Genomic DNA, 55,952 nt, shown 5'->3' with positions numbered 1-55,952 from the left:
ACCACGTCGAACGACATCGCGGAGTATTCCTGCTTGGGCCGCAGCGACTCCGGCGTCTTGGAGTAGTTCATCACCGTGCCGGCGAACACGCCGGCCTCCCGCCGCTTGCGGGCGAAGAACGGGTAGGGGTCACGCAGGCTGACGGTCTCGTCGCCGGCACCGGTGGCGGTGTGAACGTTGGTCGTCACCTGATCTCCCGCATCTTGATCTCAGCACGATCGAACACCTGACTCGTAAGATCGTACTGTAATCATTACAGTAGGAGACATGGCGTGGCCGGTCAGCCATTAACCGCCTGCTCGCGCGCCCACCGGTAGTCAGCTTTGCCGGACGGGCTGCGCTCGATGACCGGACGGAACACGATGGCCTTGGGGAGTTTGTACCGCGCCAGCGTCTGCGCGGCGTGCGCCACCAGCTCCTCGGACTCGACACCGGCCCCTGGAGCGAGCGCCACCACGGCAACGACCTCCTGGCCCCACCGCTCGCTCGGCCGGCCGGCGACCACGACGTCGGCCACCGCCGGATGCGACGCGATGGCCGTTTCGACCTCCTCGACGAAGATCTTCTCGCCGCCGGAGTTGATCGTCACCGAATCCCGGCCCAGCAATTCGATCGAGCCGTCGGTACCGTGGCGCGCGCGGTCACCGGGGACGGCGTACCGGACACCGCCGATGACCGGAAATGTCTTGGCCGTCTTGGCCGCATCGCCCTTGTAGCCCAGCGGAACGTAACCCCGTTGCGCCAGCCAACCCATCCCGTCGTGGCCCGGTTCCAAGATCGCGGTCAGGTCCTCGGCGGCCACGAAGGTGTCCGGCCCCGCGTTGAACGTGCCGGTCGCTACCGCTTTCGAGGTCGACATGTGGTGCATCTGCGCCCCGGTCTCCGACGATCCGACACCGTCGACGACGACGGCGTTCGGCAGCGTTTCGATCAAGCGACGCTTGACGTACGGGGTCAGCAGAGCACCACCGTTGGCGACGACGGCCAGCGACGACACGTCGGCGATCCCCTTCTCGATCGCGGCGATCAACGGGCGCGCCATCGCATCGCCGACAACCGTCACCACCGTGACTTTTTCTCGCTCGATGGTGCGCACCACGTCGTCGGCGTCCAGGTGATCGACGACGGTGGGAAACACGACGGATTGCCCCGTGGTGATCGCGGTCATCACACTCCACTGGGCCGCACCGTGGATAAGCGGGGGCAGAATCATCAGCTTGGTGCCCGGACCTGAGGCGGCGCGTTCGACGATCTCCTCGATCGAGTTCGACGGCTCGCCGGTCATGAGATTCCGGCCGCCGAAGGACGTCATGAAGATGTCGTGCTGGCGCCACAACACGCCCTTCGGCATCCCGGTTGTGCCACCGGTGTACAGGACGTACAGGTCGTCGGGGGAGTGCTGCACCGGCGGCGGGTCGGGGGGCGCAGACGCCAGTGCGGCCTCGTAATCGATTGCGCCGTAGATCAACTCGTTGCCCGAGTCGTCGGCGATCTGGATCAGCACGCGCAGCTGCGGCAGGTCCGGCAAGATCTCGGCCACTCGCGGCGCGAACGCGGCGTGGTAGAGCAACGCGGTCGCCCCGGAGTCCGCCAACAGGTATTGCAGCTCGCTCTTGACGTAGCGGAAGTTGACGTTGAACGGGGCGACCCGCGCCTCGAAGCTGCCCAGCAACGCCTCGACGAATTCGTTCCCGTTGTAGGCGTACAGCCCGAGCAGGTCCTGGCCCACCTGGTGGCCGCTCAGCGCGGAGCGCTCGGTGTGGCAGCCCAAACCCCGCGAGTGCAGGTATGCGGCCAGCCGGTTGGATCGTTCGATCACCTGCCGGTAGGTGTAGCGCCGGTTCCCCTGGACGATCAGCTCCCGATCGGGGATCGCGGCGGCGACGGCCTTCGCGACCGCCGGAACGGTGAATGTTGTTGTGCTGTCGGACATCATGCCTCTCACGGCTGGTGGGGTAGCAAACGAACCATCAGGCCGTTGGCCTCGGTGAGCACGGTTCCATCGGCGGCTGTCATAGTAGCGTCAATGAAAACTTTTCTGCCATCGATTTCGGTGATGCGGCCGTGGGTGCACGCCGAGGTGCTTGCAATGTGCTTCCAAGATGTGCAGCTCACCCCGGTCATCGCGGTAGGCCACCAGATTCGCGCTGAAGTAGTGCAGGGGTCGGACTTCGCCGGCGGGAAACTCCCGAGACCAGCCGACCATGAACCAACCCGTAACTTTCCAGGTGAAGGCACTTTCACGGCCGGCGCCTCTCGAGATCGTTGATACTAAATTCGTTACAGTATAGATTTCAGCAGGTTCGGCCCGCGCCCAGCAAGGAGTGAAATGACGACAGCGGCTGACGAGCTGGAACACATCCGGCGACTGAAGGAAAGCCACGCCCCGGGCTCAACGTCACCCCCTCGCACACCTTCGCGACTGGCGACTGGGCGATGCAAGAACACCGGCGGCATACCCGAATATCGGCGCCGCTGCGATGAAATCGCTGCCGGCGGATACACCGGTTTCAAACTGGCCTAGCAGGGCGGGCGACATGGCGACGGCAATGAGTGGACTAAGCCTGGCTCAAGGCGTGGCCCGCGAATTGGGAATGCTGATGCCGCGCACCGTGGCCGGGTTGCGTGAGTCAACCGGCTGGGCGCCCCTATCGCCACGCGGTGCGCGTCAGTTCGGCGAGGCGATGCTCGACGAACTGGTGCTGAGCGCCTTTTCACTGCTGAGCGGTACTCCCGCGCCGATTCGGCCGCTGGATGCGTGTACCGCGGCGGCCGACGAACTGTCGTCGCTGGGTATTGACCTGGCCCACGCCGATCCGAAACCGTTGCGGGCAACCTCGATACGCAAGCGCAGCCTCGCGGGTCTGTCATATGAATGCATGACCTTCGAGCACGACCCCGCGTTGCCGGCAACGCTGGAGGCCGACGGACTGGGCGGCCCCGCACGAGCAGTGGTGCGCCTGTGTCGGCACCACGACGGGCCCCGGCCTTGGCTGGTATGGGTGCACGGGGCCGGCCAAGGCGGCGACGAAGACCTGCTGTTGTCCCGGATTGGACACATCCATCACAAGCTGGGCTTCAACGTCGCGCTACCGGTGCAGCCCGGCCACGGCTGCCGCCGACGCCAGTGGCCGGCGTATCCCGACATGGATCCGTTGGGCAATGTGGCGGGCATGATGCGCGTGGTGTCCGAGGTTCGTGCGGTCGTGCGCTGGGTGCAGCCGCAGGCCACCGCCGTTGTAGTGGCCGGGATTTCGATGGGCACTCCGGTGGCTGCGCTGGTTTCCCACCTGGAGAAGCAGATCGACGCGGTGGCCCTGTGCACGCCGATCCTGGGGCTCAACGGGATGATCGCGCGGCACCTGCAACGGTGGGGATCGTCGCGCGACGGATTCCGCGAGTTGCTGGAATCGCCCGTGGTCACCCAGCTGACCTCGGTGATCGACCCGTTGGCGGTGACTCCGTCTCCGCCGCCGGATCGCCGGCTCATCGTCGGGGCGTGGCACGACCGGATGGCGATGCGCGAGCCCGCCAACGCGTTGCACGAACGCTGGGGCGGTCAGCTGTATTGGTACGACGGAAGCCACGTCGGCCACATCTTCTCCCGGCGCGTGCAGGGCATCATCGACCAGTTTTTGACCACCGCGGCCGGGCGCCGACCCGACGGGCGGTGACAGATGGCGCCCACATGGACCGCGCGAACGGTGGTCGAGCTCTACAACCTCGTCGTGTGGAACGAACGCAATATCGACCTGGCCGAGGAACTGTTGGCCGATAGTGTAATCCGGCATGAGGTCGGCGGCGCGCACACGCTGACCCACACCGAAGCGGTGCAGCGGGTGGTGGACATGTGGCAGCTGGCCGATTCGTTGCACTTCGACCTCAACGTGGTCATCGAGGGCGACGACGGCGAGCACGTGGCCATCGTCTACGACTCGACGATAACCACCAAGGACGGCACCGAGACCAACATCGCGAGCATCGAGGTGTTCCGCGTCGTCGATGGCAAGATCACCGAGGTCTGGAACTGCGGCTACCGGCAAGGGGTTTGGAATTGAGTGAGCGTGCGCTTGATGAATTGGGCTTCTACCTGCTGGCCGGGGCCGGCGGGGAGGGTCCCGCAACCTTGATGGACGAGGCCCGTCGCGGCGAGGAACTGGGCTTCGGCACCGCTTTCATCTCCGAGCGGTGGAACATCAAAGAGGCGTCGTCTCTGGCCGGGGCGGCATGCGCGGTCACCAACCAGATGCAAATCGCCACCGCGGCAACCAATCACAACACCCGTCATCCGCTGATCACCGGATCCTGGGCGACCACGATGCATCGCCTGTCCGGCGGCCGGTTCACCCTGGGCGTCGGCCGCGGCATCGCCGCGATTTATGGGGCTTTCGGCATCCCGGCGGTGACGACGGCGCAGATGGAGGACTGGGCGCAGGTCATGCGCCGGCTGTGGCACGGTGAGCTGATCGTCAATCACGACGGTCCGATGGGCAAGTATCCCATCCTGTTTCTTGATCCGGACTTCAATGAGGACATCCGGCTGGCGCTGGTGGCTTTTGGGCCCAACACGCTCGAGCTCGGCGGACGCGTGTTCGACGACGTCATACTGCACACCTATTTCACCCCGGAGACCTTGCAGCGCAGCGTAAAAGCCGTGAAGTCGGCAGCGGAGAAGGCGGGCCGCGACCCGGGCAGCGTGCGGGTGTGGTCGTGCTTCGCCACCGTCGGTGACCATCTCCCCGAAGAACTTCGGCTCAAGAAGACCGTGGCGCGGCTGGCAACCTACCTGCAGGGGTACGGCGATCTGCTGGTCGAAACCAACAATTGGGATCCCGCTGTGCTGCAACGGTTCCGCGAAGACCCGGTGGTCACCTCGATCGCGGGCGGGATCGATCACAAGGGCACGGCCGAACAGATCGAGCACATCGCGACGCTCATTCCCGACGAATGGCTCGAGCCCTCGGCCACCGGGTCCGCGCAGCAGTGCGTGGATCGCATCCGCAAGGAATTCGACTACGGAGCCGACGCGGTCATCATGCACGGTGGCACACCCGACGAGCTCGAGCCGGTCGTCGCGGCTTACCGCGCCGCGGATTAGCTTACGTTGTCGGGCGGACCAATCACGGCATGATGACGGTCCGGGTGACCGGTTCGGCGGCGGCTTGCCTGCTGGACAGGCCGCGCTTCAAGGAAGCGAGCAGGGCATCACGTGTTTCACGGGGATCGATCAGTTCGTCGAACCCCATGTGCTCGGCCGACCGGAACGACGCCTGAAGCTCGGCGTCGCGCAGCTTGACCGAGAGATCCTCGCCGGCGTGTGACGCGCGGCTGAGTGCCGCGGCGCTCATGGCGCCCATCGTCGCGCCGGGGTAGGCGAAGGTCGCGACCTGATGGTCGAAGCCCAACAGCGACATGACCATGGACCCGAACCCATATGCCTTACGCAGCGTCAGGTGCAACTTCAACGTGGTGGCGGCCGTCTGCGCGGCGAACATCCGCGCGCCGGCCCGCAACACGCCGCTGCGCTCGGAGCGGCTGCCGGGCAGCATCCCGGGATTGTCGGCGAGAAAGACGATAGGCAGGTGGAACGAGTCGGCCACCATGATGAAGTGCGCGGCTTTGTCGGCGGCGTCGGCGTCGATGGAACCGGCCAGCACCCGAGGTTGGTTGGCCACCACCGCGACCGGGTGGCCGCCAAGGTGGGCGAGCGCGCAGATGATCGCCTTGCCGAACAGCGGCTGAACCTCGAACCAGTCGGGGCCGTCGAAGATCACGTCGAGTACTGCCCGCATGTCGTAGACGCGGCGGTTATCCCGCGACACGATGTCGAGCAACTCAGGCGTCTGCCGTGGCCGGCCGGCCTCCGCCGCGGGCAGCGACGGCGGGTAGGACCATGCGCTCGACGGAAAATACGACAGATAACGCCGGATGTCGTCCAGCACGGCCTCATCGTCCTCGGCGACATTGTGGATCACCCCGCTGGGCAGCGCGACAGTCGGACCCCCGAGGTCTTCTTTCGAAATCTCTTCTCCGGTGGACTCTTTGACGACGGGAGGTCCGGCGGTGAAGATCGCTCCCTGCCTGCTCATGATCCGGAAGTCGCAGACCGGGGCCACGAGGGCGCCATGCCCGGCCGAGGGGCCGAGCACGGCCGCGACGGTCGGGACGCGGCCCGAGCACTGCGCCTGGGCGAGCAGGTCGGTAGGGGTCCGTCCGTAATGGCCGCCGGTGGGGCGAAAGCCGGCGCCTTCGAGCAGCATCACCAGCGGAATCTTGTCCCGCAGCGCCAGTTCGGCGATTCGATACCGCTTCGAATTGCCACCGGGCCCGATGCTGCCCGCCATGGTGGTGAAGTCCTCGGCGCCCAGCATCACCGGTGAACCGTTTATCGACCCTGAGCCGACAACCAGGCCGTCGGCCGCGATCTCACCACCCACCAGCGTGCCGAGTTCACGGAAGGTGCCGGGATCGAGCAGGTGCTCGATTCGCGCGCGCGCGTCCAGCTTGCCCTTACTACGATGCTTGTCGAGCCGCTCCGGCCCACCCATGGTCCAGGCCTGCTGACGGCGCCGCTCGAGGTCCTCGAGCGTTTCTCCCCAATCCTGGGCTCCCGGCATGCCTATGTCCTACCTCATGCGGTCTCGTCGCGCGACCAGTCCTATGGTGGCGGCCCGCTGCGCCCGGCTACGCCGCGCTTGCGACCGCCACCAGTCCTATGGTGGCGGCCCGCTGCGCCCGGCTACGCCGCGCTTGCGACCGCCACAGATCTGCGGGGTCACATACTGGATTGCTTACAGCCAGAAATAGCCGCTGACCAGTATGAACACTGCACCGTGCAAAGTTCGTACAACATCGAACAGGAGTTTCGTAGACATGAGTATGACAAACAGCCCTGACGTCCCACTGCCTCCCGGTGCCGACTTCGTCGATGACTGGCAGCCCGAGCACTACCGGATGGTGCTAGGCCCCAAACGCGGCGTTGCCGGTGAGGTCGAGGTTTGGACTTCAGTCGCGCAGCGCCCGGACGGAACCATCGACACTGGCGAGATAGAGGTGCCGCTGGTTCACGTCGACACGAAAGGAGGCTTTGGCCTGACCGTTGAGCAAGCGCGGGAGCTGGCCGGCGTGATCCTTGACGCCGTTAACGAGTTTCACAGGAAAGTGTCCAAGATTGGACAGATTCCACTCGATGGTTGGACGCGATGAGCACCGACGAACCGAACATCTGGCAGAAGATGCCCGTCTGGGCGCGTCTCATCGTTGTGCTGGGTGCGCTGGCTGTGGTCGCGCTGCTGCCGTCAGCCGGTCAGGGGGTGGTGATTAACGTCGTGACGGTCGGCTTCGTCATCGCCGTGGTGTGGGCAATGGTGCGGGCTGTGGCAAAACTGAGGCAGTAGTTACCCCCGGAAACGCAGAAACGGCCCTCAGAATCCATCTGGGGGCCGTTTTTTTGTCAGGGGTGTAGTGGCAGGATGATTCCGCCGCCGCCGTAGGTGGTGGTCCGGGTGGCCGTGAACGTCAACGTGCCGCCGTTGCCGAGCGCATCCCCATAGAGCATCGGGTCGGTGTTCGTGCCCGAGCTGGCGAACAGCGACGGTGAGCGTTGGGTCTGGTTGTAGCTGGTGACGCCCCCGCCGCCGTACGCGGTGAAACATTGCGCGTAGCGGTAACTGGCGTTCGTCGACGCCGCCGACATCGACAAGCTCGTGGAATTAGTCGCGTAGGTGATGGGTGTCCCGAGGGAGCCGACGTTGCTGTAGTAGGCCATACCCGCCCAGCCCGGCCACACCACATTCGAGGTCGTGAACTTGATGGTCTGCGACCCGGTAGGCGGATTCAACAGGGTGAAGCAGTCAATCCAGCCGTAGTCGGAGACGGTCGAGTAGTTGTAGCCCTGCGTGAGCGTCATCGACGTGGTGCCGATCTTCGCGCTCACCCCAGCATTGGTGCTGCTGCTGTTGCGGTCGTTGACCCACATGATCGCGAGTTTCGTTCCCGCCGGGACCGTTTCGGTCCAGGTGATCGTGCTTGTGCTCTGGTCGGGGCTGGTGCTGCTCGCACCCAGGAAAGCCGGCAGCGAAACCGGTGTCATAGTCGCCGCGATAGTCGGCGTGACCGCCTTCGAGACGCTGGCATACCGCTTGCGGACGATGCTGGCGCTGATCGCCGGGACCACACTGACCGAGGCGCTGGCGAGGTCGTGCGGGGTTTCCCCAGTCACGGTCGCCGCCCACCCAAACGCACTGTCGAAGTTCGTGCCGATATGTCCCTTTCGGACCCACCAGCCCGGCTGGGGCGCAATGAGAGAGCCTGGGCGAGTCACGTTAAACCCCAGGCGGTGTCGGAACGCCGCTAGAGAGGCCGGCGTAGCGGGTGCCCTCGTTTTCACGCGCACTGGCGTTCCTCGAGAACTGCGCGGGCGTCACCCACTCAGACGGGTTAGCGGCCGTCACGTGAATGGACTGGTCGTAGTGAATGTTCGGCCCGACACCGGCATCCCGAAGACCGAGACTGATTGACCCGCCCGCAGGCCCCGCAGCAGCGGAGACCATCGGCCCGGGGTGGGGAATCAAACCACCCAAACCGCTGAGCATTCCGCCGCCGCCCGAACTCATCCCCGGCGTACCCATCGGCCCAGACGCGAGACTCTTCATGCCCCAATTCAGCAGTCCACCACCGAGTTTGACCGCACCGAAGTCCAGCGGGGATTTACCGCCGAACACGCTGCCGTCGAGGCCGAGTGACTGCATGATCCCGCTGAGAAGGCCCTGGCCGAGCTGCTGACCCTGAGACTCAAACGGACTACCGCCGCTTTGGCCGCCAGGCCCCGTCGACGTCACATAAAGCGGGTCATGCTCAGCGCCAGTGGGGATTTGAGCGCCCGCCAACGATGACGCCTTGAAGTTGCCCATCGACAGGTGGGCGTGCTGAGTGAACTCGGGATCTTCAGCCCCCGCAGCACCCTTACCGAGCAGGAACGAGCCGTGCGAGCCACCAGATTCCGCATGGATACCACCCGGCAGTGTCGCCGCGGTATGGCCGGCGTTCCCGCCGCCGTGGTCATACCAACCAATGTTGAAGTCGTTGGGTCCACCCAAACCTGGCTCAAAGCCGTGGGAGAACAACCACTGGCCTTCATTGACGGTACTGAAGCTGGCTACCGGGTCGAGCCCGAGCGCGACGTTGGCGAGCTTGGCAACCATTCCCGAACAGTCGTTGCGTAACGCTTGGCTATACGGGGTTCCCTCAAGGGATTTCGCGAAGGCAAAGAGGTTCGCCACCCGGCCACCGGCTGCGCGCAGGTCCGTACGGCTGCCGACGCTGGGGGTGGGGAGCTTGGGCATTGAAAAGGAGCTGCCGCTGCTATGGCTCCCGCCGCCGCGTGACGGTGCGGGAGTAGGTGTGCTGTCTGCGCCGCCGCCCGAGTACCAATCCTTATAGAAGTTCCTCGGACCAGACGATGAAGCACCAGGCGCGCCTCCCGGGCCTGTAGGGGCAACACCATTCGGGGCACGCACCGCACCCGGAGGAATAGGACCGATGAAATGCTCCGGGTAGGGCTCAATCCCGTTGCTGCCACCGAAACCACCCCACGACGTACCCGACCCCGAGTCCGGTGCGCCACCCTTACCCCGTTCCGGGTCATAGCCGAACAGATTGCCAAAGAACTTCCGCGACTGCTTAGCGCCGAGATGTTCCCCGAGCCAGTTACCCATGTCCTCAGGCTTGGGCAGATCCTCAAGCCACTTACCAAACCCGCTGCTGTCATGGATCTTCTGGTCGATCCTGTCAATGATCGGCTCCGCAAGCTGCAGGCCCGCAACGACCGCTCCGATCTCCCCAGCCCACAGCGTCGCTTTGGAGGCCGCCGCACCGATCTTCCCCGGCAAGCCCTCAAACGTCGACGAGATACTCCCAACACTGCCCAGAGCGTCCTTGAGCTTGTTATCCATGTCCGTGAAGTGGGGATCGGCACCCTCCAACGGCTGCTTCCAGTCGCCGATGTCGATTCCCACCGTCTTGGCGAGGTCGTCCAGTCCGGCGAACGCGTGCTTGATGCTGTCCACCGAGGTCGGAATATCCCTGAACGCGCCCCTCAGCGAGTCCCTAGCGGTCTTACCGACGCTGTCGAACGTGTCCTTCGCCTTCGCGCCGGAACGATCCAGCTCGTCGTCAACGCTCTTGCCGATGCCCTTAACGGCGCCCCCGAATTTGTCCTTCGCGTCCTTACCGGCCCGCTCCATCGCGGCAGAGATGCCATCCGTGTGGGGCACCACGGCCACCCACAAATCAGCGGCGTGGAAATCGGCCATTACGCACCACCCTTGGTCATCTCACGAACAACGGCCAGGTGGGAACGGCGCGTAGGCGCGTTCACCTTCTGCAGCTGATCGAGCAGGTTCGCGAGAACCTTGCTCGCGGCCGGCCACTGATTCGTCGCGCGAGGGTTATCCATCAACGCAGCAAGCTGAAACGCCATAGCGGCGAGCCCCGGCCTAGCCTCTGCAGCAAACCCCGCCTCAATGCGGACAGCTTGCTCCACCATCCCAGGGCCTTGACCAGCACCCTCGTCCGCAGCCGCCCCGTTCGCGCGCTTTGCTGACCGATAACGGGAGTTTGCTGTACGGCATTGTTCGCAGCGACAACCGTTGTTATACCGGCTCAAAGTCCCATGCTCAGCCATAATCTTATCCATTTCCGCAGGTAGAACACGTGGACGTGTGCAATAGCGTCCGCGCATGTTCGTTGGCAAATAAATTCGCGTGCGCGAAAATCTCCGAGGCGCCCCCTAGGGTGGCCGGATGGTCGGAGGGCGATTTGCCCACCCCCTCGCCATCTGCGCAGGTCAGAGACTCGCGGTAGCCAGCAAACTTTCTAGCAAATGCTGGTGCGTACTGACTGCGCACCGGCTGCCCGCCGTGTGCAATAGCGGTCACCATGCTGCCCGCGCCCATCTGCCGCGTCGAGGTGTCGATGGTCTGCGCGGCTTTGGGGTCAGGGGCGACCTCACACCTAACACTTGGTTGCAACGGGCATGACCGATGGCCCAATTGGCGCTCTCCATCACCAAGTGCGGGTGGGTAGCAACTGGACGCTTGTGATGTAACTCGGGCGAGCGTGGAGTTCTACCTACCGCGTTGTAGTCGATGGGTGCGCCATCGAACACGCAATGCCCTAGCGGGTACAGCCAGCACGGTGCGTTGACCGCGCGGGCTTGCGCCACGAAGTCAGCACGCCTTGTGCGGTAGCGCGAGGTATCCCGCTTATCACGCTGTCGCGCCATCAGTGATCTCCCTGTTGGCTGGGTTCCCGGTGTGCTCGATGCTGGTCTGGCTCAGGTGGAGTCACCGTCGTGGCCAGCCATTGCACCTAATGCCCGGCATGGAGACCGTTTGGAGGTGATTCCACATCGAGCACACCGAGAAGTTCACTTAGCTTTCCGGGAACAGGCCGGTCAGCTTCGACACCATGTGGGGATAGATGCAGGCCACGCCCAACCTGGTCTCGGCCCGGACGACCAACTGGTTCGCCTTGAACTCGTCACCAGCGAACGGGTTGACCTGAACCTCAAGGCCCCATCGCCGGAAGATGTTGACGCCCTGCGTGTCCAGGATCAACGCGGTGCCCTGCGGGATGCTGGTCGTGGCTGCCACGCGGAGCTGGAACAGGTGGTCGATGCCGCCGAGCTGGCTGGGGTTCATCTGATCCAGCACGTAGAGGCCCTGTGACGACTTGATCCGTCGAATGCTCAGCCAGTCAGACGGATTCAGGATGACCAGGTTCGCATTGGCGTACGAGCTTCCGACACGAATGTCATTGGCCGCGTTGAGGATGTCGTCAATGGCCGTGTCGGTACCCGATGTCGAGGCAGCCCTGGTCAAGATGCCGGATTGGTTTAGCAGGCCGGTCTGATCGGGTGCTGTGCCAGACCCGGAGATGATCTGGAAATTCTCACCCATGACCACCTGGCGGGAGATCTCGGACGGCAGGAAGCTGGCGACCGTACCGAAGTCTTCCCACAACTGCCGGGAGATCGTTTCGATGGCCGCCACGACGGTGAAGTCGATTGTCTTGGCGGACAGCGCCATTCCCAAGTCCGGCTTGGGATCATTCTCGGCAACTGCCATCCCAGAGCCATCGGCGGCGAGCGAATTGGCCGCATGCTGAACAAAACTGACCGACTGGCCATCGGCCTGGATCTGGGTGAAATACTCACTGATTCGCGTTGGTTCCAGCCGGAGCGGGAATGCGTTCGGCAACAGATCCGGTGGCAACAGGGACCCGACCGCGCCCTCGGAGACGGTCTTGTCAACGAGCGACACGTTTTGGTCGCCACCCTTGCCGATGGTGAACCCGAAAGACATGTTCGACCGGCCAGCGGCATACAGATCCTGCAATTGCTTGTCCGACATGTGGAACATGCTCGGCGCGATGTGCTTACGCGCGGCCAGGCCGTATTCGGCGGCTTTCTGCTCAAGAGGATGGTCGATCACGCCTTTGCTCGACGGCTGCACCCAGGAGGGGCCGAAGTCATTGCTGGGATTCCGGCCGCCGAAGCCGTGCTCCTCGGGCGATGCGTAACTAGCCATTGATTGTGCTTTCTTGTGGAGGTCAAGCTGCTCGAAGAGGTATTTCTCTTCGTCGGCCAGCTTGGCGACGTGTGAGATTTGTTTATCGGATAGCTCCGTAAACGGGATGCTGAGGAATCGCTTCGATTCTTTGTTGATTTCATCCAGCCGACGCTGGATTTCGAATTTGGATTTCACTGATGAGTCCTTATACGGATAGACGCCCGTAGGAAGCCGGGATTGACCCGGCTTCCCTGGACGTGCTTAGGAGAACTACTTGGAATGGCACCCGTCGGTGCTGGTCAGCAGGCTTAGCAAGAGCCGTGCTGCGTCGCGTTTCCCTGGCGGCAAGTTCGAGCGACTTCGGGTCGGCGGCCGGTCTTTCGAGAAGCCGTTGCCCCGTCGTGGCGCGAACCGGAGTCACCGGTCTAACGCTTGGGGTCCATGATACCACTTTTCATAGAGGGTTCCATCATCACTCGCGCCATTTTCCCGCTGATTGCTGGATTGCAATGAACTCGTTTAGGGCGGTGCGCCATTTTTTGGTGAGGGTGATTCCGTGGTCGCCGCGTGGACATAGCAGAAGGGCGCCTGTGACGACCGCTAGGTGAGCTAGAGCGCCGTCGTGGGGTGTTTCCCCTTTGTCGGCTAGTTTGTACGCGACAGAGGACATGGCGCCCAGTGCGCGGAGGCCGCTTTCGTCGCATTCCTCGAATTTAATTCCGAAGTCATCCGTGATGATCTCAGTCGTCAATCCGTAGCAGTAGGAGCCGACGAAGGTGTCGGTGTCCATTTCCCAGCCGCTCATGCTGCAGCCCCAGATTGGCTAACGGTAGTCATCAGCTATTCCTTCCAGGGTGTCGGCGTCGTAATCCTCGAAGCCGTATAGAGAGTCGATTTCGCGGTATCCGGTTCTACCGACGCTCCAATAACCTTGGCTTTCGGATTCAATTCGGCGGATTTCCGCGAGGTTTTCGCCCATGGAATGCAGGCAGTCCACTTCGCGCGCTTCGCAGTTTTCGTTTAAGAGTTGGACTGGATAGCCGTCGGCATCTAGGAACGTTCCAGTGCCAGCGCAGAGCCCACAGTCTTCAGGTAGGCGCGCGCAGCGCCCGCTTGCGGGCGGGTGCGCAGCGCGCCCTTTAAGTTCTTTTAAAGTCTTAACAGACTTAAAAGACTTATGGGAATGGTTGTTTGCGCTGGTAGGCGCGTCGGAGTTGAGCAGGGGTCTGCTCACTGGTGAGCAGGGGTCTGCTCTCTGGTGAGCAGGGGTCTGTTCATTGGTGAGCAGGGGTCTGCTCATTTCGGCCGATTGGTCCGACTCCGGGAACAACTCGTCGGGCGCAGAGGCGATCTCCTCGAGCAGCTCCGCCAGCGGTTTTCCGGCTCGGTGTTCCTCCCAGGCAACCTCCGCAGATCGATAAGCAAAGTTGGCATTTCCGCAGCGGTCATAAACGGCGTCGAACACCTTTTCCTGGTATTCATGGCGCGCGGCAGAGATCCACTGTTTCTCCGCGTCTAACCATTCTTGGACGAATCGTTTCTCCGCTTCGAGCCACTGCCGTACGAATTCGTATTCCGCGTCTAACCATTCTCGGACGAATCCTTTCTCCGCTTTGAGCCATTTCCGACAGGCTTCTTCGTGAAAGTGCTTTTCGGTTTCCCACAAGTCCAGTCGTTCGCCTGGCGGGATGATCGTGTACACGTTGGCGCCGCCGGATGTATCTGTGATGTCCCAATAGTTTTCGCGGTACAGCTCATCGGTGGCGCGGCGCACTGTCATGTACTTCATGCCGCACAGGGCGCCGATAGCCTTGTGGGTGGCTTTGAAGTGCCCCTTGCGGCCGGCCAGCTTGAGTACGGTCAGTGTGGCAACGAGCTTGGCCGGTGGCGACAGCGCCGGATTGGCGCAGAGGTCGTAGAGCCACGCGAACTTGATCTGGTTGCCGTTGGGTTCCGGCGCCGCCTCGGGCTGCGGGCGGCGCGTCACGACTGCCCCTGAGACCACCCCTCCGAGCGAAGGTCGGGGGTGTTGTCATCGTCAATCAGGCCCAGGTCTGCGTGCCATTCCTGGGGGTGGCTGCCTGTATACTGATGACTGGTTAATGGTGTGGCGTGGGCGCCGCTAGAACTGTTGATAGGCCCCTTCGGGGGCCTTTCTTCTTTTGGCGGGCCGGTCATGCGCTGATCCATTAGACCGTCACCCCCAGAATCGATGCGGCCTCAATCCTGATGATGCGCGGGCCAATTCGATGTGCCTTGAACGTGCCGTCTTCTATTCGCCTGTCAACTGTTCGCTCTGACAGGCCGGTTACTTCGGCGACCTGTTTCTTCGACATGAGGGCCGGAAGGCCGGTGGGTGTGGCGTGCCGTTTGTTGCTGCGGCCGGGTGTTTCCGTCATAAGCAGAAGAATACCGCCACTGGCTAACTTGTCTAGCCATTAGTAACCTGCTACACAGCGTATTTCGCTGATTCAGCAAACTCTCAAGTGGTGAAATTAGCTCGACAGCCGACCTGCGGTTTTGATGAATGAAAGGACCTGTAGCGACCTGGGGGAACCTGGGGGGACCTGAGCGGGTAGGGGCTAAGGGGAGTGCCCGCAATAAATCTGGCCACGTCTACAGTGGCGCAAATCACACTTTTGCTTTGGCCAGCGCGGACAGCCGCTCGGCTAACTCGGCGTCACGGCCTTCGGCGACGTGCTGGTATTTCAGCGCCATCTGCACACTCGTATGGCCGAGCCGCGCCATCAATTCCTTGGTGGTGGCGCCGCTTTGAGCGGCCAGCACTGCGCCTGTATGCCTGAGCTGGTGGGGCGTCAGATTGGGCTTACCAATAGCCTTGCGGGCTTTGACGAAGTAGAAGCGGTAGGCGGGGCTGCTCATGTGTTTACCGTCGTCGCCGGGGAACAGCAGTGAGTCGTCGTCCTTGCCGACGTGGTTCTTCAAGTGGGATTTGATGATTGGCCGGATATGCGGTGGGACGGTGATATCTCTCATGCCGGCCGAGGTCTTCGGTGGGCCAACGACGAAGCCGTCCTTCGTGGTGTGGGTGACCGCCCGGCGCACCCGCAGCACACTGCAATCGGCGCTTATGTCGCCTCTTCGGAGTTCGCTGGTCTCGCCCCACCTCAACTGACACCAGGCCGCCATGTGGACGCTGGCACGCAATCTGGCGGGCATCTTGGCGGCCAGCTTGTCCACCTGGGCCGGTGTCAGCACGTCGATGTCGCGTTTACGGCGGGTCTGGGAGGCACCGCGGATTCGGCACGGGTTCGCATCAAGAACCTCGTCTAGGACGGCGGTGGCGCAGATGGCGTGCAACAGCGCGTAGGCGTGGGCGTTTTGCGTTGGGCGGTCGGCACCGAGGCCGGTGTGCCACTCCCGCACCTTGGCCGGTGTCACAGTGACGATTTGAGCGTCACCCAGCTCGGGGAGTATCAGCCTTTCGAGGAGGGCCTCGTAGTGGGCGCGGGTGCGTGGGCGTAGTTGTCGGTGCTCAATCCAGCGGGTGGCGTAGGCGCGCAACGTCACTCCGTCGCTGCGCTCGACCGAGCCCCAGGTGCCGAGGTCGATTTTCCGGCGCTCGATGGCCAGCCAGGCTTCCGCGGCCACGTCGGAGGGGAAGGTGTGGGGCGCCTTGTGTAGCTTGTGGTCTGGACCCACGTACTGGGCTTGCCAGCGCCCGGAGGGCAGATGACGGAGCCGACCGAAGCGACGGCGTTTACGCCGAGCCTTACCTGCCATCAGGGCAACTTTCCGTGCAACCAACGTGACAATAAGAGTGTACCGCTATGTCATACAATGACGTATCCTGTCTGTGTCTACCAGCAGGTAGGCGTCGAAAACCAGCAGCTACGAGGCTCTAGTGAAACTGGATTGCTTACTGTAAAGTTACCCGCATGCCCGAAGCCGCCCACCTCAAGGTCGACGGGGGCATCCCCAATCGACTCGCGGATGTGGCGGACGCGTCCATCGCTTTGGAAGAGCGGGGTTATGCCGGAGGCTGGACCGCCGAAACCAACCACGACCCTTTCCTGCCCTTGCTGCTGGCCGCGGAACACACCTCGCGCCTGGAACTCGGCACCAACATTGCGGTGGCATTCGCGCGTAACCCCATGATCGTCGCCAACGTCGGGTGGGATCTGCAGGCCTACTCAAAGGGCCGGTTCATCCTCGGGCTGGGAACCCAGATACAGCCGCACATCGAAAAGCGGTTCAGCATGCCATGGAGTCATCCGGCGCGCCGGATGGCCGAATTCGTGTCCGCGTTGCGCGCCATCTGGTCGGCATGGGCGGACGGCACCAAACTTCGGTTCGAGGGAGATTTCTACACCCACAAGATCATGACTCCGATGTTCACCCCTGAGCCGCAGCCATATCCGCCGCCGAAGATCTTTCTGGCCGCGGTGGGCGAAACGATGACCGAGATGTGCGGCGAGTTGGCCGACGGTCACCTGGGGCACCCGATGGTATCCAAGCGCTACCTCGACGAGGTGACCGTGCCGGCGCTGCTGCGCGGTATGCAGCGCAATGGGCGCGACCGCGGCGACTTCGAGGTGTCGTGCGAGGTACTCATCGCCACCGGTCGCGACGACGCCGAACTGGCCACCGCGACCGCCGCGGTGCGCAAGCAGATCGCCTTTTACGGCTCCACACCGGCTTACCGCAAGGTCCTCGACCTGCACGGGTGGGGCGAGCTGCACACCGAACTGCACCGCCTGTCGCTCGCGGGAGAGTGGGACGCGATGGGATCGCTCATCGACGACGAGATGCTTGCGGCCTTCGCCGTTGTCGGACCGCTGGACACCATTGCCGCCGGGCTGAGAAACCGTTGCGAGGGCGCTATCGACCGCGTCTTGCCCATCTTTCTAAGCGCCTCCGCGCCCTGTATCACCGCCGCACTAAAGGAGTTTCACCAATGAGCGCACCGACGATGGATGAAGCCGCGAAGCTCTTGGCGGACCCGTTGGCGTACACCGACGAGCAGCGGCTGCATGCGGCGCTGACGCACCTGCGCGCCAACGCTCCGGTGTCCTGGGTCGACGTTCCGGACTACCGGCCGTTTTGGGCGATTACCAAACACGCCGATGTCATGGACATCGAACGCGACAACATGCTCTTCACCAACTGGCCGCGGCCGCTACTGACGACCGCGGCAGGCGATGAGATGCAGGCCGCCGCCGGTGTACGCACGCTGATCCATCTGGACGATCCGCAACACCGGGTCGTGCGCGCGATCGGCTCCGACTGGTTTCGCCCAAAGGCCATGCGGGCATTGAAGGTTCGTGTTGACGAGCTAGCCAAGATCTACGTTGACAAGATGATGGCCGCGGGCCCGGAATGTGATTTCGTTCAGGAGGTCGCCGTCAATTACCCGCTGTACGTGATCATGTCGCTGCTGGGACTGCCGGAGGCGGATTTTCCGCGCATGCTCACCCTGACGCAGGAGTTGTTCGGCAGCGACGACTCCGAATTCAAACGGGGGAGCACGAACGAGGATCAGCTGCCGGCGTTATTGGACATGTTCGGTTACTTCAACGGCGTGACGGAATCTCGCCGCGAGCACCCGACCGAAGACCTCGCATCGGCGATCGCGAACGCCCGCGTGGACGGCGAACCCCTATCGGACATCGACACCGTGTCTTACTACCTGATCGTGGCCACCGCCGGTCACGACACAACCAGCGCGACCATCTCCGGCGGGCTGCACGCGCTCATCGAGAATCCCGACCAGCGCAACCGATTGCGCGACAATCTCGACCTGATGCCGCTGGCCACCGAGGAGATGATCCGTTGGGTCACGCCGGTCAAGGAGTTCATGCGGACCACCGCCAAGGACACCAGCGTGCGTGGCGTGCCCATCGCGGCGGGCGATTCGGTGCTGCTGTCCTACGTTTCGGCCAACCGCGACGAGGACGTCTTCGGCGATCCGTTCCGCTTCGACGTCGGCCGGGACCCCAACAAACACCTGGCCTTCGGCTACGGTGTGCACTTTTGCATGGGGGCGGCGCTGGCCCGCATGGAAGTGAGCAGCTTCTTCTGCGAGCTGCTGCCGAGGCTCAAATCCATTGAACTGACCGGTGACCCGCAACTGGTTGCCACCACCTTCGTGGGCGGGCTCAAACATCTGCCGGTTCGTTACTCGCTGGCTTGAGCGCGGCCCCTCGATCGGAGGCCTTGCGCGCCGGTCGTGTGAGCGGTCCGCGTATCGGCGGTGCCGGCGCGGCTGCCGCTACACTCCCCGTGGAGGTCGAGTCAATGGCGCGAAGGACGATTGTCATCACCGGTGCCAGCGACGGCATCGGTGCGGCGGCGGCCCGCCGGATCAGCCGCGGCGGCGACAACGTGGTACTGGTGGGACGCTCGGAGAGCAAGACCGCGGCTGTGGCCGCGGAACTCGACGCCGACCACTTCGTCACCGACTTCGCCGACCTGTCTCAGGTGCGGTCGCTGGCGGACAAAATCCGGTCGGAGTATCCGCGCATCGACGTGCTGGGCAACAACGCCGGGGGAGTGTTCTCCAAGCCCCAGCGGACGGTCGACGGCCATGAGATGACTCTTCAAGTCAACTACCTGGCGCCGTTCTTGCTCACCACGCAGTTGCTGGACGTACTGGTCGGTTCGCGAGCCACGATCGTCAATACGTCCAGTTCGTCTCAGCGGCTATTGCGCAAAGTCAAGCTCGCAGATTTCGACGCAACCGACCGGCGCCGGCCCAGCACCGCCTACGCGTTGGCGAAGCTGGCAAATATTTTATTCACCAAGGAATTACATCGGCGCTTTTCCGCCGACGGTCTTGCGGTGGCGGTAGTCCACCCGGGTTTCGTCAATACCAATATCGGTCAATCGTCTGGCTCGCGGTTCCTGACCACCATGCAACGGACGCCGGTCAGTAGGATGATCAAATCCGCCGATCGGGGCGCCGATCAGCTGGTCTGGCTGGCGACGAGCGTCCCCGGTGTCGACTGGACGCCCGGCGAGTACTACGTGAAAGGCAAAGCCGCCAAAGCCAATCGGGTAGCCGACGATCCCGTCCTAGCCCGCGAGTTGTGGGATCACACGATGGCCAAGATCGCCTAGAAGCCGCCCACCTCGGAGGTTCGGAAATCGAGAGGAAGCCGATGCAAGGTATCCATCGCGCGGCGATCTGCACCGCCAATGTCGAACTCGCGATGAACTTCTGGCGCGACGGACCGGGATTCACAAACGGGCCGGCCCAATGAGCGCCTCGAGCGCCGTGGTGACCGGGGGTGCATCCGGGATCGGGCGAGAGGTCACTCGACGGCTGAGCGACGCCGGTCACGACGTCGTGGTGTGGGATCTGTCCGGTGGTGACATCGTCTGCGACATCAGCGATCCCGAGGCGGTGTCGGCGGCGATGGAGCGTACCGTGCGCGAGCACGGCACGCCCACCCGGTTAGTGACCTGCGCCGCGATCGGTGCATCGGGTTTGTTGCTCGAGCAGCCGATCGGAGAGTGGGAACGGGTGTTATCGACAAACCTGACCGGCACCTGGCTTACCATTCGCGCTGCGGCGCGGGCCATGATCGACGCCGGGGTCGGCGGATCGATCGTGGCGGTCTCCAGCATCAGCGGCACGGTCCCCGACCGGGACATGGGAGCCTACTGTGTCTCGAAAGCAGGGGTGAACATGCTGGTGAAGGTCGCGGCCGAAGAATGGGGCAGCCAGGGGATCCGGGTGAACGCCGTGGGTCCCGGTGTCACTCGCACACCGATGCTGCCGAATCCGGAGGCCCTGCCTGGGTGGGTGGAAGGACTTTTTGAGAGGACGGCACTGGGCGGGCTGGGCGCTGCCTCCGATGTCGCAGCCGTTATCGTGGGCGTCCTCGAATTACCCTGGGTAACAGGTCAAATCGTGCATGCCGACGGCGGCTTGGCGCTGCACAGCCCGATCGACGCGTATGGTCAACTGCAGCGGGTGCGCAACCGCCCACAATGACCTCAGGAGATCCCGAAATCGATGATGCCCCGCACTATTCTGCCGTTCAGCAAATCGTCGTAGGCGTCATTGACCTCGTCGAGGCGGTAACGCTTGGTTATCATTTCGTCGAGCTGAAGCTGGCCGGTCTCATAGAGCCGGGCCAGTCGAGAGATGTCTGCCTTCGGGTTGCACGAGCCGAATATGGTGCCGGCCAAGGTCTTGTTCATCAAAATGAAGTCCTGCAGGTCGATCTTGACCGACCGGGTCAGCTGCGAGGTCATGCCGGTGAGCACGCAGGTGCCACCCTTGCGGGTGAGTTGCACCGCGTCACGGACGTCCTCTGCGGTGATCAACGACGGTGAGACCACCACCGCGTCGGCCATCACCCCGTATGTCAGTCCCCGCACCAGATCCGACGCCTCGGCGATCGTGGCCGCGCTGTGCGTTGCACCGAAGCGCAGCGCCGACTTCTGTTTGAACTCCACCGGGTCGACCGCCACAATCTGGGCGGCGCCATTGATCCGGGCACCCTGGATCGCGCCCGTGCCGATCCCGCCGACGCCGATCACCGCGACGGTATCGCCGGCGCGCATGTTCGACCGGTTGGCGACCGAACCGTAGCCCGTGGGGATGGCACAGGACAGCAGCGCGCTCGACGTCAGTGGCAGGTGCTGCTCGATCTTGACCAGCGAGTTCGTTGACACCACAGTGTGTTCCGCGAAGGCGCCGATTTTGGCGATGTGACCCAGTCTGCGGCCGTCGGCGGTGTGGTGGCGAAAGGTGCCGTCAGTGGGCATCCCGGGGATCATGGTGCCGATCCCGATGTCGCAAAGGTATTCGATTCCACTTGCACACCAACGACATTGGCCGCACACGGCCACGAACGACATCACCACGTGGTCTCCGGGAGCGAAGTCGGTGACGCCGGGGCCGACCTCCCGCACGATGCCGGAGCCCTCATGGCCACCGATCGTCGGGAACATGGTCGGCAGCCCCATCGATCGCATCACCTCATTGGGCGCTGACATGTCGCCTTTGAGGATGTGGTCGTCGGAGTGGCACAAGCCGGCGGCTGCCATCTGCACCAGGACCTCGCCGGCCTTGGGGGGATCGAGCTCGAATTCCTCGACCGACCACGGCCCGCCGACGTCGTGCAGGATTGCTGCGCGGCTTCTCATGCGGCGGGGACGAACGTGACCGGAAGCTTGTTCGGCGATCGGAAGGTGAGCCCGACGATCCTGGACTCCTCTCCGGTTCCGTCGTCGGGTGCGAACGCGAGATGTTCGACGCGGTCCAACAGGCTGTTCAGCATGACCCGCGTTTCCAGCCGGGCCAGGTGCATGCCGAGGCACATGTGGATACCGCCGGCGAAGGCGATGTGGGATTGGCGCGGCCGGCCGATGTCGAACCTTTCGGGATCGGTCCAGCGGCTCTCGTCGCGATTGGCCGAGCCCATACACATGTCGATCTGGGCCTCAGCCGGGATTGTCTTACCGCCGATCTCGACCTCCTCGGTCGTGGTGCGCGTGACCATGGTCAGTGGCGTTTCGAACCGGAGGCCTTCCTCGATCGCCATTGGGATCAAGGACCGGTCCTCGGTGACCATCGCCAACTGCTCGGGGTGGGTCAGCAGCAGGTACAGAAGGTTGCCCGACGAGCGGTAGGTGGTCTCCAGTCCGGCCGGCAGCAGCAATCGCAGGAAGGCGATGATGGCCTCGTCGGTGAGCTTATCCCCGTCGATCTCGGCGGCCACGAGGTCGCCGATGATGTCATCGGTGGGCTTGCGCCGGCGCTGCTCGACCTGTTTGAGGAAGTAGTCGTAGAGTTCCGCGGCGGCGTTCAATCCCGCCACGATGTCCGTCGGGATCGAGATCAGATCAAGGGACTGCCGCCGGAAGAAATCCAGATCTTCGGCGGGCAGACCGAGCAGCGTCGAGATGATCCGCGTGGGGAATTCGAAAGTCACCGCCTTCACCAGATCGGCGTACCCATCGTCCTTGATTTCGTCGACCAGCTGATCGCACACCGGCCCGATGACCGACGGTTCCCAGCGCTCCAGCGCGGTCGCCCGGAACGCCTTGGCCACCAGGTTGCGGTGGTCGTGGTGTTCCCTGCCGCCCATCGCCAGGATGGTGTGTCCCATCACCAGCCCGATCGTCTTGTCGTAGGCGGCCGACGTGAAGATCCGGTCGTCGCGAAAGGCCTGGGCTACACCGTCGTAATTGAACAGCACCCACTCGTCGCTGGGCCGCAGCTCTTCCGGCAATTGGCTGTTATCGCTGAGCGAACCGTGCCACACCGGGTCGGTGTGCCGCATGTGTTCAAAGAACGGGTAGGGACTGGTCTCACCGGTGAAATCGAGTGAGGGTACAACAGGCTGACCACTCGGGTCGGCGCTGAGCGTCATCTGCGCTCCTCCTGAACAACCGATAAGGCCGTTCCGCGGACCGCATTGCGAGCGCCCGCGAGATCCACGGCGGGTTAGATCGAGCTGAAAATAGCTATCATAGTATAGATAGCAACGAAGCCCAATGTCTTGGATGGCCGAGCCGAACGCGGCCATCTCGGCTCTGCCGAAAACCTCCTGCGTAGGGCCGGTTTCCTCCGCAACTTCCGGGTCGCCCGGCGCGCTTCGCGACGCCGGGCACCCGGTGTGTGTCAGCACCTAAAAGCGCAGGTCTACCTTGAAAGTGGTTTCCGGTAAGCCGCACCTTCTGGGACCGCCGATGAGCCAGCACGACGAGCCCGAAAAACGAGTTGATATGACCCAGACCAATTTGGCCCGGCCGCACGGCCTTAGCCGCATCGATCCGGTGTTGCGCGATGCCGCCGTAAAGTTGGGCGCCTTCGAATTCCGCGCCGAGACGCTGCCGGCCGAGCGGGAACACGCCAATCTGCTGGCCGCGCAGCGCGCCGCGGCCGCCGATACCACTGGGGTCTGGATCGAATCGCGATCCATCACCGGTCCGGACGGTCAGCGGCTGGGCCTGCGTCTGTATCGCGGGCGCACCGAATCCTCCGCGCCGCTGGTGCTGTATGCCCACGGCGGCGGATTCGTTACCGGGAACCTGGAAACCGACCATGCGCACTGCGTGGAGCTGGCGCGTGACGGCGATTGCCTGGTGGTTTCGGTCGATTACCGGCTGGCCCCCGAAAATCCGTGCCCGGCCGCGCTCGACGATGTCGAGGCGGCCTTCCGTTACGCCGTCGAGAACAGCGCGGAGCTGGACGCCGACGCCGGCCGCATCGCGGTGATGGGCCGCGATGCCGGCGCGGCACTGGTCGCGGGTCTGACCCAGCGCATGTTCGACCAGGAAGGGCCGGCGATCCTGATGCAGATCCTGCACCAGCCGATGCTCGATTCGGATGCCACGCCGTCACGCCGCGAATTCCAGCGAACCCCCGGTCTGAACGGCCCGGCCGTGAGCCGGGCATGGAGCCACTACCTGGGCCACGCCAGCGCCAACGGCCAGCACGTCCCCGCGCACCGGGCCAACCTCGAAGGCCTGCCGCCCACATTCATCAGCTGCTCCGAGATCGATCCGTGCCGCGACGAGGCCATCGACTATGCCAACCGGCTCTTGCACGCCTACGTGCACACCGAATTGCACGTGATCACCGCGACCTTCAACGGCTTCGACTCGATGGTCCCCGATTGGGTTGTTTCACAGGAGAATCGGGCGTTGCACGCGCAGGCGGTGCGCCGCATGTTCGCGATGTAGCGCAACCGCGTTGCGGCGACCCTGGCGGTGTGTCGTATCTCGTGGTCGCGTGACTCGTCCCGGTTTTTACCGACTGAACTCCGGTATCTCTTACCGTATTGCACGTTGCTAACATCAGAATCGCCAGCCAACCGAGGACCGATCGGGCGGATGATCAAATACGCAAACCGTTTCCGTTGCAGCCGCAGCGATCGAATGTCAAGAAGGATCCCCTCGGCACTATGACCACCCTCGACTCTCCGGAAAAAATTCTCTTCACGTCGACCACCCAAGCGTTCCTGGAAAAGGAAGCGCCGCTGCGCCGAGTTCGGGAGCTGCACGCCGCAGGTAAGTCATTCGACCCCGCGTGGTGGCAACGCGCGGCGGAGCTCGGCTGGACGGGTCTGCTCGTGCCGGAGGAGTTGGGCGGCGGAAGCGTTTCGGAGAACGGCTTCGCCGATCTGGCGATGGTCGCCGAACAACTCGGCAAGACAGTCGCGCCCGGACCGCTGTACCCGGTCAGCACCGTGCTGGCCGGACTTGTCGAGTGCGCAAACTCCGACGAGCACGCCGAAGCCATCGAGGCGCTGATATCGGGCGAAAAGGTGGCGTCATGGGCGGTCTATGAGCCGGGCAAGGGTTGGGCACCGCTGCAGCCATCGGTCACGGCCACCCAAACCGACGTCGGCTACCGCATCGACGGTGTCAAAGACCGCGTCGAAGCGGGCGCCCAGAGCGCGGCGCTGCTGGTAGTGGCGCGCAGCGGCACCGATCCCGCCGAGATTTGCCAGTTTCTTGTTCCGACGGACACGCCGGGGGTCCGCATAGAGCCGCAGCAGTCGGTCGATCTGGTCAAGCAGTACGCCCGGGTGTACTTCGACGGTGTCGTGGTGCCAAGGTCGGCGGCCGTCGGAGCTGCCGACGAGACGGCTGCACTCGTCGATCGACAAAGCCAGATCGCCCAGGTGCTGCAATGCGCCGAAGTGATCGGTGCCCTGCAGACCGTATTCGACCTCACCGTGCAGTGGGCGCTGGACCGACACACCTTCGGCCGTCCGTTGGCGTCGTACCAGGCCCTCAAACACAAATTCGCCGACATGAAGCTCTGGCTGGAAGCCTGCCGCGCCACCACGTCGGTGGCGGTCGCCGCCGTGGCCGCCCGCGCGCCGGAAGCGAAGTTGTCAGCCAGCATCGCCAAGTCCTACGTGGGCGAGATGGCGGGTCAGATCGTGCACGGGTGCGTGCAGATGCACGGTGGCATCGGCGTCACCTGGGAACACGACCTGCACCTCTATCTCCGACGGATCACCTTATACCGCAACATGTTTGGCACTCCAGAGGAACATAATCTGCGGGTATACGAGTTCGAGAAGGCGGGTCGCTCCGCGAAATGACCAAGAACCGATGACGTCGACCGAGTCCGTTGCGCAGTTCGCCGCCCGGGCCAGGGCATGGCTGGCCGACAACATGCCGGCCATCGACAGCGAGGCACCGCCCGCCGCCCCGCGCGATGAGGAGCGATCGTGGCTGCGGGCCAGGAAACTGCAAAAGCGGTTATACGACGGCGGATTCGCCGGCATCTGCTTTCCCCGCGAATACGGCGGCCTCGGGCTGGACTACGAATACCAGCAGGCATTCGACGCCGAATCCCTCACATACGAGATGCCGTTGATTCTCAACATCCCTACGTTCACGATCTGCTGCGCCACACTGCTCGACACCGGCAGCGAAGAGCAGAAGAAGAAGCACATCGCCGCCGCGCTACGCGGCGAGGAGGTGCTGGTCCAGCTGCTGAGTGAACCCAGCGGTGGATCGGACCTGGCGGGCGTCCTCACCCGGGCGGAGCGGCGTGGTGACCGTTGGATCATCAACGGCGCCAAGACCTGGAGCACGAGCGCGTTCGCCGCCGATTACGGCCTATGTCTGGCCCGCACCAACTGGGACGCGCCCAAGCACGAGGGTCTGACGATGTTCCTAGTGCCCATCGCCCATCCCGGAATCACATTGCGGCGGATCACGATGCTGACCGGTTCGACCGAGTTCTGCGAGGAGTTCCTCGACGATGTCGACGTCGGGGATGACGCCGTCGTCGGCGAGGTCGACGGCGGCTGGGCGGTGGCATCCCGGCAGCTGTATCACGAACGTCGGGCGGTGGGGCAGGGGTCCGAGTTCGCCAGCGGCAGCGGCAGCGAGGGCGGCAATGCGATTCCGGTCGACTACGTGGCGCTAGCGGAGAAGACCGGGCAGGCCGACAACGAACGCGTGCTCGAGATGGCCGGTCGCGCCCTGGTGCACCGTGCGGTAGCCGAGCAGCTGATCGGACACGTGTATCGCAGCGTCAGAGACGGTGTGCTGCCGCCGGCCGCCGGGACGCTCATCCGGCTGTTCCACTCCGAGGCCACGACCACCGGCATCGACACGGCCCTGGCTATCGCCGGAAGTGCCGGCGTTGTGGGGGAACAGGGCACCGGACTCGAAACGGGCCTGCGGTATCTATCCCGCCAGACCGTGGCCATCGGCGGCGGCACCACCGAGATGGCCCGCAACGTCATCGGCGAGCGGGTGCTGGGCTTCCCGCGAGAATACGCCGCCGATCGCGGGGTGCCGTTCAACCAGGTGCGGCACGGCGAACGGACCGACCGTGCCTAACCCTCGGCAACGAGGTTCTCGACGAGGCCGCTGACCACCGGGAGCTGCACCAGCGACAGGACGTGGTGTGCGGGGGTTCCCGGTGACGCCACCAGCACGTACTCGCTGCCCTGTCGGTGCGCTCGCTCGCGCGCCGCGGCCAGCGCGCTGAGGCCCGCCGACCCGAGGTGGGTGACCGCGCTGAGATCGACCGTCAAAGGCGCGATACCGGAACGGCTTTCGACTGCGATCTGACGGTCCAGGATGATCGCGGTGTTGGAGTCGACGTCGCCCGTGACGACGATGCGCCCCGGTTCGCTGACCTCGCAGACGAATTCTGCATTGATTGACCGCCGATGGGTCGTCTGGACGGCGGGCGCGTATGTGACGAAAGTCGCCGGCCGCGCGAGTCGGTGCGTCACGCTGGCGGTCGTCCCATCGGCTCCATGGCTGACGTGCGCCTCCGACACCAGCGCCTCGGCCATCGCGAGGCCGCGTCCCCGGCCGGCCTCGCCCTCGCGGTGATCCTTCCACCGTCCATGGTCGGTCACCGAGGCGTGCAGGTTGCCATCGCCGGACAGCTTCGCCTCGACGACAACGCCGTCGGGAACCTCTGTGCCATAACCGTGCTCGACCGCATTCTCGACGAACTCCGATACGGCGTGCACCACATCGGAGATGTCGTCGCTATCGGCCCCGATCTCCGACAGCCATTGCCTCAGGCGGGATCGAACCGTACGTGCGGCCCGGATGGTCGCATCCAGTGTCAGGTGCAGCGGCGCGGGTGGGGTCCGGCGTTGCGCCGCAAGGAGTGTCACGTCGTCGCTGTAGCCCGTGGGGCGCAGCAGAAATTCCAGCGTCTCCGAGCAGATCCGGTCGATCGGCCGTACCGCCGACTCGATGACGAAGCCGCGCTGGCCGCCGACGATATTTGCGGTCAGTTCGGCGAATTCGGCGGTGCTGGCGCCCAGTGGCCGGCCGGGCCTCTCGATCAGGCCGTCGGTGTACAGCAGGATCGAGTCGCCCACGTCAAGGAATTCGGCGCGTATCGGAAAGCCGGTGCCGCTGCCCAGCGGGCCCGCCCCGGAAGGCTCGAGATAGCGGGCGGTGGCGTCCGCGGCCACCAGCAGGGGCGGCGGGTGTCCTGCGGTGCAATAGCGGAATTCTCCGGTGTCGAAGTCGAGTGAAGCGACGCAGATCGTGGCCATGTTCGAACCGGGGACGTGCTTGCGGAATCGATCGACCGCTTCGAGCGCTTCGGCGATGGGATATCCCGACAGGACCTGCATCCGCAGCGCGGTCCGCAGCTGAGACATCGCCGCCGCCGCTTTGACGCCGTGGCCGACCACGTCCCCGACGGCGAGCACCAGCCGGTCCCCGAGGGGTATCGCGTCAAACCAGTCGCCGCCGGCCGCGGTGTCGTCGGCGGCGACGAGGTACTGCGCGCTCACGTCCGCGCCGGGAACGATCGGCACCGACGGCGCCAATAGCGCCTGCTGCATGATGGTGGCGGAATCGCGGACGTTGCGATACCGCTCGGACAGCTCCTCGAGACGTGCCTCGGCGGCGATCCGCATCTGCACCCGGCTGGTGACGTCGACGAAGGCCAGCTGTACGCCCTCGACCGAGCCGTCCTCTGCTCGTCGCGGTGTGACGATGAAGTCGAAGAAGCGCTCCTGCGCGCGGCCCGCGCCTTCGAAGTCTGCCTGCACCCGCCATTCGGAACCCGATTGCGGCTCACCCGTTTGGTACACCCGGTCGAACATCTGAAAAATTTGTTGGCTCTCCAGCTCGGGATAAACCTCGCGTGCAAGTAGCCCAATTGGGTCGATCGGCGGGCCGAGCGCGCGGTAAGCCGCATTGACCGCGACAAATCGGTGGTCGGGCCCCTCGAGTCCGACCAACAGCGCGGGAACATTCTCGAAGACGCGGCGTACGTCGCCTGCCGCACCGACGGTTCTGTCCCAGTCGTTTTCGGCCACCATCTGGCCGTTCCTCCTAGCGGCTTCCGGGCAGCCCCGCAAAGCTGGGCCGAGTAGAAAACCGGGTCAAATGGCTGACCTATTCGGACACGCAGTTATTCAGATTAGCAATGGTTGTTGCATGCGTATTGCACCGGTTTGATAGCTGCCTGCGGGGTGCCGGCGAATTAGGTGGCAAATGAATTGACGGCTGCGAAAATCGACGACCTGTCAAAGCGCGCGCAGGCCGTTTGTGGCCGGATAGGGCGGGTATCTCGCAGTCGTGGCCAATCTCGTGGCGCGACGTACGACGGCGCTTTGGCGGCGTCTCCTATCGTCACGGGTGCTTACCCTGAACGGCTGGGTGGCGTTCAACCTGCCCCGGACGGTGACCGCGCTGGGCGGGGCGTTACTGACCGGTCTGGTCGCGGTGCACGTTTACGTGCTGATCAAAGAGCCGGACGTGCCCGGATATTTCGTCGCCTACGTGTTGGCGCTGGCATTGGCGTGCCTGACCGCGGCGAGTGCCACGGTGGTCGGCATCAGAGCCGCTGTGCCCCAGGCCGGTTGGTATCTCGGCAGCTTGGTCTGCTTGGCGTTTCTCAGCGTGTATCTGATCACCCGCTGGGTCAGCCTGCCGGGGCTCGCCACGGTGACCGGCCGATGGGACTTCGCACCCGGAACATTGGGGATGGCTTGTGCGGCAGGGTTTATCGCCGTGCACACGACCGTGCTGTCGGGCATCAACGTGGCCTACCCGCGACGCCGGCAGTGGTACGACTGACAGGGCTGGGACATGACGACGTTGGACTATCCGGTATGGCTGCGCATCGATCATTGGCTGAACGTTCTGTTCGTGACCCTGATCCTGCGAAGTGGTCTCGAGATTCTGGCCACCCACCCGAAGTTGTACTGGCACGACGACAGCAGGCCGGGCTCGGAATGGGCACGATTCACCCGAAAGGTGATGCCACGCGACAAGATCTACGACACCCTCGACGAGGAAGAGGACTACAGCCCGTTCATCTCGCTGCCCGGCCGCGCGCAGCTCGGAGTGGGGCGCCACTGGCACTTCTTCGTGGTCATCGGCTGGATTCTGCTGGGGCTGTCTTACTACATCTTGCTGTTCGCAACCGGGCAATGGCATCGCTACTGGCCCGCCTCATGGTCGATCTTTCCCGAAGCATGGGACGACATCGTTACCTACCTGACGTTCAATTTGCCGCCGGTGTTGCCCGGTGAGCCGTTGGACGCCATTCAGAAGCTGACCTACGCCGGCGTCATCTTTGTCCTTGCACCGTTTCAGATCCTGACCGGCGCCGCGCAGTCTCCGGCCATCGAGGCACGGTTCCCGTGGTACGTCCAAATGTGGGGCGGTCGCCAATGGGCCCGAAGCCTGCACTTCTTCGGCCTACTCGTCTTCCTGGTCTTCATCGTGATTCACCTGTCGATGATTTTCTTCTGGGGTTGGGGCAGGCTCACCGCGTCGATGATTTTCGGCGCGGTCCGCAATACGTATTGGGCGACGGCCATCTCCCTGCTGATCATTACGGCGATCGTCGCCGTCCATGTCGCGGCGACGATCTGGAGTCTTCGCAACCCACGGTCGGTACAGCGCGTGCTGGGCGCGGTTGTCACCGCGGTTCGCCTGCTGTTGCTGCGCCCGCTGAATTCACGGCAGAACTATCCGGCGCACAAGATCTCCAAGCAGCACCGGATCAACGGAAAGCCGCCCACCAGCACGGAATACAAAGTGATGGCGGTGCACAATTTCGTGGACTGGCGGCTGCGGGTCGGCGGGTTGGTGGAGAACCCGGTGACCCTGGATCTCAGTGCGCTGCGCGCGCTGGCCGAGTCCGAAACGCAATGTGTGCTGCACAATTGCGTTCAGGGCTGGACCAGCATCGGCGAATGGACCGGAGTTCATTTGAGTCAGCTCGTGGACTTGGTGCGACCGCTGCCACAAGCGCGCTACATCTGCTTTTTGACCATGCAGGACAACAGCACCGACGAGCCGGCGTCACATGGCGGAGGTCAGTTCTATGAGGTGCTCGACCTCGAGTTCGCCGACAAGCCGCAGACTCTGCTCGCTTACGAGATGAATGGCGCACCGCTGCCCATCAAGCACGGTGCGCCCCTGCGCCTACGGGTGGAAACCCAGGTCGGTTTCAAAATGGCCAAGTGGATCAACCAGATCGAATTCGTCGAGGACTATGCCGGGATCGGCATGGGCACAGGCGGTTGGCGTGAGGATCGCGTCTACTACGACAAGGACGTGGAAATCTGAGATGACCGAACGGGTGATCGACGGAATCGGGTCACGGCCTGAGCTGATCAGCTTGGACACGGTGGCACACCATCGCGTGCTCGAGCAGATCGCGGCGAAGGGCGGACATTGCGAAGCATGCGGCGCAACGGATTTCGCCGTCGGTGATGCGCTCTATCTGGGTTTTCTGTTCTTGAACGAAGATGTTGATGCGTACATGGTGGCCCTGACCTGTCGCAACCCGGACTGTCCCAAGCCGCGGACCGCGATCACGTTGCGCGACATGGAGTTTCTCACCTACGCAGCAAGTTCGGGCGCTTCCGGAGGCGACGCCCCCCGCTAGCCTGACCGTCCGCCGATCCCGGAAGTCGCGGCCGAGCCAGGTCGAATCGCTCTACCAGCGGAGCCAACTCGCGAAGCTGGTCGCACAGCGATCGAAACCGCTGCCGATCGTCGTTGCCGAGTTGCCCCAGCGAATCGTAATAGGCCATGCGCGGCAGTCGTCCCGCAAGCGCGGCGCCCCACCTGATGCTCAGGTCGTAGATCTCTTCGTCGTCGACGTCGTCACGCTGTCCGAGGTGTTGGAGCGCCTCGATCTGCTCGGTGAGGAACGCGACGTCGTCATCGATACTGACCAGCGAGCGGCCTTCTGATGCCACGCTCATCAGCCCCTTCCTTGGCCCGGGGACGCTCATGCCGACGAGTACCCGACGGCGGTCCGGCTACACCGAACCGCCGTCGGGCAACGATCAGGCCGACACCGGCTTTTTGGCCGGCGCGGAAACCTTCATGAGCTTCATCAGGTTGCCGCCCATGATCTTGGCGACGTCCTCTTCGGAGAAATCGGTGAGTTCGTCGACGAAGGTGATGGGGTCTTTCAGGCCCTCGGGGTGGGGCCAGTCGGAGCCGAACATCACCCGGTCGGTGCCGACCATGTTTACGATCTCGGTGAACCGGTCCTCCCAGAACGGGGTGATGTACACGCACCGCTTGAACGCGTCAATCGGGTTCTCGCTGAACGCTTGTGGCATCTTCTTGTAGACGCCCTTGAGTCCCTTGAACAGATCCGGCACCCAGTCCGCGCCGTTCTCGATCGACAGGATGCGCAGTTCCGGGTTGCGGGACAAGGCGCCGTGGCACACCAGCGCACCCATCGCGTCGATGATCGGCCGGTGGCCCATCACCAGGCTGCGGAAGGGGGTCGGCTTGAACGGCAGGAACTCGTCGCCGGGCTCCCACACGTTGGCGAATTCCGAGTAACCGCTGTCGGACGCGTGCATCGACACCGGGATGCCGGCCTTTATGCAGGCCTGCCAGAACGGGTCGAACTCCTCGAGGCCGAACGATCGGCTGCCCTTGTAGCCGGGAACCGGCGCCGGGCGCACCAGGACGGTGCGGGCGCCGCGCTCGAGGACCCATTCGAGTTCTTCGAGCGCCCGCTCGACGATCGGCAGGGTGATCACCGGGGTGGCGAAGATGCGGTCCTGGTAGTTGAACGACCACTGCTCGTGCATCCACTGGTTCAGCGCGTGGATGACGTCGTGGGTCATCTCCGGGTCGTCCTTCATGCGCTCCTCGACCAGGCTGGCCAGCGTCGGGAACATCAGGGCGTAGTCGATGCCCAGCTCGTCCATGACCTCGAGGCGCGCGCCGGGTTCGCGGAAGGCGGGGATGGCCTTCATCGGCTCCCCGAGAATTTCGCGGTAGCTCTTGCCCTGCGCGCCGTTGCGGAAGTAGTCCTCCTGGGCGCCCGGCTTGGCGACCTTCTCGAAGGTCGGGTTGGGGATGTACTCGCTGATGTGGCCGCGCACAACAATTTTGGTGCGACCGCGTACCTGCACGTAGTCGATGACGTGCTTGCGCTTGTCCGGAAGGTATTTGGTCAGCGCTTCCTGCGGCTCGTACATGTGGTTGTCGGCGTCGAACACGGGGAAGGAAAGTTCGCGAGAGGGCATGGCGATCTCCTTGCAAAGTCCTAGATTTTCACTGCCTGGTAATGACGTTACCACTTCTGTGTAGTCAGGTGTCTCGGCCCTCGGCCGGCTTAGCCCTCCGGCCAGCTTGGAAGCTGGGGTCTGGTCCCGTCGATGACGGCGAAGTTGACGGTCGCCGTGGCCAGCAGCTCGTCGTCGCCGTCCCCATAGATGTCGACTTGCATGACCATCGCGCGCCGCCCGGACCGCAACATCCGGGGCACCGCGAATGCCGCGCCCTGCCGTACTGGCCGCAGGTAGCGGATGAACAGATCCGCGGTGGTCATCGTGGTGCCCGGCTGCAGATAATCAAGCCCGAATTGTCCCCCCGCCACATCCACCAGCGTGGCGATCAATCCGCCCTGTAACGCCCCGGAGGTGTTGACCACCGCCGGACTCACCGGCATGGTCATGGCGAATTCGCCGTTGCGGGTGCTGGGGCGCATGCCGATCTGGCTGAACAGCTCGGACAGGGACGGGGCGGCCGATTCTTCGTCGGCGTCGCGGATGCCCAGGGCGCGGCTGCAGAAGTCATAGAGCTGCCCGACATCGACCGGTGTCCCGTTCAATTCCGAACCGAGCCAATGTAATCGCTGCGCGCCCATCATCGTCTGCATGACGATGGCGGCCGCTGCGCGGACGTCCAAACCGGGGTTGAAGACGCCCTCGGTGATGCCCTGGCCGACGATGTCGCAAATCAGGTCGTGCAGGGGAGAGAGCACGCGGGCGTATTCGCGCGGCCGAGTCTCGGCCAGGTGCTGGTTGTAGAGGGTCAATGCGCGATTGAGGCTGTCCTGGGTGCTCGACTCCGGTTGCCGGCTGAGCCGGTCGATCAGCAATTTCAGTGCCGAGGTGCTGTCCAGTCCCGTGGTTTCGGCGCGCCACGTCTGCACCGATTGGGCGATGGTTCGATCGAACAGCGCCAGCAGCAGTTCGTCCTTGCTGTTGAAGTGTTGATAAAAGGCTCTCAGCGACGTCTTGGAGCGCGCGACCACCTCTTGCACGGTGAAGTCGGTGCGCCCGGTTTCGCCCAGTATTGCGACAGCGGTTTTGATGAAGCGGTCGCCACGCGTGATTTCGCCGTCATCGTTGGGGTCGGCCATGAGCGCTTGGTCCCCTTCCATAGCGCGCAGGTCGCGCTATGAGAATGAGGTTACCGCGAGTCGCCGCGAAGGGAAGTGCGGCTCACGCCTTGGGGCACAAGATACCGAGTATTTGCGGGCAGTTGTCTCTGGTGATGAGTGCCCGCGGCGGTGGCGGCTTCGGCGGGGGTTGTCGCCGTCTTAGATCATGTTGGAGATGCTACCCATCCCGGGCCAGAGGTAGTAGTAGGTGTGGCAGACGTTCATGTCCCAGCCACGGAACGGGTCCGTGACATGGTTACCGGTCGCCGGCAGCGGCTCGCCCGGGCACCACTGGTGTGCCGGGCCCCGATCGGGGTTATCCGCCTGGGCGGTGCCTGCGGTGAGTCCGGCACCGGCAACCGCCGGGCCGCTCGACATCAGTACACCGGCGATAAGCCTTTTCATCGTGTGGATGGCGGCCACGACGCGTTGCTTTCACTGCTGTCGGCCGGTTGCCGACGATGAGCAAAAGTCTTGCGTCTGATTCTGCTACCGATCCCAACCTTTCCGCCGTTGAGCAGCAGAAACGTCTGCCAATCCGGTCCTGCGGAAATAGACTTCCGCAATGTTCTCGGAGACGCGTTACGCGATGAACGGCGACCTGCATGTCGCCTACCGCGCATCGCCCGAGGGTGAGCGCGACATCGTATTCGTCTCCAACTGGATCACGAACTGCGAAGTCTTCCCCGAGTCGCCGTCTATTCACGGTTGGGTCGAGGCAATGACCTCGCTTGGTCGGCTGATCTTCTTCGACCAGCCGGGCACCGGCGCATCCGACTTCGTCACGGCGGATGAGCTCCCGAACATGGAGCAGTGGGCCGACAGCATCACCGCGGTGCTGGATCATCTGGGCAGCCGCGAAGCGGTTCTGGTCGCGATCGACGGCGCCTTCGCGCCGGCCGCGCTCTTCGCGGCCACGCATCCGTCCCGCACGACGGCGCTGATCGCCCTCGAGTGCTACGCGGATCCCTTGGCCGAAGGCGTCCAAGGAAAGAAGCTCGAGGAAGGCGCCGCTGCGGCCTTCGCCCTGTGGGGCACGGGCGAGACCCTGCATGCGACCAACCCGGACATGCCGTGGAACGAGGAGATCCGCGCGGCTTGGGCCCGACTCGAACGGTTGACGTCGAGCCCGCGGACGGTCGCCCTCATGCAGCCAGTGTTCGCCAAACAGGATGTGCGGGCCGTCCTGCCGACCATTCGCGTGCCCACGCTCGTCGTCCATCACTCCGACGACGAGTTCATCGCTCCCGCACAGGGCAGGTACATCGCCGATCACATACCGGGCGCGAAGTATGTCGAGCTTCCGGGGCGCAACCTCTACCACATTGTCGAGCCGTGGCGTGAGTCCTTTCAGCAGATCGCGGAGTTCCTCACCGGCCACCAGCCCGAGGTCTCCGACGACCGGGTTCTTGCCACGGTGCTCTTCACCGACATCGTCGACTCGACGCGTCGGGCTGCGCAGATGGGTGACCGTGACTGGCGTGCGTTGCTCGATGCGCACGACGCGGTCGTGCGGGTGCAGCTCGCCCGGTTTCGGGGACGCGAGGTCAACACATCCGGCGACGGTTTTCTTGCGACGTTTGACGGCCCGCAGCGAGCGATCCGCTGCGCCATGGCGATTCGTGATGCGGTGCAGGCGCTCGGCATCCAGGTGCGTGCCGGGTTGCACACCGGCGAGTGCGAGATCCGTGGCGATGACATCGGTGGGATCGGGGTGCATATCGGGGCGCGCGTGAGCGCACTGGCCGGCCCAAACGATGTGCTGGTGTCAAGCACGTTGCGCGACCTTGTCATCGGGTCGGGGCTCGAGTTCGAGGACCGCGGCTCTCACGGGCTGAAAGGCGTGCCCGGCGAGTGGCGCCTCTTCGCCGTCGGACCGGTAACGCGAAGCCCGCGTTGAGTCAATTGCCGGATCGGGCCAAGAGCGGCTATTGGATTCAGGTGGAGCGCTCCGCTTCTCGGGCCAGCCCCGCCGCGAGGCGCGTATATGAAGCGGTGATCCTGGCCCGCATCAGATTCTTTGGAAGGCCGGGGATGCGCGGTTGGAAAGTCACGGTCCATATGATGAGCGACCCGCTTGGGCGATCTTCGATGCGGATATCGCCGCGGTAGTCCTTCAGCGGCGTATACCACGGAAACGATGCGACATACGCATGGTGGTGCGGTCGCGTTCCATCGACAACTGTGTCGCGAATCACGCTGTGCCCGATGCGCATTAGTCTGATGCCACCCCGTTCGGTGTCGGGCTCTCCGCGCCGTTCCCATGACGCGGCAGACACATTCGGTAGGAACTGTGGCCAACGCTCGACATTCATCAGCAGGTCATATATTGCTGCGGGTGTTGCGCGAGACTCGTGTTCGACTCGGCAACACAGAGACCCCGTCATGCTGCCGAAACGTATTACAGGGACCATGCTCGATGTGGTGATTCAGACGAATCCGTCGCGTCAGAATGGCGGCGGGTCATCGTCGCCATCGCCGGGTGGAGCGGGGCCTGGTGAAGCGATCGGTGAGGCGGTCGGGCCGCCGAGGCTGGGCTATTTCACCGGTTGGCGCGCACAAGGACGTAGGCCGGGAATCGCCGAGCGTCGCCGTTTGCGTGTGAACGCCGGACCGCCGGGTACCCGCCCACCGGGCAGGCAGCCCGCTTCCGCGGGCGATCTGGCAGCCTTCGGGCCGTTGCCGGATCGAGTCAGCGAATTGGCTAGTACCCGCCCCACCTGCACAAAAGGGATAGCCTGCGAGATGCGGAAGCTTTGTTTCTTCGACGAGGGGCGATCTGAACATGCCTGATAAATGGTTCTCCGACATCGCTGCGCCAGGACACTTAACGCTCGCGGATTTGTGCGACCAGATCGAGCAGAAAATCCACCTCAACGCAGACAACCACAAATTGCCGCAGGAGTTCCCGGACTGGCAGTCGTGTGTGGAAGATCGGGACGCCACCATCTCCAAGTTGAGCGCAGCTGTTGTCAACCTTTGCCAAATGGTCAAGTACTTGGCGTCGGAGCAGCAGCGCGGCGACGCCAGCCAAGCTACGTGAGGCAAGGATATCGGCGCGCTACCGTCCGTCGCGAGCATCACCCAGTTGTCACCAAACTTTGCGAGTGATGCGTCGGCTTTGGTTTACGCGGGTCCAGGGGGCGCCGCGCAGCCTTGGCGCATCGTCAGCCGTCGACGCGCGAACATGGTGTCAAACCGGGCGATCACCTCTGGCTTCGATCCACGGCTCGCGGAATTTACGAACAACAGTCGATTCTGGGCCGCAGCTCCATCACCTAACCGCCCCGGGCCGCGATCATTGCCGAGCGGTTGACCTTGGTGGCCGCGGTGCGGGGGATGGCGTCGACGAACTCGACGGTCTTGGGGGCTTTGTAGTGCGCCAGCCGGCCCTTCGCGTACTCGATGACCTGCTGTTCGGTCAACGGCGTGCCCTGCGCGACTTGAATCACCGCGTGCACCCGGCGCCCCCACTGTTCGTCAGCCAGCCCGATCACCACCACGTCGGCGATGCCCGGATGGCCCGCGAGTGCGGACTCGACCTCCGCCGGAAAGACGTTGGCGCCGCCGGTGACGATCATGTCGACGCGGCGATCGACGATGTAGAGGAAGCCGTCCTCGTCGAGGTGACCGATATCGCCGGCGGAGCGGAAGCCGTCCTCGGTCGACGGCAGCGGTGCCGCACCCCCTAGGTAGCGGGACCCCGCACTCATCGGCGCCCTCAGGTATACGTCGCCGTCCTCGCCGGGACCCAGCGGCTGTTTGTCGGCGCCCAGGATCCGGATCTCGGTGTCGCGGAAACCGCGGCCGACGCTGCCCGGGTGGGTGAGCCACTCGTCGCCGCGCAACGCGGTGAGTCCGAGGTTCTCGGTCATGCCGTAGGCAGACACGATCTGTTCCGGACTCAGGAGTTCGAACCACGTGTGCATCAGCGACGGCGGCATCACCGCGGCGCCCTGCAGGATGAAGACGACGCTGGACAGGTCTCGCTGGCGCACATCCGGCCGGGCCGCAATGCGCGCCAGCATGGTGGGAGTGGCGGTGAAGTTGGTGACCCGAAATCGTTCGATCACATCCAACACCAGTGCGGCGTCGAACTTTTCGAGTATGACCAGGTGGTCGCCGGCAAGCAGAAAGAAAAAAGTGGCAAAGCCGTTGGTGTGGTACATGGGTGCGGGCACCATGATGGTCTGCGGCTGCGCCACCGGCGTCCAGTTCGACAGAAATGGCTCGCCGTGCTGAGGTGTCCATAGCGACGGTGCCAAGCTGAGGATCACTTTCGGTACGCCGGTCGAACCGCTGCTGCAGATGCCGTTGACGTGTGGGGAAACCGCGGTGGGCAGCGGGCTTGTCGACTCGCCGGCCGCGCAAGTCTCCAACTCCCACCGCGTGCTTTCGTCAACCACGACGGCGGGGTCGATCACCTCGCGCACCCGGTCTCGCTCCCATTCGGGCAGATCCCAGTGCATCGGGACGGGGACCGCGCCGATCTTCCAGCACCCCAGGGTCGCCAGCACCAGATGTAGCGAGTTCGGAATGGCCAGTGCGACAAGAGAACCGGTTTGCGCGCCCAGGCCGGCCAGAGCCCGGCCCCACTGGTTGGCGCGGGCATCGAGTTCACCGAACGTCATCGACTCCGCGATGCCGTCGAGCGCGACGATCGTGACGCCTAAATCGTCGCGGCGTCGTTCGGCGAGTTCGTGCAACTTTGTCGCGAATGGGATTCCCTCGTCGAACGGATTGGGCTTCATCGCGGCCGCGGGGGATTCGGTCACGCCGATACCGGCCCGCTGAACAGTGTCTCGAATGAGCCATCCGACACGCAGGGCATCAGGCGCAAGGTGAGTTCCTCGGTGCTCAGCGGCAATCGGATCAGCGGTTGGGTGTGCCGATCGAGCACGCTGACGTCGGACTCGTCACAGAAGCCCAGCGCTCCGAGCAATTGGTGGGACGACCGCATCACCTGTCGTGCCGTGTCGGCGGCCTTGAGCCGAAGGATCAGGGCATCGGCGGAATGGATCTGCGCCGGAAGCGATTCCGGGCGACAAATGGTGTACTTCGCAAGTTCATGCAGGCCGCGGACCGCGACGGCCGCATCGGCCACGGCGAACCTGACGGCCTGAAAGTCCGCGAGCGGCTTGCCGAATTGAATCCGGGTGCGTACATGCTCGGTGACGATCTGCAACGACTGCTGCACCGCTCCCAGAATCCGCCATGATCCCAGCACAAGATGAAGGTTAACGTCGGCGGCCGGCACGGTTCCCTCGGGTGCGCTCAAGGTGGCCGGGACCAAAAACGGTCCCAGCTTGGCGCCGGTCCGCGAGGCCGGCTGAGGCCGGTAACGATTTCCGTCCAGGTCCGCCGCTACCCAGTCACCGTCCAGATCGCCGTGGTCGATGCGCGGGGCGTCCGGATTGACCAGGGCCAGGCGCGCGCCATCGATCGCCAGCAGCTCCTCCACCAACGGGTAGGGGAGCGCGGTGGCGCCGGCGGCCTGACACAGCACCGCCGCGGCCAGTAGGTCATCCGGGGCCGAGCGCACGTCGAGGTCGAAGGCGCCGACGTCGTGCAGGGCGGAGCGCGCCGCGTCCCGGATTCCGTCGTCGGTCTCGGCGCGCAGCGCGGCCGCTGGTCCGCCCAATCGGGTGAGCCGCTTGCGGGCGACGGCGGCGAAGTCGCTGACATCCTGTGGTAGATCGGTCTTCACCTGTGTTCTCCCAACACGTCCCGCGCCACCAGCATCCGCTGCACCTCGATGGTGCCCGATGCGACGGTGGCCGCTTGCGCGTAACGCCAGTGGTCTTCGATGGCCCCGTGCAGTGGCGCGGAGCTTCCGCTGTCCAGCGCCGTCGGGCCCAGCACGTCGAACAGCAGCTCGGCGACGAGTTGGTCGCACGTCGTGGTGATGATGCGCGCGGCACTGGCGGCCGCCCCCGCAGCCGGGTCGTCCTGCAGCGATACCGCGCGATAGGCCAGCAATCGGGCGACCCGTAGGTCGACGAGTGCCCGCACCCATCGGGTGCGGATCGTTTCGGGCAGTCGATCCCAGTCGTCGCCGAGTTGGGCCCGCATCCTTTCGAGCAGCGATTCACAGCGTGCATAGCGTGCGATGCCCACGCGCTCGAAGGCCAGGGCTTCGCGCATCACCCGCCATCCGTCGCCGACCTCGCCGAGCACATCGCCGGGAAACGCCTGCACGTCGTCCAGGAACATCTCGTTCAGGTGGTGCGGTCCCAGCATCGACGGGATCGGTCGGACGGTGAAGCCGGCTCGGTCCATCGGAATCAGAAACAGGGTGAGCCGCTTGTGTTTTGGAGCATCGGGATCGGTGCACGCCGCCAACACGCACCACGATGCCATCAGCGCGTACGACGTCCACACCTTCTGACCGGTGATGCGCCACCCGTCACCGTCGGCAACAGCGCGGGTACGCAACGACACCAAATCGGTTCCGGCCTCCGGCTCGGAAAAGCCCTGGCACCAGATGACATCTCCGGATGCGATAGCCGCCAGGTGTTTGGCCTTCTGTTCGGCCGTCCCGTACCGCATCAGTGCGGGCCCGACCCAGTTGATGCCCATGTACTGTGGACCGCGCGGTTCGTGCTGGGCCCACATCTCCTCACGCAGCACCGTCTGCTGCCAGACCGAACCGCCGCCGCCACCATGCTCTTTCGGCCATGCCAGCGCCAGCAGCCCCTCGGTCGCCAGCAGTTTGCAGAATGTCTCGGTGGTGGCGAGGTCCTGCGGGTTCTCGGTGCAGGCTCCCAGAAAGTCGGCCGGGATGTGATTGGCAACCAGCTCGCGCAGGTGGCTGCGCAGCTGTCCGGCGTCGGCGCCGAGGTCGTAATCCATTGTCGTCATCCCTTCGGCAGCCCGAGCAGCCGCTCGGCGATGATGTTGCGCTGAACTTCCGACGTTCCGCCGTAGATCGTCGCCGCCAACGCGTCCTGGCGCTCGAACAGTAGGTCGGGATCGGTGGCCGAATCGGGACCCGTGGCGGCCGCACTCAGGTCCCAAACACGCTGCAGGGTAAGCGATCCGAGCAGCTTCATAATGTCGGCTTCCGGGCTGGGCCGGCCCGCGAGTTCGTTGCCCAAAGCGCGATATCCGGTGGCACGCAACGCCTCAGCGTCCGCCAGCAGCGAACCGAGTTCTGCATACACGTCCGGACTCGAGTCCACGGTTCCGGCTTCACGCACCGAGTCGAGACCGCGCTTGATCTCGACCCAGTTCATGATCCAGATCATCTGCCGTTCATGGTGCAGCGACGACAGGGCGACCGTCCAGCCACCGTTGAGCGGCCCCAGCAGATTTTCGGCAGGCACCTCGACGTCGTCGAGGAAGACTTCGCAGAACGTCTCGTCGGAGATCGACGCCATCCGGATGGGCTCGATCCTGACCCCGGGCGAATGCAGATCGAGGATCAGGCAGGAGATGCCGCGGTGTTTGGGGGCTTCGGGATCGGTGCGGGCGTATAAGGTGCACCACCGCGACACGTGTGCGTGCGTGGTCCAGATCTTGTGGCCGTTCACCCGGAACACGTCGCCGTCGCGCTCGGCGCGGGTGCGCAGGCCGGCGAAATCCGACCCCGCTTCGGGCTCGGACATACCCAGCGCCCACCACTCGTCACCGCGCAGCAGCGGAACGAGCAGGCGCTCGATCTGGGCGGGCGTGCCGAACTGGCGGATGCCGGGGGCGGCCACCCCGGGGCCCTGGACGTTGGGCAACTTGGGCGCGGACCGCAGCGCCGCCTCGATCCGGACCTCCATGGCGTCGCGCAAACCCAGTGATCGACCGCCGTGCTCGCGGGGCCAGGTCGGCTGCAGCCACCCGGCCTCGAACGAGGCGCGCTGGTAAGCGCGCCGCAACCCGAGATCCCAGCGGTACTGCCGATAGTTCGTGTAGTAGTCATCGGGTAGGAACTCGGCCAGCCAGGCGCTGAATTCCGCTACCACAAAGTTCATGCGGCACCCCCGCAAAATCGCCGGCCCACCTTGTAGTACAGGGAGCGGCTGTCACCCAGCATGGTGGCGCCCTGCCAGGCGTGCCTTACGTAGAGGTGCGCATCGTGTTCCCAGGTCTGACCGACGGCGCCGTGTACCTGCACCGCGGTGCGTGCACAACCGACGGCGGCGTCGTTGGCCGCCGCTTTGGCCAGCGCCGCGGCGGTCCAAACGTCGGCGGGCGGCGTGGCCGGATCGGCGAGCCGGGCCGCCGCCGCGTAGGTAAGGCTGCGGGCGCGTTCGACGCTGACGTAGTTGTCGGCCAGCGCGTGCTTGATTCCCTGGAACGCGCCGATCGGCCGGCCGAACTGGCGTCGTGATTTCGCGTATTCGACCGAGCGGCGCAACGCGGCGCTCGCCACGCCGAGGAGGTCGGCGGCCGAAGCCACCCACGGCGCCGTCAGCGCCACGTCGAGGTCAACCGGTGCAACCGCGATGGGCGCGGCGTCGATCTCGAGGCCGGCCAACGGCTGGGCGGGATCGGTGGATTCGGCCGCCGGCACCACGGTGACCCCGTCACCGCAGCGGGCGACGGCCGCTACGGTCTCACCGTCGTCGGAGCGAGCCAGCGTGACGACGAGCTCCGCGCGCGCCGCGTTGGGGACCGCAACGGCCGTGCCGCGCAGCCGTCCCTGATGCAGTGCCATCGGAGCGCCGGGCAGCCGCGATCCTTGAGCGTGGACGGCCAGGGTGGCCACGACACCACCGGCGATGTCGGTCAGCACCGAGTCAAGCCCACTGTTGCGCAACACACCCGCGGCCAGACCGACGCTGCCCAGCAACGGGATTGGCGCAATGGCGGCGCCGCATTCCTCCAGAACGACGGCCAGCTCGACCGGCCCGTAGTCGCCGGCTCCTTCCTCGGCCGGGGAGGCGAGCTCGGTCCAGCCGAGATCGACGACGGTCTTCCACAGGGCGCGCCAGCGCTCGGGATCGGTGATCGCTTGACGCGCGGCGTCGGGCGGGCACTCCGTACGTAATATGTCGCGTACGGTGTCGCGCAGCGACAGCTGCTCCGAGTTCAGTCCGACATCCATAAGACCTCTAACATAGTAAAGATAATAAACTAGCGATGCCGTCGCAATCGCATGGACGCATAGGTGGCGCATGGCCGAGTGGTATCTGTTCCTGCCGCAGGTGAGGCTGGCGGCGGCCGACATCGCGGACCGGGCACGTCACGCCGAGGCCAGCGGTTTCGGCGGGATCGCCTTCATCGATCACCTCGAGGCCCCCGGTCTGCCCGGCGAAAGCATCTGGGAGGCACTGGGCATTGCCACCTGGGTGGCGGCCAAGACCGAGCGGCTGCGGATCGGTCACCTGGTGCTGTGCGACGCGTTTCGGCATCCGGCCGTGCTCGCCAAACAAGCCGTCACTTTGTCCGAGGCGTCGGAAGGCAGGTTCGAGCTCGGCTTGGGCGCGGGATCATGGCCTGCGGAATTCACGAGATTCGATGTCGGTCAACAGGATCCGCGGGCGAGGGTCGAGCAACTCGGCCGCCACCTGGAACTGATCAGACAGTACTGGGGTGACGGTGACGAGCAAGCCGGCCCAACTCCGCAAGCTCCGCGAAGGTCGTACCCGATACCGCTGATCCTGGGTGGGAGCGGACCCAAGATGATGGAACTTGTTCGCAAATACGCGGATTGGTGGAATCTGCCGGCCAACCAGCTCGACCGGCTGCCGAAGCTCGCCCCAGCCGCGGGAACGGCCCGGATCTCGATTCAGCAGATGGTGGGCTTTGTCCGGTCGGGCAGCGACCCCGACACGGTGCGCCAGGTGAGTGCCCGGCGATTCGGCAATCTCGGGTCCGGACTCGTCTGCGGCGATGCGGACGAGCTGATCGGGCACTTCAGCGGTCTGGCCGCCCAGCGGGTGGAGCGGTTCTACGTCTGGTTCGCTGACTTCGCCGCCCCCGAATCCCTGCACGAGTTCGGCGAATCGGTGATCAAAGCCTTCCCCGCGCCATAGACCTCAGCCCCGTTGCGCGCGGCGCCGGGCTTCGGTGGGGACGACCGGCGGTCGCGCGAAGGGGCCGCGCTCCACGGCCGACAGCCGGATCTCCGGCAGGTCGACCGACGGGTCGACGGTATCCAGCCAGGCGACCGTCTCGGCGACGTCCGGCACTTTGATCGCGTACATCTCGAAGGGGACGTCCTGCAGCATCTCGGTGGCCACCGGTCCGGGCGTGACGATGTGCACGCTGATGCCGTCGCGATCGACTTCCAGGGCCAAGGCTCTTGCGAAGGCATTCATGCCGGCTTTCGAGGCGGAGTAAGCGGTGCGGCCCGGCATCGGCTCGTGTGCCGCCGACGACGAAATAAACACCAGCCGCGAGCCCGCTCCCATTTTCGGCAGCACCGCGGAGGTCACCACGAAGCACGAATCCAGGTTGGCCGACATGATGGCTTGCCACTGCTCGAAGGTCTGTTTGCGCGCATAGGTGCCGCCGAGGGCTCCGGCCGCGTGTACCACGAGGTCGATTGTCTCCAATGTGCTTATCGCGGCGGCGAATCCGTCGGGATCAGACGCGTCGGCCACGACGTGGCGGGCACCGATCTCCGCTGCGGCCGCCCGTAAGGGGGCCTCGCGGCGCGCCGAGAGCACCACGTCATAACCGCGCTGAACCAGCTTAAGCGCGCAACCTTTTCCGATCCCGCCGCTTCCGCCGGTGACTAATGCGGTTCGCATGACCGTTGCAGGCCGTTCGTCAAGAGTGCCGAATATCCCGCGGCCGCGACAACGCCTGCGGGGAGAGCGCATAGATGCGTTGGTCGTGCTGACCGGACAAGACATAGGTCTGGGTGTCGGCCAGATGGCGACCGGCGATGCGGCGGGCCCGGTCGACGTTGCCCTCGGCGATCGTCTCGGTCAGCTTGACGTGCGTGTTGAGCACCGCGCGGCGCTGGGTGAGCGACGGGTAGGTGCCACGCGACGCACTCTCGTCGGCCCACTGCCGTTCGTGACTGCTCCACAGTGTCTCCAGGCTTCCGACGACCGCGATGATCGTGTGATTCCCGCAGCCCCGAACGACGTGGTCATGGAATTCGCGCCCGATCTCGGTGAAAAGCCGTCCATCGTCCAGGTTTTCGGCCATAGACTCGTTGATCCTTGTGAGTTCGGGCACCAGGGTGTCCGCCCGGTCCGGCCGGCGGGCGGCCAGGGCGGCGCAGGCCGGCTCGAGTTCCTGCAAGGCCATGCCGAGGTCGGCGACCTCGACGGACTCGCTTTGCAGCAACAGGCCGAGCATGTAGGCGGCGCTGGTCTTCGCCGGGGCGTGGACGACGGCCCCACCACGGTTGCCGCGCCGCACCGAGACCAGGCCTTCGGTTTCCAGGATCCGCAGGGCTTCGCGCAGCGATACCAAGCTCACGTTGAACTGCTCGACGAGCACCTCTTGGCGCGGTAAGAGATCACCGTCGGCGAGCTCGCCGTCGATGATCTGACGGCGCAACTCATCGGCTACGATTTCGGCGATCCGCGGCGCCGACAACCGGCGCCGGGCGTCGGGGCCAATTCCCAAGGCGGTCATCCGATCCTCGAAACACATGCAACTCGCTGGCTTAGCTATTTTAGCAGTAATGATATAAATAGCTTCTCTGGTCGCTCGTCGATCGGAAGGGCGGATGCACTTGAGCGAGCGCTCCGAAAGCCGACCGACACCGCTACACGATTTGCGTGTCGTCGAGATCAGTGACCGCATAGCGGGCAGCTATTGCGGCAAGCTGCTGCGCGATGCCGGCGCGCGGGTACACAAAATCGAACCGCCGCAAGGGGATTGGTTACGCCGGTATTCCGCCAGTGGTTCCCCCATCGCCGAAGAACACAGCGCACCGTTTTTCAGTTACCTCAACGCGGGCAAGCGCAGCATGACTTTCGCCGCAGGCTCGCAGCGCCACCGCGACGAATTGGCCGGCGCCGATGTCGTCGTCGTGACCGCCGGGCGGGCGCGCGCCGCGGCGCTGGGCGTCGACCCGCAACAACTGTTGGAACACTCGCCGCGCGCGATCGTCGTCACCATCTCCGACTTCGGCTGGACCGGACCCTACGCGGACCGGGCCGCCACCGAGTTCACCCTGCAGGCTTGGGCGGGGTCGCCCGGCTTCCGCGGCGATCCCGCCGGGCCGCCGATCTCCATCGGCGGCGACCTCGGCGAGTACATGGGTGGTGTGTTCGCCGCGTTCGGCGTACTGGCGCTGCGCCGCCGTGTCGAGCAGGGCGGGCCCGGCGAACACCTGGACCTGTCCATGCTGGAAGCCATCACCACCATGCAGAGCAGCGAATGGCTGCATTCACAGTTGCTGCGCGTCCCGCCGATCCGCCGCACCACCGAGGTGCCGTCGGTCGAACCCGCCAAGGACGGGTACGTCGGGATCACCATGGTCACCGGTCAGCAGTGGCTCGACTTCGCCGCGATGGTCGAATGTCCGCAGTTAGAGGAGATTGAACAGCTGCGTTTTCAGATCGGCCGGTGGCAATACCGCGACCTGATCCGCGAGCAGATCCGCCCGTGGCTGGCCGAACGGACCGTCGCCGAAATCGTCGAACTCGGACAGCTGTTCCGGCTGCCGATCGCCGCGCTGGGCAACGGCTCCACCATTCGGGACCTGGAATATGTGCGCGAGCGCGGGGTCTTCACCCGCAATCCCACCGGGTTCGATCAGCCCCGGCCACCCTGGCTGATGTCGGTCTGTGCGCCCGCACCCGTCGGCGACACGCCCGTTCTCGGTGAGGCCGACGGCGAATCCCCGTGGCGCCGTGCGGAACCCGATGTCGAACCGGCAGCGGACGGGTTACCGCTGGCCGGTGTTCGCATCGTTGACCTCACCGCGTTCTGGGCCGGCCCCGCCGCAACCCACCTGCTGGCCGCGTACGGCGCTGACGTCGTCAAGATCGAGTCGATCCAGCGTCCCGACGGGATCCGATACTCGGGCGGAATGCGCACCGACGTGGACGACTGGTGGGAGTACGGCTGGGTGTTCCACGCGATGAACACCAATAAGCGTTCGGTGACACTGGATTTGGGATCCGAGCAGGGACGCCGCCTGTTCATCGAGTTGGTCGCCGGCGCCGACGTCGTGATCGAGAACTTCTCGCCGCGGGTGATGGAGCAATTCGGGCTCACCGAGGACGTGCTGCGCAAGGTCAACCCGAAACTGGTGTTCGCCCGGATGCCCGCCTTCGGCGTTGAGGGGCCGTGGCGAGAGCGCGTCGGGTTCGCCCCCACCATGGAACAGATCGCAGGACTGGCCTGGGTGACCGGCCTGCCGGAGGCGCCGCCGGTGACCCCGCGTGGCGCCTGCGACCCGCTGGCCGGCGTGCACGCCGCGTTCGCCGTGCTGGCCGCGCTGAGCTTCGCCGAACGCACCGGGACGGGTCAACTGGTCGAGTTGCCGATGCTCGAAACCGTGCTCAACGCGACCGCTATCCAGGCGATCGAGTACGAGGTTTTCGGTAAGACGCTGAGCCGTCGCGGCAACCGCGGTCACAGCGCCGCCATCCAGAACATCTACCGGTGCGCCGGATCGGACGACTGGATCGCGGTCACCGTGCGCGACGACGCGCAGTGGCGGGCAGTGGTGGACCTGATGGGGCGACCAGCATGGTGTGACGACGAGGAGCTGTCCACGGTGGCAGGGCGCTTGGAACGAGCCGACGACATCGATGCCAGGCTGGCGGATTGGTTCGCCGGGCAGCCTCTTGTCCCGACGGTGGAGCGGTTGGCGGGTGCGAATGTTCCCGCGGCTCCCGTCGTGTCACCGTCGCTGGTCACTGACAACCCGCAACTGCGCGAGCGCGGCTTTTTCGAGGCGCTGCATCACGCGAGTACCGGCCTGGGCCTGTATCCGTGCCCGCCGTTCGCTCGGCTCGCCGGCCAGGACAAGTGGCTGCTGCGGCCGCCACCGAAGCTGGGCGAGCACAATGAGGAGATACTGCGCGACCGGTGCGGGCTGACCGACGAAGAATTGACACGCCTCGCGACCGGCGGGGTGATCGGGACCCGACCCAAGGGCCTCTAGAGAAGTGGAGGGTAATCGATGCGTGTAACGGTCGACGAGAACTTGTGCGAAGCCAACGGCTTCTGTGAATCGCTTGCGCCGGAGGTATTCGAGCTGGGCGACGCCGACGTGGTGCAGATCGCGGACGGCCCAGTGCCGCCGCGTCTGGAAATCGATGTGCGCGCCGCGGTGGACCAATGTCCCAAGGCCGCATTGCGGTTGCAGGATTGAATACTGCCGGGGCGCCGCTTGCTTGCGCACCACTAGGTGAGTTTTACGCGCGCTAGCTCCGGCGCTAGCGCGCACGCGAGCCACGTATTTGTTCGTTTCATGCCGCGGCCTCAGCGCCGTTCGGTCAGCTTTATGGCCATCTCGTCGTAGATCGACATATTGGTGGCCAGGTTCGGATGCGCCACCTTCGCCGGACCGATTTCGATGTCGTCGCAGCGCAGCAACAGTTCGTCGAGCACCGCACGGAGTTCCGCCCTGGCCAGCATCGCGCCCAGGCAGTGGTGCGGCCCGCCGCCGCCGAATGCCACGTGCGGGTTGGGCTGTCGGCCGATGTCGAAGGTGAACGGGGACTCGAAGACCTCCTCGTCGCGGTTGGCCGAACGAAGGGTCGACACCACGCGTTCGCCCTTGGCGATGTGCTGACCGTCCATCTCGACGTCAACCTTTGCGGTGCGCGTCCAGTACGCCACCGGTGACGCCCAGCGCAACACCTCCTCGACCGCGCCGGCCCGCAGATCCTCCCGCTCCCGATACCGCCGCATCTGCTCGGGATTGGCGACGAACGCCTGCAACCCGATGGCCAGTGCGTTCTTGGTGGTGTCGCTGCCGGCAAACGCCAGCACGAAGAAGAAGAACTCGAGTTCGTTTTCGGGCAGGCTGAACTGCTCGCCGTCGTCGCCGGTGATCACCGCGGACGCCAGCGTGCTCCAGATGTCGTCTGTGGGATTGCGCCGTTTTTCGGCGGTGAGCTCCATCGCGTATTCGAAGACCGAGCCAAAGAGCTCGAGTTCCACCTGCCCGCTCGGTTGCGCCTCGGGCGCGAGCGCCTTGAGGATGCGGTCGAAGATGTCGAATATTCGGGGCCGGTCCTCCTCCGGGACGCCGATGATGTCGCCGATGACCGACATCGGTAACGCATCGGCGACGTCCTCGATCCAGTCTCCACCGCCGTGCGCGAGCAGGCCGTCGATCATCCGCGCCGCACGCGCCCGGATACCGTTCTCCAGCTTGGCGATCGCACGAGGGTTGAAGGCGTTGGAGATCAATTTGCGGCGCTTGTTCAGCTCCGGCGGGTCCAACGTGATGATGGTCGGGAACGACGAGAACATGGCGACCGGCTGAATGAGCGGGCCGTCGGCGGCGGTGAACGACTCGGCGTCGCGGTGCAGGCGAACCGCATGCCGGTGTTTGGTGGCGACCCAGAATTGACGCTGGACCGTGTCGGCGACACCCGGTGTCAGGTCGTGCCGAAAGAGCGGCCTGGTGCGCCGCAGCTCGGCGAATAGCTCGTCGGGAAAACCGTTACGCCACAACGTGAAATCGGAAAGGTCCACCGCAGCGGCCGTCATGCGAACCCCCATTGGCTCAGGCGACACGCGACGACCGGCCGGCGCCGCGTTGACGTTCAATGTCTAAAATAGTAAAAATAGACTTTAGTCGTCGAAACGCGGTGAGGTAAGAGCGGCCCAAATGCGCCCGGCCGCGTGGGAAACGGAGTTCTCGTGGCGAATACGATTCCAGAATCTGATCCGTCAGAACGCGAGTTCGGTCAGGCCGGCATCGCGCTGTCGACGTACCGCTTCCCGACGGGCTGGTTCATCGTCGCCTTCGGCACCGACCTGGCTCCCGGCCAGGTCAGGCGCGCGCACTACTTCGGTGAGGAGTTAGTGCTGTTCCGCACCGAGTCGGGCCAGGTCCACGTGATGGATGCCTACTGCCAGCACCTCGGCGCGAACCTCGGGGTCGGCGGCAGCGTGGAAGGCGAAAACATCGTTTGCCCATGGCACGGCTGGCAGTGGCGCGGCGATGGCACCAACGCGCTGATTCCCTACAGCAAGATCGGCTGCAAGAACAACGTCCGCATCCGGACTTATCCGAGCATGGAGTGGTACGGCTTCATCCTGGCCTGGCACGAGCGGCACGGCCGGGCGCCGTACTGGCAGCCGCCGGTGCTGCCGGAACTGGAAACCAACGAGTACTACCCGCTGCACCCGCACACCCAGATGCTCAACCGGGTCAAGGTGCATCCGCAGATGATCATCGAGAATGCGGCCGACCCCTACCACGTTCAGTACGTGCACAAGGCCGCGAATCCGGCCACCACGGCGTCGTTCGAGGTGTCCGGCTATCACCTGCATGCCACCGTCAACGCCCACTTCGGTGGTGGACGCGCGCAGACGTGGCTGACCCCGAACGGTCCGGTCGACGCCAAGATCATCTACGACAATTACTCGTTGGGCCTGGGCGTGGTGCGCTTTCCCAGCGAACTGGTGGCCACCGTGCAGGTCACCGGCCAGACGCCGGTCGACGAGGATTACACCGACTACTTCTACACCCAGGCGTCCGTGCGTGAACCCGGCGACGGTGGGGACGTGCCCACGGGGCGGGCCGCGCGGTTCCTTGCCCTGCAACAAGAGGTCATCAAGCAAGACTTTTTCACCTGGGAGAACATGAAGTACCTGGAGAAGCCGAATCTGGCTCCCGAAGAGGCACACGACTACGCGGCCCTGCGCCGCTGGGCGCACCGGTTCTACCCCGGTGCAAAGCCGTCACCCTCCGACTTCGGTTATAGCGCCAACGGCGAGCCCGACCCCGCGGCCGCCAAAGCTTGATCAGAGCCGAACTTCTGATGTGCGCTGACCGCAGCGGGCCCGCGCAGCCCTCCGATTTCGGCGTCGATCGTTTCACCGTGCCGGCCGTGCTCGATCGCCGCGCGCAGCAGTACCCCGATCGGGTGATGATGTCGATCGCCGGTGTGGACGTCACCTTTGAGCAGATGCGCCAGCGGTCCTGCGCGGCGGCAAATCTGTTGACGGACTTGGGTGTCGGGAGAGGTGACCGCATCGCGTTGTTCACCGGCACGTGCCCGGAGTGGGTCTACTTCTGGTTAGGCGCTGCGCGGATCGGGGCGGTGAGCGCGGCGGTAAATGCCGCGAACAAGGGCGACTTCCTGCTGCACGCGCTGCGGCTATCACAGGCCAAGGTGGTGTTGACCGACCTCGAACGCCGCCCGCGCGCCGTCGAGGTCGCCGACGCGGTGGAGACCCTGACAAGCATTGTGGTGCGGGATGCTTCACTGACGGCGATGCTGAGTCGGGCGACCGACGATGCACGCGCCGACAGCCCCGCCCAGCCGGAGGAAATCGGTTGTTTGTTCTACACGTCGGGCACCACCGGACCTTCCAAAGCGGTTGCCACAACCTGGCAATACCTGTTTTCGGTGGCCGCAACCGTCGCGTCGGCCTGGGAATTTCGCGCGGGCGAGGTGCTGTGGACGGCGATGCCGCTATTCCACCTCAGCGCGGCGCCCAGCATATTGGCGCCCATGCTGGTAGGCGCGACGACGGTGCTGGCCGGGGCTTTTCACCCGGGCGAGGTTTGGGACGACATACGCGACCACGGCGCCATCGGATTCGCCGGCGCCGGGGCGATGGTTTCGATGCTGCAGACTCTTCCCGCGGATCCCGGCGACGCACGGCTGCCCCTGCGGTTCATCTCCGCCGCGCCGATCGACGCGAACTCTTACCGGGACATCGAAAAGCGTTACGGCTGCCGCATCGTCACGATGTACGGGCTCACCGAGGCGTTTCCGATCGCGGTCAAGGCCCTTGCCGACACCGGGGTCCCCGGAACCTCGGGACAGCCCAATCCCGATTTCGATGTGCGGATCCTCGACGAGCAAGGAAATTCGTTGCCCACCGACACCGTGGGTGAGATCGCCTGTCGGCCACGGTATCCCCACGTGATGAGCGAAGGTTACGTCGACGCGGATTCGCGGATAAAGCCGCATCCGGAATGGTTTCGCACCGGCGATCTCGGGCGGCTCGATTGCGATCGGAATCTGACATATGTCGACCGAATCAAGGACGCGCTGCGCCGCCGGGGCGAAAACATCTCTTCGGTCGAAGTGGAGAGCGTTGTCATGCGGCATCCCGCGGTGGCGGAGGCCGCCGCCGTCGGCGTACCCAGCGAGTTGGGAGAGGATGACGTCCTGGTCGTCATCACGTTACGACCCGATGCCACAGTGGATTTCGCGGAGTTGCTCGACTTCTGCGCGGCGCGCATGCCCTACTTCTGCGTGCCGCGATTTGTGGAGATCGTCAGCGAGCTCCCAAAGAATGTGATTGGCCGGATACGTAAAGACTTGTTGCGCGAAAGGGGCGTCAATCCGGGAGCGTGGGATCGTGAGAGCAGGGGGTATATCGTTAGCCGTTAGGTTAGATGTCAGCTAATAGTCGGTAAGTTGCCTTAATGTTTCCGTCAGCCCAGCGTTGGCAGTCATTTCCGAGAGAGGCTGGAAAGCGATGACCATGTCCTATCAGGAACAGCAAATGCTCCATGGCGCCACCGGACGCGCTGACATCCTCGATCTGAATGCCCGGCACAATCGGGCTTTTTCGGACGGCGACCGCGACGGCTGGATCGCCACCTTCCGCCATACCGGCGCCAGCTACACCCGTGACGGTGAGTTGTTCAGTGACCTGCGCTCGGCCTTCGACGGTGGTGATGGCCAGCGACTGGTCACCGTCGATCACGAGATCAGCGTCGACGGTATCAATGCGACGCAGCATTGTGTCGCCGTGCTTTTCGCCGCCATGTATGGCGACACCGTGCTGCGGGCCACCGGGGTATTTCATGACTTGTTGATCTACGAACGGGGCGGCTGGTATTACACTTCCCGCACGTTGCAATGGGATTCGGCCCCGAGTCGACACCCCCTCGTCATGTGAGCGGCACCCTTACGTGGATCAGGATATCGGTCAGCGACTGGCCTTCGGCACGTACGACGATGCGCTGCGGATGGTCGGAACGAAAGGCGAACCCCGCACCGCCGCCACCGCCGTCAGCGCGGCACGCATTCAGCTGTTCGCCGCGATGGTCCGCGACCCCAACCGCTCGTATTGGGATCCCGATTTCGCCCGGCTGCACTGGGGCGGGTTGCTGGCCCCGCCGGCGCTGTTGATGGGCTGGCTGATTGCACCGCCATGGACGCCAGGAGGTAGGAAGGCGGCTTCGCTGATCGCCCTGCGGGTGCCGCTGCCCGGAACCACATTCATCAACGCGGCCAACGAAGTTGAGTTTCCCCATCCCATCGTCGAAGGCGACGTGCTGACCGTCGTCGACGAGCTGGTTTCGGTGTCGCCCGAAAAGCGGACACGGCTGGGCATCGGCCATTTCGTCGAGACACTGGAGACGTACCGCCGCCAGGACGGGACCGTGGTGGCCACCTGCCGCAACACCTTGTTCCGGTTCACTCCCGGAGCGTCCCCATGAGCGGCGACGGCCTGGACTGGCATCACATCACCGTTCCCGTCGACCTGCCCGAGCAGATCGACCACATCAGCTACCAACGGGTGGTGGAGAATGCCGGAGCGACGTGGGACTATTTTCCCGGCCATTTCGATCCGGAATACGCTCAAGCTCAGGGCAACCCGACGATCTACGTGAACACGATGCACCTGGCCGGATTCGCCGACCGCGTCGCGATGGACTGGGCGGGCCCGCGCTCCCGGGTGGTGCGACGGTCCATGCGGCTCGCAGGGTCCGTGTATGCCGGCGACACGATGATCGGCCGAGGCCGTGCCCTCGCGAAGCGGCGAGACGACTCGGTGGACCCGCCGCGCTGCCTGGTCGACATCGAAATCCAGGTGACCAATCAGCATGGTGCGCTCTGCTGTCCGGTCGAGTTGACCTTGCAGGTGCCCGAATCCCCACGCGACGGCGATGGATGAAGTCGGCGAATTTCACTTGACGGTGTGCCTCCGCTTCGGTGCGGCGGTCGCCGCAGCGAACGGCAAGTGGGATCGTCCATCGCCGTGTGATGCATGGGACGCCCGCGGTGTGCTCGAGCACGTGATCGGGTTCCATGACGTTCTTCTATTGCGTCCCTTGGGATTGAAGCCCGACCGGCCACGCGACGATCCTGGGGTGCGATGGCAACTCACCTACGACTCGTTGACGGAGGCTCTCGGATCCGGCGGAGCCACACAGCTAGATCAGTACCGGTTGATGCCGAACCTGACGCGTGATGTCCTGGTGCATACCTGGGACCTCGCCCGCGCGGTGGGCGCCGACGATCGATTGGACCCCGCTTGGTGTGAAGCGCTTTCCGCCGGCCTTCCCTCGGACCCCCAGGCCCTGGCCGCGCCCGGGATGTTCGGTGCGCCCGTCCCGGTCGGTGACGAGACCGATGCGCAGGCAAGGCTTCTGGCGTGGCTTGGCCGCGACCCGTCGTGGAGACCGGAATCCTTATAGCGGTGGCAGCCGACCCTTGCATATCAGCGTCTGAAGCTCGATCTGCGCACAGCACGTATGGGCCCGGGATCGAGGGAGGCCGGTTTTGTCGGTGGTGGCTGCGATGATGTGGTCATGTCGTTGACCGCATCCGCTGGCGCCGTGGGGGTGACCGCGAGCGAGCGTCTTGAGGTGTTGTTCGGGGAGTTGGCGGAGTTGTGCGGTCAGCGCAACGCGATTGATGGGCGCATCGTGGAGATCGTGGCCGAGATTGATCGCGACGAGCTCGGTGGTGTTACCGGTGCGCGGTCGGTGCCGGCGTTGGTGGCCCCGAAGACGGGTTGCTCGCCGGCCAATGCCCACACGATCAGCACGATCGCGCGCCGGGTGCAGGAGTTTCCCCGCTGCGCCCAAGGTATGCGGGAGGGTCGGCTGTCGCTGGATCAGGTCGGGGTGATCGCGGCGCGTGCCGGTCAGGGTTCTGATGCGCACTACGCGCAGCTGGCCAGCGTCGCGACGGTTACCCAGCTGCGCAGCGCGGTCAGGCTGGAACCGCGACCCGACCCCGAACCGCGGCCCGAGGGGCTTGAACCGCAGGCCTCGATCACCAAGTCCTCCGACGACGAGGGCAGCTGTTGGCGGATCAGACTTCCGCAACCCGATGCCGCGAAGTTCGAGGCGGCGTTGGCCTCTCATCGTGATGCGCTGATCGCCGAGTTCACGCGCGAGCACGGCGACGGCGACCGCGCTTGGGGTCAGCGGCCGCCGTTGCCGGGCACCGTCGAGGCGTTCATGCGCTTGGTGGAGGCCGGGTGGGACGCCGAGGCGACCCGCCGCCCGCACGGGCAGCACACCACGGTGGTGGTGCACCTCGACGTGCAGCAGCGCGCCGCGGCCCTGCATCTGGGTGCGCTGCTGTCCGACGCCGAACGCCGCTACCTGAGCTGTGATGCCACCTGTGAAGTGTGGTTCGAACGCCACGGCGAGGTCATCGGCGCCGGGCGGGCGACCCGGCTGATCAACCGGCGGCTGCGCCGCGCACTCGAGTATCGCGACCGCAGCTGTGTGGTGCCCGGCTGTGGTGCCACCCGCGGTCTGCACGCCCATCACCTGCGGCATTGGGAAGACGGCGGCCCCACGGAATTAGCCAACCTGGTGCTGCTATGCCCCTATCACCACCGGGCACACCATCGAGGCGTCCTGACCATCACCGGATACCCCGGCGCGCTCACCGTCACCGATGACACCGGCCGAGCACTGAGCCCGGGATCGCTGGCACGCCCACCCACTCAACCCCCACCCACGGTGGCGCCCTACCCCG

The 55,952-nt window shown here is 64.6% G+C and carries 54 protein-coding genes and 4 pseudogenes (1 of these 58 running past the window's edge); 28 read left to right on the top strand and 30 right to left on the bottom strand.

Annotated features, from left to right (window positions below):
* The 4 genes and pseudogenes from AC5Y4F_RS00290 to AC5Y4F_RS00275 all read right to left on the bottom strand — a co-directional run.
* Positions 1-188, bottom strand: partial view of a cytochrome P450 gene (locus AC5Y4F_RS00290; protein WP_067937746.1) — the 5' end (the start) only. It extends 1,021 nt beyond the left edge of the window; the window shows 188 of its 1,209 coding nt (coding positions 1-188); its start codon is at positions 186-188; the stop codon falls past the left edge of the window.
* 92 nt (positions 189-280) lie between these two features.
* The gene (locus tag AC5Y4F_RS00285; protein ID WP_067937843.1) at positions 281-1,933 is read right to left on the bottom strand and encodes an acyl-CoA synthetase; all 1,653 of its coding nucleotides are present in this window, start codon (positions 1,931-1,933) and stop codon (positions 281-283) included.
* Positions 1,934-1,941: 8 nt separating this feature from the next.
* Positions 1,942-2,067, bottom strand: a pseudogene (locus AC5Y4F_RS00280) (PaaI family thioesterase); the annotation flags it as partial.
* Between the two features lies 1 nt (position 2,068).
* Positions 2,069-2,263: pseudogene (locus AC5Y4F_RS00275) on the bottom strand (Rieske 2Fe-2S domain-containing protein); the annotation flags it as partial.
* Between the two features lie 66 nt (positions 2,264-2,329).
* On the opposite strand from AC5Y4F_RS00275, the gene AC5Y4F_RS00270 reads away from it, so the two are divergent.
* The 4 genes from AC5Y4F_RS00270 to AC5Y4F_RS00255 are packed head-to-tail and all read left to right on the top strand — an operon-like array spanning position 2,330 to position 5,098.
* Positions 2,330-2,524 carry a hypothetical protein gene (locus tag AC5Y4F_RS00270; RefSeq protein WP_231986429.1) on the top strand — a complete coding sequence of 65 codons (195 nt, stop codon included), beginning with the start codon at positions 2,330-2,332 and terminating at the stop codon, positions 2,522-2,524.
* 13 nt (positions 2,525-2,537) lie between these two features.
* Complete coding sequence (locus tag AC5Y4F_RS00265) at positions 2,538-3,674, top strand: PHB depolymerase family esterase (protein ID WP_067937743.1); 1,137 nt, start codon at positions 2,538-2,540, stop codon at positions 3,672-3,674.
* Between the two features lie 3 nt (positions 3,675-3,677).
* A complete protein-coding gene (locus AC5Y4F_RS00260; RefSeq protein ID WP_067937741.1) occupies positions 3,678-4,058 on the top strand; it encodes a nuclear transport factor 2 family protein in 381 nt (126 codons plus the stop codon).
* Positions 4,055-5,098 (top strand): TIGR03857 family LLM class F420-dependent oxidoreductase, encoded by a 1,044-nt coding sequence (locus tag AC5Y4F_RS00255; protein WP_067937739.1) that lies wholly within the window; start codon positions 4,055-4,057, stop codon positions 5,096-5,098. Before AC5Y4F_RS00260 ends, AC5Y4F_RS00255 begins: the two co-directional genes overlap by 4 nt.
* Positions 5,099-5,120: 22 nt before the next feature.
* On the opposite strand, the gene AC5Y4F_RS00250 is transcribed toward AC5Y4F_RS00255, so the two are convergent.
* Positions 5,121-6,617 carry an acyl-CoA carboxylase subunit beta gene (locus AC5Y4F_RS00250; RefSeq protein ID WP_067937737.1) on the bottom strand — a complete coding sequence of 499 codons (1,497 nt, stop codon included), beginning with the start codon at positions 6,615-6,617 and terminating at the stop codon, positions 5,121-5,123.
* A gap of 256 nt (positions 6,618-6,873) precedes the next feature.
* On the opposite strand from AC5Y4F_RS00250, the gene AC5Y4F_RS00245 reads away from it, so the two are divergent.
* Both AC5Y4F_RS00245 and AC5Y4F_RS00240 read left to right on the top strand, forming a co-directional pair.
* Positions 6,874-7,206, top strand: coding sequence for a hypothetical protein (locus AC5Y4F_RS00245; protein ID WP_499994468.1), 333 nt, complete (start codon positions 6,874-6,876; stop codon positions 7,204-7,206).
* Complete coding sequence (locus AC5Y4F_RS00240) at positions 7,203-7,397, top strand: hypothetical protein (protein WP_499994465.1); 195 nt, start codon at positions 7,203-7,205, stop codon at positions 7,395-7,397. The genes AC5Y4F_RS00245 and AC5Y4F_RS00240 overlap by 4 nt, the downstream gene beginning before the upstream one ends.
* A gap of 56 nt (positions 7,398-7,453) precedes the next feature.
* On the opposite strand, the gene AC5Y4F_RS00235 is transcribed toward AC5Y4F_RS00240, so the two are convergent.
* The 8 genes from AC5Y4F_RS00235 to AC5Y4F_RS00200 all read right to left on the bottom strand — a co-directional run bounded on the left by AC5Y4F_RS00235 (position 7,454) and on the right by AC5Y4F_RS00200 (position 16,316).
* Positions 7,454-8,221: a hypothetical protein gene (locus tag AC5Y4F_RS00235; protein ID WP_499994463.1), complete on the bottom strand. Its 768-nt coding sequence runs from the start codon at positions 8,219-8,221 to the stop codon at positions 7,454-7,456.
* Between the two features lie 103 nt (positions 8,222-8,324).
* Positions 8,325-10,313, bottom strand: coding sequence for a hypothetical protein (locus AC5Y4F_RS00230; protein ID WP_499994461.1), 1,989 nt, complete (start codon positions 10,311-10,313; stop codon positions 8,325-8,327).
* Positions 10,313-10,546 (bottom strand): hypothetical protein, encoded by a 234-nt coding sequence (locus AC5Y4F_RS00225; protein WP_499994459.1) that lies wholly within the window; start codon positions 10,544-10,546, stop codon positions 10,313-10,315. Before AC5Y4F_RS00225 ends, AC5Y4F_RS00230 begins: the two co-directional genes overlap by 1 nt.
* 886 nt (positions 10,547-11,432) lie before the next feature.
* A complete protein-coding gene (locus AC5Y4F_RS00220; RefSeq protein WP_499994455.1) occupies positions 11,433-12,767 on the bottom strand; it encodes a phage major capsid protein in 1,335 nt (444 codons plus the stop codon).
* A 277-nt stretch (positions 12,768-13,044) separates the two neighbouring features.
* A complete protein-coding gene (locus AC5Y4F_RS00215) occupies positions 13,045-13,377 on the bottom strand; it encodes a hypothetical protein (RefSeq protein ID WP_499994453.1) in 333 nt (110 codons plus the stop codon).
* Between the two features lie 18 nt (positions 13,378-13,395).
* On the bottom strand, positions 13,396-14,559 hold the full coding sequence (locus AC5Y4F_RS00210; protein ID WP_499994451.1) for a hypothetical protein: 1,164 nt from the start codon (positions 14,557-14,559) through the stop codon (positions 13,396-13,398).
* 202 nt (positions 14,560-14,761) lie between these two features.
* Positions 14,762-14,971: a helix-turn-helix transcriptional regulator gene (locus AC5Y4F_RS00205; protein WP_499994449.1), complete on the bottom strand. Its 210-nt coding sequence runs from the start codon at positions 14,969-14,971 to the stop codon at positions 14,762-14,764.
* Positions 14,972-15,203: 232 nt separating this feature from the next.
* Positions 15,204-16,316, bottom strand: coding sequence for a tyrosine-type recombinase/integrase (locus AC5Y4F_RS00200; RefSeq protein WP_499994447.1), 1,113 nt, complete (start codon positions 16,314-16,316; stop codon positions 15,204-15,206).
* A gap of 155 nt (positions 16,317-16,471) precedes the next feature.
* Here AC5Y4F_RS00200 and AC5Y4F_RS00195 point away from each other — a divergent pair, with 155 nt between their 5' ends.
* The 4 genes from AC5Y4F_RS00195 (at position 16,472) to AC5Y4F_RS00180 (ending at position 20,532) form a co-directional block, all read left to right on the top strand.
* Positions 16,472-17,494: an LLM class F420-dependent oxidoreductase gene (locus AC5Y4F_RS00195; RefSeq protein ID WP_067937735.1), complete on the top strand. Its 1,023-nt coding sequence runs from the start codon at positions 16,472-16,474 to the stop codon at positions 17,492-17,494.
* An 11-nt stretch (positions 17,495-17,505) separates the two neighbouring features.
* Complete coding sequence (locus AC5Y4F_RS00190; protein WP_067937733.1) at positions 17,506-18,726, top strand: cytochrome P450; 1,221 nt, start codon at positions 17,506-17,508, stop codon at positions 18,724-18,726.
* A gap of 104 nt (positions 18,727-18,830) precedes the next feature.
* Positions 18,831-19,652, top strand: coding sequence for an SDR family NAD(P)-dependent oxidoreductase (locus tag AC5Y4F_RS00185; RefSeq protein ID WP_067937840.1), 822 nt, complete (start codon positions 18,831-18,833; stop codon positions 19,650-19,652).
* A 139-nt stretch (positions 19,653-19,791) separates the two neighbouring features.
* The gene (locus AC5Y4F_RS00180) at positions 19,792-20,532 is read left to right on the top strand and encodes an SDR family NAD(P)-dependent oxidoreductase (RefSeq protein ID WP_067937731.1); all 741 of its coding nucleotides are present in this window, start codon (positions 19,792-19,794) and stop codon (positions 20,530-20,532) included.
* Between the two features lie 2 nt (positions 20,533-20,534).
* Here AC5Y4F_RS00180 and AC5Y4F_RS00175 read toward each other — a convergent pair whose 3' ends face one another.
* Both AC5Y4F_RS00175 and AC5Y4F_RS00170 read right to left on the bottom strand, forming a co-directional pair.
* Positions 20,535-21,692 (bottom strand): Zn-dependent alcohol dehydrogenase, encoded by a 1,158-nt coding sequence (locus AC5Y4F_RS00175; RefSeq protein ID WP_067937729.1) that lies wholly within the window; start codon positions 21,690-21,692, stop codon positions 20,535-20,537.
* On the bottom strand, positions 21,689-22,921 hold the full coding sequence (locus AC5Y4F_RS00170) for a cytochrome P450 (protein WP_067937727.1): 1,233 nt from the start codon (positions 22,919-22,921) through the stop codon (positions 21,689-21,691). Before AC5Y4F_RS00170 ends, AC5Y4F_RS00175 begins: the two co-directional genes overlap by 4 nt.
* Before the next feature lie 355 nt (positions 22,922-23,276).
* On the opposite strand from AC5Y4F_RS00170, the gene AC5Y4F_RS00165 reads away from it, so the two are divergent.
* From AC5Y4F_RS00165 to AC5Y4F_RS00155, 3 genes are all read left to right on the top strand, one after another.
* Entirely contained in the window at positions 23,277-24,236 is a 960-nt protein-coding gene (locus AC5Y4F_RS00165) for an alpha/beta hydrolase (RefSeq protein WP_499994439.1), read from the top strand.
* Between the two features lie 221 nt (positions 24,237-24,457).
* Entirely contained in the window at positions 24,458-25,609 is a 1,152-nt protein-coding gene (locus tag AC5Y4F_RS00160; RefSeq protein ID WP_067937723.1) for an acyl-CoA dehydrogenase family protein, read from the top strand.
* A gap of 10 nt (positions 25,610-25,619) precedes the next feature.
* On the top strand, positions 25,620-26,864 hold the full coding sequence (locus tag AC5Y4F_RS00155) for an acyl-CoA dehydrogenase family protein (protein ID WP_067937721.1): 1,245 nt from the start codon (positions 25,620-25,622) through the stop codon (positions 26,862-26,864).
* Here the strand turns inward: AC5Y4F_RS00155 and AC5Y4F_RS00150 are convergent.
* Positions 26,861-28,828, bottom strand: coding sequence for an ATP-binding SpoIIE family protein phosphatase (locus AC5Y4F_RS00150; RefSeq protein WP_067937719.1), 1,968 nt, complete (start codon positions 28,826-28,828; stop codon positions 26,861-26,863). The genes AC5Y4F_RS00155 and AC5Y4F_RS00150 overlap by 4 nt on opposite strands.
* 259 nt (positions 28,829-29,087) lie before the next feature.
* On the opposite strand from AC5Y4F_RS00150, the gene AC5Y4F_RS00145 reads away from it, so the two are divergent.
* The 3 genes from AC5Y4F_RS00145 to AC5Y4F_RS00135 are packed head-to-tail and all read left to right on the top strand — an operon-like array spanning position 29,088 to position 31,413.
* Positions 29,088-29,588, top strand: coding sequence for an oxidoreductase (locus AC5Y4F_RS00145; RefSeq protein ID WP_067937716.1), 501 nt, complete (start codon positions 29,088-29,090; stop codon positions 29,586-29,588).
* 12 nt (positions 29,589-29,600) lie between these two features.
* The gene (locus AC5Y4F_RS00140; RefSeq protein WP_067937714.1) at positions 29,601-31,091 is read left to right on the top strand and encodes a molybdopterin-dependent oxidoreductase; all 1,491 of its coding nucleotides are present in this window, start codon (positions 29,601-29,603) and stop codon (positions 31,089-31,091) included.
* Position 31,092: 1 nt separating this feature from the next.
* Positions 31,093-31,413, top strand: coding sequence for a hypothetical protein (locus AC5Y4F_RS00135; protein WP_067937712.1), 321 nt, complete (start codon positions 31,093-31,095; stop codon positions 31,411-31,413).
* Here the strand turns inward: AC5Y4F_RS00135 and AC5Y4F_RS00130 are convergent.
* The 4 genes from AC5Y4F_RS00130 to AC5Y4F_RS00115 all read right to left on the bottom strand — a co-directional run bounded on the left by AC5Y4F_RS00130 (position 31,364) and on the right by AC5Y4F_RS00115 (position 34,590).
* Positions 31,364-31,729 carry a hypothetical protein gene (locus AC5Y4F_RS00130; protein WP_067937838.1) on the bottom strand — a complete coding sequence of 122 codons (366 nt, stop codon included), beginning with the start codon at positions 31,727-31,729 and terminating at the stop codon, positions 31,364-31,366. The two genes, AC5Y4F_RS00135 and AC5Y4F_RS00130, sit on opposite strands and share 50 nt — an antisense overlap.
* Positions 31,730-31,819: 90 nt before the next feature.
* A complete protein-coding gene (locus AC5Y4F_RS00125) occupies positions 31,820-33,025 on the bottom strand; it encodes an amidohydrolase family protein (protein ID WP_067937710.1) in 1,206 nt (401 codons plus the stop codon).
* Positions 33,026-33,114: 89 nt separating this feature from the next.
* Complete coding sequence (locus AC5Y4F_RS00120) at positions 33,115-34,146, bottom strand: hotdog fold thioesterase (protein ID WP_067937708.1); 1,032 nt, start codon at positions 34,144-34,146, stop codon at positions 33,115-33,117.
* Positions 34,147-34,326: 180 nt separating this feature from the next.
* The gene (locus tag AC5Y4F_RS00115; RefSeq protein ID WP_067937706.1) at positions 34,327-34,590 is read right to left on the bottom strand and encodes a hypothetical protein; all 264 of its coding nucleotides are present in this window, start codon (positions 34,588-34,590) and stop codon (positions 34,327-34,329) included.
* Positions 34,591-34,732: 142 nt separating this feature from the next.
* On the opposite strand from AC5Y4F_RS00115, the gene AC5Y4F_RS00110 reads away from it, so the two are divergent.
* A complete protein-coding gene (locus AC5Y4F_RS00110) occupies positions 34,733-36,067 on the top strand; it encodes an adenylate/guanylate cyclase domain-containing protein (protein WP_067937704.1) in 1,335 nt (444 codons plus the stop codon).
* A 37-nt stretch (positions 36,068-36,104) separates the two neighbouring features.
* Here the strand turns inward: AC5Y4F_RS00110 and AC5Y4F_RS00105 are convergent, their stop codons facing one another.
* Positions 36,105-36,554: an SRPBCC family protein gene (locus AC5Y4F_RS00105; RefSeq protein WP_197520645.1), complete on the bottom strand. Its 450-nt coding sequence runs from the start codon at positions 36,552-36,554 to the stop codon at positions 36,105-36,107.
* Between the two features lie 398 nt (positions 36,555-36,952).
* Between AC5Y4F_RS00105 and AC5Y4F_RS00100 the strand changes: the two genes are divergently transcribed.
* The gene (locus AC5Y4F_RS00100; RefSeq protein ID WP_067937700.1) at positions 36,953-37,210 is read left to right on the top strand and encodes a hypothetical protein; all 258 of its coding nucleotides are present in this window, start codon (positions 36,953-36,955) and stop codon (positions 37,208-37,210) included.
* Positions 37,211-37,445: 235 nt separating this feature from the next.
* Here the strand turns inward: AC5Y4F_RS00100 and AC5Y4F_RS00095 are convergent, their stop codons facing one another.
* The 6 genes and pseudogenes from AC5Y4F_RS00095 to AC5Y4F_RS00070 form a co-directional block, all read right to left on the bottom strand.
* On the bottom strand, positions 37,446-38,918 hold the full coding sequence (locus AC5Y4F_RS00095; RefSeq protein ID WP_156750149.1) for a class I adenylate-forming enzyme family protein: 1,473 nt from the start codon (positions 38,916-38,918) through the stop codon (positions 37,446-37,448).
* A 20-nt stretch (positions 38,919-38,938) separates the two neighbouring features.
* Entirely contained in the window at positions 38,939-39,874 is a 936-nt protein-coding gene (locus AC5Y4F_RS00090) for an acyl-CoA dehydrogenase family protein (protein ID WP_067937695.1), read from the bottom strand.
* The gene (locus tag AC5Y4F_RS00085; protein WP_197520644.1) at positions 39,871-41,028 is read right to left on the bottom strand and encodes an acyl-CoA dehydrogenase family protein; all 1,158 of its coding nucleotides are present in this window, start codon (positions 41,026-41,028) and stop codon (positions 39,871-39,873) included. Before AC5Y4F_RS00085 ends, AC5Y4F_RS00090 begins: the two co-directional genes overlap by 4 nt.
* Positions 41,025-41,450: pseudogene (locus tag AC5Y4F_RS00080) on the bottom strand (acyl-CoA dehydrogenase family protein); the annotation flags it as partial. The pseudogene AC5Y4F_RS00080 and the gene AC5Y4F_RS00085, both read right to left, overlap by 4 nt.
* Before the next feature lie 57 nt (positions 41,451-41,507).
* Positions 41,508-42,131 (bottom strand): annotated as a pseudogene (locus AC5Y4F_RS00075) (acyl-CoA dehydrogenase family protein); the annotation flags it as partial.
* Positions 42,128-43,207, bottom strand: a complete 1,080-nt coding sequence (locus AC5Y4F_RS00070) for an acyl-CoA dehydrogenase family protein (protein WP_067937690.1) — start codon at positions 43,205-43,207, stop codon at positions 42,128-42,130. The pseudogene AC5Y4F_RS00075 and the gene AC5Y4F_RS00070, both read right to left, overlap by 4 nt.
* 70 nt (positions 43,208-43,277) lie before the next feature.
* On the opposite strand from AC5Y4F_RS00070, the gene AC5Y4F_RS00065 reads away from it, so the two are divergent.
* On the top strand, positions 43,278-44,138 hold the full coding sequence (locus tag AC5Y4F_RS00065; protein WP_067937688.1) for an LLM class flavin-dependent oxidoreductase: 861 nt from the start codon (positions 43,278-43,280) through the stop codon (positions 44,136-44,138).
* Between the two features lie 3 nt (positions 44,139-44,141).
* On the opposite strand, the gene AC5Y4F_RS00060 is transcribed toward AC5Y4F_RS00065, so the two are convergent.
* Positions 44,142-44,858, bottom strand: a complete 717-nt coding sequence (locus tag AC5Y4F_RS00060) for an SDR family oxidoreductase (protein ID WP_067937686.1) — start codon at positions 44,856-44,858, stop codon at positions 44,142-44,144.
* 19 nt (positions 44,859-44,877) lie between these two features.
* Positions 44,878-45,699 carry a FadR/GntR family transcriptional regulator gene (locus tag AC5Y4F_RS00055; RefSeq protein ID WP_067937683.1) on the bottom strand — a complete coding sequence of 274 codons (822 nt, stop codon included), beginning with the start codon at positions 45,697-45,699 and terminating at the stop codon, positions 44,878-44,880.
* A gap of 94 nt (positions 45,700-45,793) precedes the next feature.
* Here AC5Y4F_RS00055 and AC5Y4F_RS00050 point away from each other — a divergent pair, with 94 nt between their 5' ends.
* Both AC5Y4F_RS00050 and AC5Y4F_RS00045 read left to right on the top strand, forming a co-directional pair.
* Positions 45,794-48,187 (top strand): CaiB/BaiF CoA-transferase family protein, encoded by a 2,394-nt coding sequence (locus AC5Y4F_RS00050; protein WP_067937681.1) that lies wholly within the window; start codon positions 45,794-45,796, stop codon positions 48,185-48,187.
* Between the two features lie 18 nt (positions 48,188-48,205).
* Positions 48,206-48,397 (top strand): ferredoxin, encoded by a 192-nt coding sequence (locus tag AC5Y4F_RS00045; RefSeq protein ID WP_067127944.1) that lies wholly within the window; start codon positions 48,206-48,208, stop codon positions 48,395-48,397.
* Positions 48,398-48,507: 110 nt separating this feature from the next.
* Here the strand turns inward: AC5Y4F_RS00045 and AC5Y4F_RS00040 are convergent, their stop codons facing one another.
* The gene (locus AC5Y4F_RS00040; protein ID WP_369829728.1) at positions 48,508-49,806 is read right to left on the bottom strand and encodes a cytochrome P450; all 1,299 of its coding nucleotides are present in this window, start codon (positions 49,804-49,806) and stop codon (positions 48,508-48,510) included.
* 93 nt (positions 49,807-49,899) lie between these two features.
* Between AC5Y4F_RS00040 and AC5Y4F_RS00035 the strand changes: the two genes are divergently transcribed.
* The 7 genes from AC5Y4F_RS00035 to AC5Y4F_RS00005 all read left to right on the top strand — a co-directional run.
* The gene (locus tag AC5Y4F_RS00035; RefSeq protein WP_067937834.1) at positions 49,900-51,009 is read left to right on the top strand and encodes an aromatic ring-hydroxylating oxygenase subunit alpha; all 1,110 of its coding nucleotides are present in this window, start codon (positions 49,900-49,902) and stop codon (positions 51,007-51,009) included.
* A 17-nt stretch (positions 51,010-51,026) separates the two neighbouring features.
* The gene (locus AC5Y4F_RS00030; protein WP_499994414.1) at positions 51,027-52,613 is read left to right on the top strand and encodes an AMP-binding protein; all 1,587 of its coding nucleotides are present in this window, start codon (positions 51,027-51,029) and stop codon (positions 52,611-52,613) included.
* An 88-nt stretch (positions 52,614-52,701) separates the two neighbouring features.
* On the top strand, positions 52,702-53,127 hold the full coding sequence (locus AC5Y4F_RS00025) for a nuclear transport factor 2 family protein (protein WP_067937673.1): 426 nt from the start codon (positions 52,702-52,704) through the stop codon (positions 53,125-53,127).
* 13 nt (positions 53,128-53,140) lie between these two features.
* Positions 53,141-53,671 (top strand): MaoC family dehydratase, encoded by a 531-nt coding sequence (locus AC5Y4F_RS00020; protein ID WP_067937670.1) that lies wholly within the window; start codon positions 53,141-53,143, stop codon positions 53,669-53,671.
* Complete coding sequence (locus tag AC5Y4F_RS00015) at positions 53,668-54,129, top strand: MaoC/PaaZ C-terminal domain-containing protein (protein ID WP_067937669.1); 462 nt, start codon at positions 53,668-53,670, stop codon at positions 54,127-54,129. The genes AC5Y4F_RS00020 and AC5Y4F_RS00015 overlap by 4 nt, the downstream gene beginning before the upstream one ends.
* The gene (locus AC5Y4F_RS00010) at positions 54,122-54,652 is read left to right on the top strand and encodes a maleylpyruvate isomerase family mycothiol-dependent enzyme (protein ID WP_067937667.1); all 531 of its coding nucleotides are present in this window, start codon (positions 54,122-54,124) and stop codon (positions 54,650-54,652) included. The genes AC5Y4F_RS00015 and AC5Y4F_RS00010 overlap by 8 nt, the downstream gene beginning before the upstream one ends.
* Before the next feature lie 114 nt (positions 54,653-54,766).
* Positions 54,767-55,952, top strand: a 1,186-nt coding sequence (locus AC5Y4F_RS00005; RefSeq protein ID WP_499994413.1) for an HNH endonuclease signature motif containing protein, incomplete at its 3' end; no start/stop codon positions are given.

It is taken from the genome of Mycobacterium sp. NGS56, assembly GCF_059812425.1.
Note: the sequence above shows the minus strand (reverse complement) of the source record. Positions and strands in the feature narration are given on the sequence as shown.

Bases quoted from the DNA above. Each gene is read 5' to 3' on its own strand.
- AC5Y4F_RS00225 (WP_499994459.1), bottom strand. From the start codon at position 10,546: ATGGTGGAGCAAGCTGTCCGCATTGAGGCGGGGTTTGCTGCAGAGGCT.
- AC5Y4F_RS00100 (WP_067937700.1), top strand. From the start codon at position 36,953: ATGCCTGATAAATGGTTCTCCGACATCGCTGCGCCAGGACACTTAACG.
- AC5Y4F_RS00195 (WP_067937735.1), top strand. From the start codon at position 16,472: ATGCCCGAAGCCGCCCACCTCAAGGTCGACGGGGGCATCCCCAATCGA.
- AC5Y4F_RS00025 (WP_067937673.1), top strand. From the start codon at position 52,702: ATGACCATGTCCTATCAGGAACAGCAAATGCTCCATGGCGCCACCGGA.
- AC5Y4F_RS00140 (WP_067937714.1), top strand. From the start codon at position 29,601: ATGACGACGTTGGACTATCCGGTATGGCTGCGCATCGATCATTGGCTG.
- AC5Y4F_RS00015 (WP_067937669.1), top strand. From the start codon at position 53,668: ATGAGCGGCGACGGCCTGGACTGGCATCACATCACCGTTCCCGTCGAC.
- AC5Y4F_RS00170 (WP_067937727.1), bottom strand. From the start codon at position 22,921: ATGACGCTCAGCGCCGACCCGAGTGGTCAGCCTGTTGTACCCTCACTC.
- AC5Y4F_RS00160 (WP_067937723.1), top strand. From the start codon at position 24,458: ATGACCACCCTCGACTCTCCGGAAAAAATTCTCTTCACGTCGACCACC.
- AC5Y4F_RS00200 (WP_499994447.1), bottom strand. From the start codon at position 16,316: ATGGCAGGTAAGGCTCGGCGTAAACGCCGTCGCTTCGGTCGGCTCCGT.
- AC5Y4F_RS00135 (WP_067937712.1), top strand. From the start codon at position 31,093: ATGACCGAACGGGTGATCGACGGAATCGGGTCACGGCCTGAGCTGATC.
- AC5Y4F_RS00180 (WP_067937731.1), top strand. From the start codon at position 19,792: ATGAGCGCCTCGAGCGCCGTGGTGACCGGGGGTGCATCCGGGATCGGG.
- AC5Y4F_RS00045 (WP_067127944.1), top strand. From the start codon at position 48,206: ATGCGTGTAACGGTCGACGAGAACTTGTGCGAAGCCAACGGCTTCTGT.
- AC5Y4F_RS00150 (WP_067937719.1), bottom strand. From the start codon at position 28,828: ATGGTGGCCGAAAACGACTGGGACAGAACCGTCGGTGCGGCAGGCGAC.
- AC5Y4F_RS00185 (WP_067937840.1), top strand. From the start codon at position 18,831: ATGGCGCGAAGGACGATTGTCATCACCGGTGCCAGCGACGGCATCGGT.
- AC5Y4F_RS00010 (WP_067937667.1), top strand. From the start codon at position 54,122: ATGGATGAAGTCGGCGAATTTCACTTGACGGTGTGCCTCCGCTTCGGT.
- AC5Y4F_RS00165 (WP_499994439.1), top strand. From the start codon at position 23,277: ATGACCCAGACCAATTTGGCCCGGCCGCACGGCCTTAGCCGCATCGAT.
- AC5Y4F_RS00215 (WP_499994453.1), bottom strand. From the start codon at position 13,377: ATGAGCGGCTGGGAAATGGACACCGACACCTTCGTCGGCTCCTACTGC.
- AC5Y4F_RS00120 (WP_067937708.1), bottom strand. From the start codon at position 34,146: ATGGCCGACCCCAACGATGACGGCGAAATCACGCGTGGCGACCGCTTC.
- AC5Y4F_RS00030 (WP_499994414.1), top strand. From the start codon at position 51,027: ATGTGCGCTGACCGCAGCGGGCCCGCGCAGCCCTCCGATTTCGGCGTC.
- AC5Y4F_RS00175 (WP_067937729.1), bottom strand. From the start codon at position 21,692: ATGAGAAGCCGCGCAGCAATCCTGCACGACGTCGGCGGGCCGTGGTCG.
- AC5Y4F_RS00060 (WP_067937686.1), bottom strand. From the start codon at position 44,858: ATGCGAACCGCATTAGTCACCGGCGGAAGCGGCGGGATCGGAAAAGGT.
- AC5Y4F_RS00190 (WP_067937733.1), top strand. From the start codon at position 17,506: ATGGATGAAGCCGCGAAGCTCTTGGCGGACCCGTTGGCGTACACCGAC.
- AC5Y4F_RS00205 (WP_499994449.1), bottom strand. From the start codon at position 14,971: ATGACGGAAACACCCGGCCGCAGCAACAAACGGCACGCCACACCCACC.
- AC5Y4F_RS00230 (WP_499994461.1), bottom strand. From the start codon at position 10,313: ATGGCCGATTTCCACGCCGCTGATTTGTGGGTGGCCGTGGTGCCCCAC.
- AC5Y4F_RS00110 (WP_067937704.1), top strand. From the start codon at position 34,733: ATGTTCTCGGAGACGCGTTACGCGATGAACGGCGACCTGCATGTCGCC.
- AC5Y4F_RS00065 (WP_067937688.1), top strand. From the start codon at position 43,278: ATGGCCGAGTGGTATCTGTTCCTGCCGCAGGTGAGGCTGGCGGCGGCC.
- AC5Y4F_RS00055 (WP_067937683.1), bottom strand. From the start codon at position 45,699: ATGACCGCCTTGGGAATTGGCCCCGACGCCCGGCGCCGGTTGTCGGCG.
- AC5Y4F_RS00265 (WP_067937743.1), top strand. From the start codon at position 2,538: ATGGCGACGGCAATGAGTGGACTAAGCCTGGCTCAAGGCGTGGCCCGC.
- AC5Y4F_RS00260 (WP_067937741.1), top strand. From the start codon at position 3,678: ATGGCGCCCACATGGACCGCGCGAACGGTGGTCGAGCTCTACAACCTC.
- AC5Y4F_RS00270 (WP_231986429.1), top strand. From the start codon at position 2,330: ATGACGACAGCGGCTGACGAGCTGGAACACATCCGGCGACTGAAGGAA.
- AC5Y4F_RS00050 (WP_067937681.1), top strand. From the start codon at position 45,794: ATGCACTTGAGCGAGCGCTCCGAAAGCCGACCGACACCGCTACACGAT.
- AC5Y4F_RS00285 (WP_067937843.1), bottom strand. From the start codon at position 1,933: ATGTCCGACAGCACAACAACATTCACCGTTCCGGCGGTCGCGAAGGCC.
- AC5Y4F_RS00245 (WP_499994468.1), top strand. From the start codon at position 6,874: ATGAGTATGACAAACAGCCCTGACGTCCCACTGCCTCCCGGTGCCGAC.
- AC5Y4F_RS00095 (WP_156750149.1), bottom strand. From the start codon at position 38,918: ATGAAGCCCAATCCGTTCGACGAGGGAATCCCATTCGCGACAAAGTTG.
- AC5Y4F_RS00125 (WP_067937710.1), bottom strand. From the start codon at position 33,025: ATGCCCTCTCGCGAACTTTCCTTCCCCGTGTTCGACGCCGACAACCAC.
- AC5Y4F_RS00070 (WP_067937690.1), bottom strand. From the start codon at position 43,207: ATGGATGTCGGACTGAACTCGGAGCAGCTGTCGCTGCGCGACACCGTA.
- AC5Y4F_RS00155 (WP_067937721.1), top strand. From the start codon at position 25,620: ATGACGTCGACCGAGTCCGTTGCGCAGTTCGCCGCCCGGGCCAGGGCA.
- AC5Y4F_RS00105 (WP_197520645.1), bottom strand. From the start codon at position 36,554: ATGACGGGGTCTCTGTGTTGCCGAGTCGAACACGAGTCTCGCGCAACA.
- AC5Y4F_RS00250 (WP_067937737.1), bottom strand. From the start codon at position 6,617: ATGCCGGGAGCCCAGGATTGGGGAGAAACGCTCGAGGACCTCGAGCGG.
- AC5Y4F_RS00240 (WP_499994465.1), top strand. From the start codon at position 7,203: ATGAGCACCGACGAACCGAACATCTGGCAGAAGATGCCCGTCTGGGCG.
- AC5Y4F_RS00085 (WP_197520644.1), bottom strand. From the start codon at position 41,028: ATGACGACAATGGATTACGACCTCGGCGCCGACGCCGGACAGCTGCGC.